Origin of the sequence: Burkholderia lata (assembly GCF_902499335.1) — a bacterium.
In the GTDB taxonomy this organism is placed as follows: Bacteria; Pseudomonadota; Gammaproteobacteria; order Burkholderiales; family Burkholderiaceae; genus Burkholderia; species Burkholderia lata_B.
Genome location: NZ_CABVQK010000019.1, coordinates 1 through 57097, shown reverse-complemented (window position 1 = coordinate 57097; position 57097 = coordinate 1). Strand labels below are relative to the sequence as shown.

General features: G+C 66.0%; 51 protein-coding genes and 1 pseudogene (1 of these 52 cut by a window edge). 20 read left to right on the top strand and 32 right to left on the bottom strand.

The genetic code is table 11. The features are described 5' to 3' along the window. The 3 genes from surE to BCO18175_RS35265 all read right to left on the bottom strand — a co-directional run. Window positions 1-268 carry the start of a 5'/3'-nucleotidase SurE gene (surE, locus tag BCO18175_RS35275; RefSeq protein WP_174939532.1) on the bottom strand. Its footprint begins 512 nt before the window's first position, so the window shows 268 of its 780 coding nt (coding positions 1-268); the start codon lies at window positions 266-268; its stop codon lies off the left edge, out of view. 180 nt (window positions 269-448) lie between these two features. Further along, window positions 449-757, bottom strand: coding sequence for an AzlD family protein (locus tag BCO18175_RS35270; protein ID WP_174967999.1), 309 nt, complete (start codon window positions 755-757; stop codon window positions 449-451). After that, complete coding sequence (locus tag BCO18175_RS35265) at window positions 750-1484, bottom strand: AzlC family ABC transporter permease (RefSeq protein WP_059696142.1); 735 nt, start codon at window positions 1482-1484, stop codon at window positions 750-752. The genes BCO18175_RS35270 and BCO18175_RS35265 overlap by 8 nt, the downstream gene beginning before the upstream one ends. Window positions 1485-1608: 124 nt before the next feature. Here BCO18175_RS35265 and BCO18175_RS35260 point away from each other — a divergent pair, with 124 nt between their 5' ends. From BCO18175_RS35260 to BCO18175_RS35250, 3 genes are all read left to right on the top strand, one after another. Next, the gene (locus BCO18175_RS35260) at window positions 1609-2067 is read left to right on the top strand and encodes an Lrp/AsnC family transcriptional regulator (protein WP_006486309.1); all 459 of its coding nucleotides are present in this window, start codon (window positions 1609-1611) and stop codon (window positions 2065-2067) included. Between the two features lie 228 nt (window positions 2068-2295). Then, a complete protein-coding gene (locus BCO18175_RS35255; RefSeq protein WP_174988076.1) occupies window positions 2296-2865 on the top strand; it encodes a hypothetical protein in 570 nt (189 codons plus the stop codon). Window positions 2866-3002: 137 nt separating this feature from the next. Next, window positions 3003-3683 (top strand): YebB family permuted papain-like enzyme, encoded by a 681-nt coding sequence (locus BCO18175_RS35250; RefSeq protein WP_174987746.1) that lies wholly within the window; start codon window positions 3003-3005, stop codon window positions 3681-3683. Window positions 3684-3745: 62 nt separating this feature from the next. Here the strand turns inward: BCO18175_RS35250 and BCO18175_RS35245 are convergent, their stop codons facing one another. The 4 genes from BCO18175_RS35245 to BCO18175_RS35230 all read right to left on the bottom strand — a co-directional run bounded on the left by BCO18175_RS35245 (window position 3746) and on the right by BCO18175_RS35230 (window position 6804). Continuing rightward, window positions 3746-4378 carry a LysE family translocator gene (locus BCO18175_RS35245; RefSeq protein ID WP_043178857.1) on the bottom strand — a complete coding sequence of 211 codons (633 nt, stop codon included), beginning with the start codon at window positions 4376-4378 and terminating at the stop codon, window positions 3746-3748. Window positions 4379-4588: 210 nt separating this feature from the next. Further along, the gene (locus tag BCO18175_RS35240; protein WP_174987744.1) at window positions 4589-5458 is read right to left on the bottom strand and encodes a hypothetical protein; all 870 of its coding nucleotides are present in this window, start codon (window positions 5456-5458) and stop codon (window positions 4589-4591) included. 108 nt (window positions 5459-5566) lie between these two features. Continuing rightward, complete coding sequence (locus tag BCO18175_RS35235) at window positions 5567-5899, bottom strand: DUF2322 family protein (protein ID WP_174987742.1); 333 nt, start codon at window positions 5897-5899, stop codon at window positions 5567-5569. Window positions 5900-6078: 179 nt separating this feature from the next. Beyond that, window positions 6079-6804 (bottom strand): flavin reductase family protein, encoded by a 726-nt coding sequence (locus BCO18175_RS35230; protein WP_174987739.1) that lies wholly within the window; start codon window positions 6802-6804, stop codon window positions 6079-6081. 228 nt (window positions 6805-7032) lie between these two features. Here BCO18175_RS35230 and BCO18175_RS35225 point away from each other — a divergent pair, with 228 nt between their 5' ends. Next, a complete protein-coding gene (locus BCO18175_RS35225) occupies window positions 7033-7359 on the top strand; it encodes a thioredoxin family protein (RefSeq protein ID WP_021160574.1) in 327 nt (108 codons plus the stop codon). A 10-nt stretch (window positions 7360-7369) separates the two neighbouring features. After that, window positions 7370-7789, top strand: a complete 420-nt coding sequence (locus BCO18175_RS35220) for a secondary thiamine-phosphate synthase enzyme YjbQ (protein ID WP_174987736.1) — start codon at window positions 7370-7372, stop codon at window positions 7787-7789. 54 nt (window positions 7790-7843) lie between these two features. On the opposite strand, the gene atsR is transcribed toward BCO18175_RS35220, so the two are convergent. Genes atsR through BCO18175_RS35205 form a run of 3 tightly spaced genes read right to left on the bottom strand, consistent with a single transcriptional unit; the run spans window position 7844 to window position 11079 of the window. Continuing rightward, window positions 7844-9664 carry a hybrid sensor histidine kinase/response regulator AtsR gene (gene atsR, locus BCO18175_RS35215; RefSeq protein WP_174987734.1) on the bottom strand — a complete coding sequence of 607 codons (1821 nt, stop codon included), beginning with the start codon at window positions 9662-9664 and terminating at the stop codon, window positions 7844-7846. Beyond that, window positions 9661-10164, bottom strand: a complete 504-nt coding sequence (locus tag BCO18175_RS35210) for a molybdopterin-dependent oxidoreductase (protein ID WP_174914273.1) — start codon at window positions 10162-10164, stop codon at window positions 9661-9663. The genes atsR and BCO18175_RS35210 overlap by 4 nt, the downstream gene beginning before the upstream one ends. A gap of 42 nt (window positions 10165-10206) precedes the next feature. Then, the gene (locus BCO18175_RS35205) at window positions 10207-11079 is read right to left on the bottom strand and encodes a response regulator (protein WP_174987731.1); all 873 of its coding nucleotides are present in this window, start codon (window positions 11077-11079) and stop codon (window positions 10207-10209) included. Between the two features lie 360 nt (window positions 11080-11439). Here BCO18175_RS35205 and BCO18175_RS35200 point away from each other — a divergent pair, with 360 nt between their 5' ends. The 7 genes from BCO18175_RS35200 to BCO18175_RS35170 all read left to right on the top strand — a co-directional run bounded on the left by BCO18175_RS35200 (window position 11440) and on the right by BCO18175_RS35170 (window position 22105). Next, window positions 11440-12027 carry a tetratricopeptide repeat protein gene (locus BCO18175_RS35200; RefSeq protein WP_174968007.1) on the top strand — a complete coding sequence of 196 codons (588 nt, stop codon included), beginning with the start codon at window positions 11440-11442 and terminating at the stop codon, window positions 12025-12027. A 120-nt stretch (window positions 12028-12147) separates the two neighbouring features. Then, on the top strand, window positions 12148-12975 hold the full coding sequence (locus BCO18175_RS35195) for a hypothetical protein (protein ID WP_174914267.1): 828 nt from the start codon (window positions 12148-12150) through the stop codon (window positions 12973-12975). 122 nt (window positions 12976-13097) lie between these two features. Beyond that, entirely contained in the window at window positions 13098-14117 is a 1020-nt protein-coding gene (locus tag BCO18175_RS35190; RefSeq protein WP_174987728.1) for a hypothetical protein, read from the top strand. Between the two features lie 340 nt (window positions 14118-14457). Beyond that, complete coding sequence (locus BCO18175_RS35185; protein ID WP_174987725.1) at window positions 14458-17517, top strand: ATP-binding protein; 3060 nt, start codon at window positions 14458-14460, stop codon at window positions 17515-17517. Between the two features lie 109 nt (window positions 17518-17626). Further along, on the top strand, window positions 17627-17821 hold the full coding sequence (locus tag BCO18175_RS35180; protein ID WP_174987722.1) for a hypothetical protein: 195 nt from the start codon (window positions 17627-17629) through the stop codon (window positions 17819-17821). 455 nt (window positions 17822-18276) lie between these two features. Further along, complete coding sequence (locus BCO18175_RS35175; protein WP_174987719.1) at window positions 18277-18951, top strand: response regulator; 675 nt, start codon at window positions 18277-18279, stop codon at window positions 18949-18951. A gap of 136 nt (window positions 18952-19087) precedes the next feature. Further along, entirely contained in the window at window positions 19088-22105 is a 3018-nt protein-coding gene (locus BCO18175_RS35170; protein WP_174987716.1) for an ATP-binding protein, read from the top strand. A gap of 465 nt (window positions 22106-22570) precedes the next feature. Here the strand turns inward: BCO18175_RS35170 and BCO18175_RS35165 are convergent, their stop codons facing one another. The 10 genes from BCO18175_RS35165 to BCO18175_RS35120 all read right to left on the bottom strand — a co-directional run bounded on the left by BCO18175_RS35165 (window position 22571) and on the right by BCO18175_RS35120 (window position 35476). Next, window positions 22571-23626, bottom strand: a complete 1056-nt coding sequence (locus BCO18175_RS35165) for an acyltransferase family protein (protein WP_174987713.1) — start codon at window positions 23624-23626, stop codon at window positions 22571-22573. Window positions 23627-23633: 7 nt separating this feature from the next. Continuing rightward, window positions 23634-24761: a hypothetical protein gene (locus BCO18175_RS35160; protein WP_254608222.1), complete on the bottom strand. Its 1128-nt coding sequence runs from the start codon at window positions 24759-24761 to the stop codon at window positions 23634-23636. Next, complete coding sequence (locus tag BCO18175_RS35155; protein ID WP_174987710.1) at window positions 24751-26043, bottom strand: polysaccharide biosynthesis protein; 1293 nt, start codon at window positions 26041-26043, stop codon at window positions 24751-24753. Before BCO18175_RS35155 ends, BCO18175_RS35160 begins: the two co-directional genes overlap by 11 nt. Beyond that, the gene (locus tag BCO18175_RS35150) at window positions 26037-27239 is read right to left on the bottom strand and encodes a polysaccharide pyruvyl transferase family protein (RefSeq protein ID WP_174987708.1); all 1203 of its coding nucleotides are present in this window, start codon (window positions 27237-27239) and stop codon (window positions 26037-26039) included. Before BCO18175_RS35150 ends, BCO18175_RS35155 begins: the two co-directional genes overlap by 7 nt. Next, window positions 27236-28483 carry a glycosyltransferase family 4 protein gene (locus BCO18175_RS35145; RefSeq protein WP_174987705.1) on the bottom strand — a complete coding sequence of 416 codons (1248 nt, stop codon included), beginning with the start codon at window positions 28481-28483 and terminating at the stop codon, window positions 27236-27238. Before BCO18175_RS35145 ends, BCO18175_RS35150 begins: the two co-directional genes overlap by 4 nt. Continuing rightward, on the bottom strand, window positions 28480-30774 hold the full coding sequence (locus BCO18175_RS35140) for a polysaccharide biosynthesis tyrosine autokinase (RefSeq protein ID WP_174987702.1): 2295 nt from the start codon (window positions 30772-30774) through the stop codon (window positions 28480-28482). The genes BCO18175_RS35145 and BCO18175_RS35140 overlap by 4 nt, the downstream gene beginning before the upstream one ends. Beyond that, window positions 30771-31250, bottom strand: coding sequence for a low molecular weight protein-tyrosine-phosphatase (locus tag BCO18175_RS35135; protein WP_174987700.1), 480 nt, complete (start codon window positions 31248-31250; stop codon window positions 30771-30773). The genes BCO18175_RS35140 and BCO18175_RS35135 overlap by 4 nt, the downstream gene beginning before the upstream one ends. Continuing rightward, window positions 31247-32419: a polysaccharide biosynthesis/export family protein gene (locus BCO18175_RS35130; protein ID WP_174987697.1), complete on the bottom strand. Its 1173-nt coding sequence runs from the start codon at window positions 32417-32419 to the stop codon at window positions 31247-31249. Before BCO18175_RS35130 ends, BCO18175_RS35135 begins: the two co-directional genes overlap by 4 nt. A gap of 52 nt (window positions 32420-32471) precedes the next feature. Beyond that, window positions 32472-33884: an undecaprenyl-phosphate glucose phosphotransferase gene (locus BCO18175_RS35125; RefSeq protein ID WP_254608221.1), complete on the bottom strand. Its 1413-nt coding sequence runs from the start codon at window positions 33882-33884 to the stop codon at window positions 32472-32474. A 575-nt stretch (window positions 33885-34459) separates the two neighbouring features. Continuing rightward, entirely contained in the window at window positions 34460-35476 is a 1017-nt protein-coding gene (locus tag BCO18175_RS35120) for a 1-aminocyclopropane-1-carboxylate deaminase (protein WP_174968022.1), read from the bottom strand. 192 nt (window positions 35477-35668) lie between these two features. Between BCO18175_RS35120 and BCO18175_RS35115 the strand changes: the two genes are divergently transcribed. After that, the gene (locus BCO18175_RS35115) at window positions 35669-36169 is read left to right on the top strand and encodes an Lrp/AsnC family transcriptional regulator (protein WP_174914226.1); all 501 of its coding nucleotides are present in this window, start codon (window positions 35669-35671) and stop codon (window positions 36167-36169) included. A gap of 179 nt (window positions 36170-36348) precedes the next feature. Here the strand turns inward: BCO18175_RS35115 and BCO18175_RS35110 are convergent, their stop codons facing one another. The 3 genes from BCO18175_RS35110 to mdeB form a co-directional block, all read right to left on the bottom strand. Then, window positions 36349-36552 carry a hypothetical protein gene (locus BCO18175_RS35110; RefSeq protein WP_174987694.1) on the bottom strand — a complete coding sequence of 68 codons (204 nt, stop codon included), beginning with the start codon at window positions 36550-36552 and terminating at the stop codon, window positions 36349-36351. Then, a complete protein-coding gene (locus tag BCO18175_RS35105) occupies window positions 36549-37019 on the bottom strand; it encodes a hypothetical protein (RefSeq protein WP_254608220.1) in 471 nt (156 codons plus the stop codon). The genes BCO18175_RS35110 and BCO18175_RS35105 overlap by 4 nt, the downstream gene beginning before the upstream one ends. 167 nt (window positions 37020-37186) lie before the next feature. Continuing rightward, the gene (mdeB, locus tag BCO18175_RS35100; protein ID WP_174987691.1) at window positions 37187-39925 is read right to left on the bottom strand and encodes an alpha-ketoglutarate dehydrogenase; all 2739 of its coding nucleotides are present in this window, start codon (window positions 39923-39925) and stop codon (window positions 37187-37189) included. 164 nt (window positions 39926-40089) lie between these two features. Between mdeB and BCO18175_RS35095 the strand changes: the two genes are divergently transcribed. From BCO18175_RS35095 to BCO18175_RS35085, 3 genes are all read left to right on the top strand, one after another. Then, a complete protein-coding gene (locus BCO18175_RS35095) occupies window positions 40090-40617 on the top strand; it encodes an Lrp/AsnC family transcriptional regulator (protein WP_050017644.1) in 528 nt (175 codons plus the stop codon). Between the two features lie 209 nt (window positions 40618-40826). Further along, window positions 40827-42548 (top strand): ubiquinone-dependent pyruvate dehydrogenase, encoded by a 1722-nt coding sequence (gene poxB, locus BCO18175_RS35090; RefSeq protein WP_174987688.1) that lies wholly within the window; start codon window positions 40827-40829, stop codon window positions 42546-42548. Between the two features lie 105 nt (window positions 42549-42653). Beyond that, complete coding sequence (locus BCO18175_RS35085) at window positions 42654-43094, top strand: GNAT family N-acetyltransferase (protein WP_174987685.1); 441 nt, start codon at window positions 42654-42656, stop codon at window positions 43092-43094. A 79-nt stretch (window positions 43095-43173) separates the two neighbouring features. Here BCO18175_RS35085 and BCO18175_RS35080 read toward each other — a convergent pair whose 3' ends face one another. Continuing rightward, on the bottom strand, window positions 43174-44091 hold the full coding sequence (locus BCO18175_RS35080; RefSeq protein WP_174987682.1) for a LysR family transcriptional regulator: 918 nt from the start codon (window positions 44089-44091) through the stop codon (window positions 43174-43176). A 119-nt stretch (window positions 44092-44210) separates the two neighbouring features. Here BCO18175_RS35080 and BCO18175_RS35075 point away from each other — a divergent pair, with 119 nt between their 5' ends. Next, window positions 44211-45194, top strand: a complete 984-nt coding sequence (locus tag BCO18175_RS35075) for an aldo/keto reductase (RefSeq protein ID WP_174987679.1) — start codon at window positions 44211-44213, stop codon at window positions 45192-45194. 192 nt (window positions 45195-45386) lie between these two features. Here the strand turns inward: BCO18175_RS35075 and BCO18175_RS35070 are convergent, their stop codons facing one another. The 7 genes from BCO18175_RS35070 to BCO18175_RS35040 all read right to left on the bottom strand — a co-directional run bounded on the left by BCO18175_RS35070 (window position 45387) and on the right by BCO18175_RS35040 (window position 52275). Beyond that, complete coding sequence (locus tag BCO18175_RS35070) at window positions 45387-45926, bottom strand: DUF746 domain-containing protein (protein ID WP_174987676.1); 540 nt, start codon at window positions 45924-45926, stop codon at window positions 45387-45389. 181 nt (window positions 45927-46107) lie between these two features. Next, the gene (locus tag BCO18175_RS35065) at window positions 46108-47214 is read right to left on the bottom strand and encodes an ImpA family type VI secretion system protein (RefSeq protein WP_174987673.1); all 1107 of its coding nucleotides are present in this window, start codon (window positions 47212-47214) and stop codon (window positions 46108-46110) included. Then, a complete protein-coding gene (tssG, locus tag BCO18175_RS35060; protein WP_174987671.1) occupies window positions 47211-48284 on the bottom strand; it encodes a type VI secretion system baseplate subunit TssG in 1074 nt (357 codons plus the stop codon). Before tssG ends, BCO18175_RS35065 begins: the two co-directional genes overlap by 4 nt. Continuing rightward, window positions 48284-50173 (bottom strand): type VI secretion system baseplate subunit TssF, encoded by a 1890-nt coding sequence (tssF, locus tag BCO18175_RS35055; protein ID WP_174987668.1) that lies wholly within the window; start codon window positions 50171-50173, stop codon window positions 48284-48286. Before tssF ends, tssG begins: the two co-directional genes overlap by 1 nt. Before the next feature lie 32 nt (window positions 50174-50205). Beyond that, the gene (gene tssE / locus BCO18175_RS35050) at window positions 50206-50763 is read right to left on the bottom strand and encodes a type VI secretion system baseplate subunit TssE (protein WP_174987665.1); all 558 of its coding nucleotides are present in this window, start codon (window positions 50761-50763) and stop codon (window positions 50206-50208) included. After that, window positions 50756-51607: a type VI secretion system accessory protein TagJ gene (locus BCO18175_RS35045; protein ID WP_174987662.1), complete on the bottom strand. Its 852-nt coding sequence runs from the start codon at window positions 51605-51607 to the stop codon at window positions 50756-50758. The genes tssE and BCO18175_RS35045 overlap by 8 nt, the downstream gene beginning before the upstream one ends. Continuing rightward, on the bottom strand, window positions 51604-52275 hold the full coding sequence (locus BCO18175_RS35040; RefSeq protein WP_174987659.1) for a TagK domain-containing protein: 672 nt from the start codon (window positions 52273-52275) through the stop codon (window positions 51604-51606). The genes BCO18175_RS35045 and BCO18175_RS35040 overlap by 4 nt, the downstream gene beginning before the upstream one ends. Before the next feature lie 510 nt (window positions 52276-52785). Here BCO18175_RS35040 and tssH point away from each other — a divergent pair. The 3 genes and pseudogenes from tssH to tssC all read left to right on the top strand — a co-directional run. Then, window positions 52786-55479 (top strand): type VI secretion system ATPase TssH, encoded by a 2694-nt coding sequence (gene tssH / locus BCO18175_RS35035; RefSeq protein ID WP_174987656.1) that lies wholly within the window; start codon window positions 52786-52788, stop codon window positions 55477-55479. 38 nt (window positions 55480-55517) lie between these two features. Then, a complete protein-coding gene (gene tssB / locus BCO18175_RS35030; RefSeq protein ID WP_174987653.1) occupies window positions 55518-56060 on the top strand; it encodes a type VI secretion system contractile sheath small subunit in 543 nt (180 codons plus the stop codon). A 27-nt stretch (window positions 56061-56087) separates the two neighbouring features. Continuing rightward, a pseudogene (gene tssC / locus BCO18175_RS35025) lies at window positions 56088-56993 on the top strand (type VI secretion system contractile sheath large subunit); the annotation flags it as partial. 8 nt (window positions 56994-57001) lie between these two features. On the opposite strand, the gene BCO18175_RS41060 reads toward tssC, so the two are convergent. Then, a partial coding sequence (locus BCO18175_RS41060) for an IS3 family transposase (protein WP_368040727.1) occupies window positions 57002-57097 on the bottom strand: 96 nt, incomplete at its 5' end.

Sequence of the window (57097 nt, the reverse complement as noted above, 5' to 3'; positions counted from 1 at the left end):
CCTTCATCAGGTGGCTGATCGCGATCGCGACGCAATCGCCGGGCGTGCCGCGCACCGCGAAGCGGCGTTCGCCCTTGCGATGCACGCGCAGCGGTTCGTGCAGGCTCAGCGAATGCGACGTACCGCTCTGGTCTTCCGCCGGTGCGACGATCCATACTTCGCGCGCCAGTTGCGTGGCAACCTGTTCGAGCACGTCAAGACCGGGGGCGTCGATTCCGTCGTCGTTGGTGAGCAGGACACGATCGAACAGCGGGCGGGTTTCTTGCATCGGGACGATCCTCGCGGAGATGGGTAATCAGATGGGAGTGCAGCGTGGCGCAAGCCACAAGGCTAGCATTCCCGCGTGATGATCGTCGTGTCGCGCGGTCGGCGCGGATGTGAAAACGGGCGCATCGCGCGCCCGTTCGTCGGTGGCCGTGCCGCGGCGTGCGCGTCGGCTCGGAACCGATCAGCCGAGCAGGTACCGCAGCAGGCCGGCCGACACGACGCCGACGATGACGGTCGGCAGGATCGACAGGCGCGTCGCCGCGAGCAGCGTCATGGCCAGCGCGAGCAGGTCGGCCGGGCGCGTCGACACGAAGGCCGGCGCGATCACCGAGATCAGCACGCAGCCGGGCACGTTCTCCATCACCGACGCCATCCGCGGGCTCAGCGTGCGGTTGCGCAACAGCACGTAGCCGAGAATGCGCGAAAGATATGTGGTCGATGCCATCAGCACGATCGTCGCGACCGTGCTGAAATCCGGAAGCTCAGGCATCGCGCGGCTCCCACAGCAGCGCGGCGATCAGCCCCGCACAGGCGCCGGCCGCGACGTACCACGCGCCGGGCACGGCCAGGTGCGTGGCCGCCGCGACGACGAGACTCACGAACCAGGGGCGGCTCGCGCGCATCCCTTTCCACATCCCGCGCAGCAGCACCAGAAACACGGCCGTGAACGCCATGTCGAAGCCGTACTGCTCGACGTTGCCGATCGTCGGGCCGACCGCCGCGCCGAGCGTGGTCATCGAGATCCACGTCAGGTAGAGCCCCACGCAGATGCCCGCGTAATAGGGCACGCTGATGTGCGTGGCCGAGCGCGCCCTTGCGTCGGCGAGCGACATCGCCCAGCTTTCGTCGCACATGAAGAACAGCGCGAAGAACGCGCGGCGGCGCGGCAGGCGGCGGATATACGGCTCGAATGCGGCGCCCATCAGGATGTGGCGCGAATTCACGAGGAACGACATCGCGACGATCAGCGCGATGTGCGGCGGCGACGTCCACAGATGGATCGCCGCGAATTCGGAGCCGCCGCCGAAATTCATGCCGGTCATCATCGGCACTTCGAACAGGCTCAGCCCTTTCTGCGCGGCCTGCGCGCCCAGCACGAGCGCGAACGGCACGAAACCCAGCATGACGGGCAGCGCCGCGCGCAAACCGCGACCCATCTCGGCGACATAGGCGGGCTTGTCGCGAAGCCCTGACGACGTTGAAACGCTACTGCTCATTACTCCTCCTTCGGGGGAGGAATTGTCTGCTTTTTTGACTCGAATCGGGTTGCGTTGTGGCCAGATTTTTCTCAGAATTTGGCATTGAACGCGTGATTTGAAAATTTTTTGGAATCGAATGCCAATGAAACTTGATGCTATCGACCGCCGGATCCTGAGCGCGCTCCAGCGCGACGGCCGCATGCAGAACGTGGAGCTCGCGCACGAGGTCGGGCTGTCGCCGTCGCCGTGCCTGCGGCGCGTGCGGCTTCTCGAGGAAGCCGGCGTGATCGAGAAGTACGTGGCCGTGCTGAATCCCGCGAAAGTCGGCAAGGGGCTGACGATCTTCACGCGCGTGTGGCTGAAGGGGCAGGACGCGGAATCGGTGAACCGCTTCGCCGAGGCCGTCCAGCAGATGCCGGAGGTCGTCGAGTGCCACCTGATGGCGGGCGATTGCGATTTCCTGCTGCGCGTCGTCGCGGCCGACATCGACGACTACCGGCGCTTCCAGATGGAATACCTCACGCGCATTCCGGGCGTGCTGAGCGTGAAGACCGACATTCCGATGCAGAAGGTCAAGCTCACGTCGGCGCTACCGACCTAGCGCGAGCGGCGTGCGTGGCTACGCGACGACGGGTCGACGAACGGTCACGGCTCGGTGACAATCGCTCGATAGACTGACGAATCTCGCCGCTTCGAACCTGTCGCCTGAGTTATTGCGCGACGTTCGATGCGCAAGCAACTAACGGTCGATGTCGACGCGATCGGGCAGGCGGCGCTGCGCGCCGGATCATGCGCCGGCGCGGATGCGTTTCTTCTTGTCGGGCCATTCATGCAGCCAATCAACAATCCGTGGAATTCGCTGGAAATCGTCAAGCTCGTGCTGGGCGTGCTGACGCCTTTGTCGGTCGCGTGTCTCGGCTGGCTCGTCGCGCGCCGGCTGAAGCGGCTCGAACTCGTGCAGTGGACCAACCAGCGATTGATCGAGAAGCGGCTCGCGCTGTACGACGCGGTCGCGCCGCAGCTCAATGCGCTGCTGTGCTTCTACACGTGGATCGGCTACTGGAAGGACATCTCGCCGGACGACGTGATCCGCGCGAAGCGCGAGCTCGATCGCACATTCCACATCTACCGCTACCTGTTCGACGACGACGTGTACGATGCGTATCACACGTACATTCACGCACTGTTCGACGTGCATACGGGCCCGGGCCGCGATGCGCGGATCCGCTCGCTGATCCAGGCGCCCGACGGCGATCGCAGCGTGCACGGCTCGTATGAATGGAAACCGGCGTGGTCGGACCGTTTCGCGACCGCGAATGTCGTGCCGAAGGACGACGTGCTGCGGTACTACACGCAGCTGATGGAGCGACTGCGCGTGGCGTTGGGCGCGACGCGCTGACGGCAGCGCGGCGGCACGCGCACCGGTATCGAAATCCGCCACCCGGCGGCGCGGATACCCGCCCTCGCGCAAGAAGCGGATGCGGCGCGCGGCTGCTGCTGACATGCTCGCGCCATCTCCACTCGCGCGAGGTCCGTATGGTTGTCGATACCGGCTGCCAGCCGCTCATGATCCGCTCGCCCGAAGCGGGCCGGCGGCGTCTCTTCTCCGTTGGTTCTTCCCGTCCGCGTGACATGCCGTTGCCGATCGAGCCGGAGATCGGCGACATCGTCTTCATCCGCGTGACCGTGCGGCCGTTCCTCGAAGTGGCGAGCGCGACGCGCTCGTGGACGAATCACGTCGGGATCGTGGTCGGCGAGCGCGGCGGCGAGCCGCTGATCGCGGAGAGTACGTTTCCGCTGTCGCGCGTCACGACGATGTCGCGGTTTCTCGCGCGCTCCGATCGCGGCGCGTGCGTGATCGCACGGCTGAAGCAGCCGCTCGATGCCGCGCAGCGGCGCCGGCTCGTGGCGGCCGCGATGCGCCGGATCGGCGTGGTGTACGACACGGGGTTCAATCTCGCGTCGCGCCGGCAGTTCTGCTCGCGGTTCGTGCGCGAAGTCGTGCGCGATGCGACGCGGATCGTGCTCGGCGACGTCGAGACCTTCGACATGCTGCTGCGCCGGAATCCCGATCATCCGCTCGGCTTCTGGAAGATCTGGTACTTCGGCCGGATTCCGTGGCGTCGCCGCACGGTGACGCCGGCGAGCTTGCTCGATAGCGGGGCGTTGCGGGTGGTGGCGGATACGCGCGAGCCGGTCGCCGATTACGGCGCTTGATACCCGCGTGTATCAGCAGGCCGTGCGCGGTTCCAATCGTGATGCGTAGCTGATGCCTGTCCTCAGTTACGTCCCGCCACCGCCAACCGCGCCGCCAGCCCCACGAACACCGACCCGAGCAGATACTGCGGCAGCTTCGACGGGCGGCGGCGCGCGCCGATCCGCTGGCTCAGCCGGCTCGCGGACAGGATGACCGCGCCGTTCACGACGATGCCGATCAGGTTCAGCACCGTCGCGAGCACGAGAATCTGCACCGCGATCGAACCGTGCTCGGGCCGCACGAACTGAGGAAACAGCGCGAGCACGAACAGCGCCATCTTCGGATTCAGCAGGTTCGTCGTCAGCCCCTGGCGGAAGATCGTCGCGGTCGAGTGGCGACGTTGCGACGCGACGGGCGACAGTGCGGTCGCATCCGAACGGAACGTCTTCCACGCGAGATACAGCAGATAGGCGGCGCCCGCGAAGCGTACGGCGTCATAGGCGAGCGGCACCGCGACGAAGAGCTGCGACAGTCCGAGCGCGGCCGCCAGCGCGTGGCAGTAGGTGCCGGCCTGGATGCCCGCGAGTGTCGCGAAACCTGCGCGCCGGCCCTGGCTCACGCTGCGGGACGCGATCAGCAGCATGTCGGGGCCCGGCGTGGCGGTCAGCGCGAGACACGCGCCGGAAAACAGCGCGAGCGTGGAGAGGTCGATCATGGGAGTCCCTTTCGTGGATGCAGCGTAAAAGGGAGGTCAGTTTAGGAGGGCGCGCGAGGCCGGTCAATCGAACGAACGGACGATGATCTGGCAGGCCGTCGAGGCCGATCGTCAATGCACGTGCGCTGCCCTTGGCGCGCCGACAATGCTCGATATCGCGTCAACGGTACACGCCGAAGCAGCGCCTTGTGCGGACGATCGCCGCACGGCTCAAGGCTTGCGGCAGGCCACCTGATAATCGATCACGGTGTTCGCCGACGGCTTGTCCGGCTCGCCGCCGACCGTCGTCACGCCGAGCACGCCGGCCGCGCTCCGGTAGCGCAGCGCGCAATAGCCCATGCCGGTACCCGAACACGCTTCGGCTTCGATGATGCCGTGCTTCGCGAGCGTCGCCGCGCCGTCCGTCGCATCCGGCTTCTCGCGCGGACGCAGCGGTTGCCAGCCTTTCGCGATCAGGATCCGGCGCGCGACGTCGAGCGGTTTGCCGTACACGTTCGGCACGACCGCGCGGCCCTGGCAGTAAACGCTTTCAGCCGCTACCCGGGTCAGGCGCAGGCCGCCGTTCTCTTCGTGCAATTCGCCGACGGGCGGAGCCGGGCCGTCGCCGCCCCAGATCAGCAGCGCGCCGTTTTCCAGCCGGTCGGCCATGCCGAACTGCCAGCCCGCCTTGCGCGCCGTGTAGCCGAGCGCGACGAGCGTCGTGCCGTCGAACACGCCGACGTTGCCGTTGCGCGCGAAACAGATCGCGCTCGTGCCGGCACTGAATCCGCTCGCGAACGTGACGACCGTGTAGCGGCCGAGCGGCGCCTCGGACGTCACGATCCAGTCGCGCTTCGCGACTTCGCGGCCGGCCGCGGTGGTGGTCTTCGCGCGGTATTGCGTGCAGAACGAGTCGAGCGAGCCGTTCTCCGGCGAGTGCGGCAGCACGCCGAGCGGTACCAGCGACGCGCCGGCGATATCGGAGGCCGTCCGCAGCGGATCGGCCGAGGCCGTGCCGCCGAGCGCGGCACACGTAACGGCCGCGATCGACACGATCGAAGCCAGACGGCGGGCAAACGGCAACGCAATGAAACGGGACACGCAGGCTGTCTCCGGGGAAAGGGATACGGGCGCGATGATCGCGGGTTTTCGCCCGCGTGTCACGGTCGCGCGCACCGGCCGGCAGCGCACCGGCGTGCCGCCGGTGATTCAGCCCTTCGCGACGACGTCGATCCGCAGCGCTTCGCCGCCGTCGACGATCGCCAGCAGGCGATCGACGTTCGGATGCGCGCCCGGGCGGTTGCGTGCGTCGGCCGTATGTTCGGCGAACACCGCGAGGCCGTGCTCGGCGGCTTGCGCGTCGAGCGTGCCGAATGCCTGCTTCAGATAGTTGTACACCGCGAGCGAGCCTTGCTTGCCCGGCTGGTTCTCGATGGTCGCGACCACGTCGCCGTTCGCGCCGACGAGATCGATGCGCGCGACGCCGTCGATGGCCGGCAGTTGCGCGAGGTTGTCCTTGAATACTTGGGTCGGTTGAATCACTGAAAACACTCCGTCGGTTCGGTCATGGGCCAATGAGCATGGCCGGCCGTATCTTATCCGATCAGCCTTTGCGCACAGGCCGCCGCGCGGCTCGCGCCTCGACGGCGGGCCGTGTTTCACCGGCGTCGTCCAGGCGCGCAACTGTGCGATCGACCTCCCCGTTCAGTGCAGCCGGTCCGTCAGGTCGAGCCGTCCGAGGTGACGCCGGCCATCGCGCCGGCCGGCACGCCCGCGTCGCGCGAGCGCTCGATGTCGGGGCTGCGATACGCCCGCTCGGGAATCTCGGCGAGCCGCGATGCGTGCACCTGATGTGGCGTGAGGCCGTAGAATTTCTGGAAGCTCATGATCAGCGGCGACCACTTGTCCGGATCGATGCGGTCCGGATGACCGTCCATCAGCAGGTCGGGATGTACATGCACGCGCTGGATGCGCACCTCGAACACGCGGATGTGGCCGCGCACGTCGGGCGCTTCTTCACCGATGCCGTGCGTGGCCGCGACGACTGCTTCCATGTGCACCGGGCATTCGAGCGCACGCGGCGGCACGACGGTTTGCGACGCGGCTGCGGTGAGCCTGGCCGTGCCGAACTTGTCGGGTTCGTACACGTAGCCCTTCGCGCGCTTGCCGTCCGGCACCGGGTAGGTGCCCGTCGTACGCGCGATCCGGTCGACCGCGTGCGCCTGCGCCGACGACGGCAGGTTCAGCACGCATTCGCCGGTGCGCAGCAGGTTGCGGGTGGTCTGCGAGCTGGCGGCGATGCCGATCACGCCGCGCCAGCCGAGCCAGAACGCGGACGAGATCGGCGCGAGATTGGCCGTGCCATCTTCGTTCAGCGTACTGACCAGCACGACGGGCGTGCCGAAATAGAGGATGTTCGGTTCTGTGATGCAATGCGGAGCATTCATGGTCGGCGCCTTCGTTGAGGGATCAGTCCGCATGCTGATCCTGTCGCGGTGGTGCGGCGCTCCGAATCTTGTCGTGTCATTCCGGAAGGGGCGCGAAGGCCGCGTGTGCGCCGGCCGAACCCGTCGGCACCGCGCGCGCTTTTCCGCTACAGTAGGAGATCGCAGGCCGCGCCCGCCGCATCGCACGGGCGCGCGCGGCCTCGCTCCGCCAACGCACACGAGGGCCTGATGGATACCGAGCAACGCTACACCGCCAACGCGCCGACACGCGCGGAAGTCGACGCACTGGGCGGTGCAACCGTCATCGAATTCGGCGCGAACTGGTGCGGGATCTGCGCGGGCGCGCAGCCGGCGATCGTGGCGTCGTTTTCCGCGCATCCCGCCGTGCGACACCTGAAAATCGAGGATGGCCCGGGCCGCCCGCTCGGCCGCTCGTTCGGCGTGAAGCTGTGGCCGACGCTGGTGTTCCTGCGCGACGGTGTCGAAGTCGCACGCGTCGTGCGTCCGGCCGACGCGAAGCAGATCGAAGCCGACGGCTTCGCCGCGCTGGCCTGAGGTCACGGCGATGCAACAGGCGATCACGCACATCGGCATCGACACGCGCGGCAGCGGTCTCATCGAGTTCACGGCGCAGGCGCGCGCATTCGTCGACCAGCAGCCGATCCGCACCGGCCTGCTCACCGTGTTCTGCCGCCATACGTCGGCATCGCTGCTGATCCAGGAGAATGCCGATTCGTCGGTGCAGCGCGACATCGAGCGTTATTTCGCGACGCTCGCGCCCGAGGACGCCGCGCGCTACGAGCACGACACCGAAGGGGCAGACGACATGCCGGCGCACCTGCGCACGGCGCTCACGCAGGTGCAATTGTCGATCCCGGTCGAGCACGGGCGCATGGTGCTCGGCACGTGGCAGGGAATCTATCTGTTCGAGCATCGCCGCGCGGCGCACCGGCGCGACATCGTGCTGCATCTGATCGGCGAGTAAGCGCCTACACACTGCAACAAGCGGCAACAGGCGGCACTTCGCCTGCGCGCCGGCTCAGGCGAGCAGCTTCTCGACGAGCGCGCCGAGTTCGCGCAGGTGGACGGGCTTCGGCAGGAATTCGTCGAACACCTGCTTGTTCTCGCTCAGCGCGGTCGATTCATACGCGCTGACGCCGAGGATCGCCGGATGCCGGCCGTCGTCGTCGGGTACCGCGACCGCCCGAATGCGCCGCGCGACCTCGAAGCCGCTCAAGTCCGGCAGCTCGAGATCGAGCACGACGATGTCGTAATGGCTCGTACCGAAGCGCGCGACGCCTTCCTGCCCGGTGCCGCACAGATCGGCTTCGATGCCGAGCGCCGACAGCATCGCGCCGAGCGTTTCGCGCGCGTTGTCGTCATCGTCGACCACCAGCGCGCGCCGGTCGCGGTGCGCGGCCGCGTGCGGCAGCGCGGGCGTGTCGCCGGCCGCGTTGCCGGCGGTGTCGATGCCGGGCACTTCGGCCGGCAGCGTCACGACGAACTCGCTGCCTTCGCCGACCACGCTACGCACGTCCACATGCCCGCGCAGCGTCGTCACGATTTCGCGCACGACGGCGAGCCCCATGCCGATCCCATCCACGTGCAGCCCGACCGCGTCGTTCGCGCGGTAGAACGGCTCGAAGATCTTCGACAGGTGCGGCTTCGCGATGCCGGTGCCCGTGTCGCGCACGGCGATCTTCAATTGCTGGCCGGCCGGCGCGTCGGCGAGCGTGATCGACACGTGGATCGATCCGCCGAGCGTGTACTTGACCGAGTTCTCGATCAGGTTCGACAGCACCTGGCGCAGCAGCTTGCGATCGGAACGGATCGCGAGGTCGTGCGGCTCGACCTGCTGCGCGACCGCGATCCGCTTGGCCGCGATCTTCTCGCGAAGCGGGTCGAGCACCTCGGCGAGCAGCGACGCGATGCCGACGGTTTCCCGTTCGGCGAGGCGCTTCGTCGAGCGCAGCTTGATGTAGTCGGTCAGGTCCTTGACGAGCGCTTCGAGCGACAACGCCGAATTCTGCAGCCGCCGGATCGTCTTCAGGTTCGCGTCCGACTGCGGGCGCGCGAGCAGGATCTCGACCGATCCGCAGATCGCCTGCAGCGGCGTGCGCAACTCATGGCTGACCATCCCGAGGAACGCGTTCTTTGCCTCGATCATTTCGAATGCGCGGTCGGACGCCTTGCGTTCGGCGTCTAGCGCCGCGTCCTGTCGTTCTAGCAGGTCGTCACGCGTGCGCATCGTATAGAACAGCAGCAGGAACAACGCGCACAGGATCACGCCGAGCACGATGCCGAGGATCAGGATCGCGCGCTGCTTTTCCTTCAGCTGATGGAACGTGAAGTCGCGCTGCGCCATCTCGATCGCGCGGAAATAGTTCGCGAGGCCGTTGACCTTCGGCCAGTACGCATTGACTTCGTCGATCACCTGCTGCGCGTTTTTCGGCGAGTCGCGCAGCAACGGCACTTCGCGCTTCAGGCGCGTCATGAATTCGCCGAGCGCGTCGATCTCGTTGCGCGCGCGCGGGATGCGCAGCCAGTATTCGGACACTTCCGATGGCCGCTGCAGAAAGCCGAACGACACCGACAGGCTGTCGAACTGCATCTGCACGTGATTGAAGTCGTCGTCCTCGCGCGTCGCGTAGAGGATCAGTTGCCGGTCGAACCGCGTATAGACGTTCCGGTATTGCGCGGCGGTCCAGAACACGCCTTCGCGCGGCCCTTCGAGCACACCCTCGTTGACCGATGTGGCGAGGAGGTCCCACAGCAGGAACGCCCACGCGGCAAACCCCATGATCCACAGCGAGCCGAGGACCAGGATGATCTTTCTATTTTTCCATCGACGGCGTTTCATTTCACCGTCAGGCCGATGATCTGCCACGCGAACTTGGCTTCGCCGAGCGGCGTCTTCAATTCATCGGGATACTGGTCGCGCGGGTACATGATCCACAGCGGGCCGTAGTTGTCGTTGCCGAGCACCTTGCCGTTCATCGTCCGCGCGAGGATCACGCCGTAACGATCGGCGTCGGACACGGGAATCGTGAACGTGTACTCGTCGATGCAGCGGAACTCGATCTGCGTGCCGTGCGCGCCGACGGTCTTCAGGATGTCGGACAGGCGCGGGCCGGTGAAGGCTGCCTTCGGCGTCCAGCTCGTCGACGTGACGATCGTGTGCTGCGGCAGCGCCATCAGCGCCTGCTCGGAAAACACGTACGCCGTCTTGCCCTGCTGGTTGTGCTTGTCGATCTTGCCGTCGACGGTGAACGTAAACGACGAAGCGGCCCAGGTCGCGGCCGCCATGCCGAGCAGGCAGGCCGTCAGCAGGCTCTTGGTCCAGATGGTCGAAATTCGCATGTCTTGCCCTCGGTCGTACGGTGGTGATTTGTCGTTGTGGTGTCAGTTCGCGGCGGCCGTGGCCGGCAGCGTGATCTTCAGCTCGCGCGCCACTTCGGCGAACAGGATCGGCAGGCGCACCGGCTTTTCCTCGCAGCGCGCGTTGTAGTGCGACACGATGTGCGCGATCTCGTCCTCGCTGGCTTCGCCGGTCGAGATCTTGCCGGTCAGCAGGAAGATCGGCGCACCGCTGTTCTCGCTCGAGCGGATGCCGCGCACGAGTTCGGCGGCCGTCTGGTCGCCGAGCATCCAGTCGAGGATGTAACCGTCGAAATCCTCGACCTCCAGTGCCTTGCGGAACGTCGCGCCGTCGAAGTACGGGATCGCGTTCACGCCTTTTTCGATGAAATATTCACATACGGTTTCGGCGACGTCCTGCGAATCGTCGACCACGGCGATGCGCGCCGCATACACGTTCGGCTGGGCCGAGCGCAGCTCGATGACGTCGACCGGATACGTGCGGCCCTCGCGCGCGTGCTGACGCTCGGTGATGAGCCATTCGCCTTGCCACTGCAGCGCGACGAAGTCCGTCTCGGCCTGGCTACTGGCTTTCGACGAGATCGCGGCGCGGCAGCGGAAACGCCGCGACTCGATCACGAGCGTCGCGTCGATCATCTCGGCGGCGGCCGGCTGCGTGCCCTTGTCGTCGAGCAGGATCGCGGGCGGCACGCCGAAGTGCGTCGCGATGTCCTGCAACTGCGACAGGTTCCACGGGATCAGGCCTTTCATCTTGCGCGTGACGACCGAAAAGCTCAGGCCGAGCACATTCGCGATCGTCGTGTTGTGACTTCGCGGTGGAATGCCGTTGCGGTTCAGTAGGTCGCGCACCTTGTTGGCGGTGATGAGATCGACGTTGGCCTGCTCGCTGTTGGACATCTCGATGGGGTCTCCAGGGGTTTTGGGCGAGGGTGAGCATATCAAAACTGACGTGTCATGCAAACTTTGAAAATGCGAATGACCTTGACATGCCTTTTTTCTTCATTATTATTGCTCACCACGTCACTATTGTTTGTCGCGTCATGTTTGGGGATCGATGCCGGCCACAGTCGGCACAGCGAAAAGCGACAACAATGAAGCAGTGACTGAACGATTCGAAGAGAGAACCTGAGAGAGCCTTGGAGTGCGTGTCGGCGTTGACGGATTGTATCCGTTGCGCCGCGCGCAGCCGGGTGCGAGCTCGCGGGGGTGGGATAGCTCGAAGAATTGCGGCGCAAATAAAACTTGAGGAAGGTAACAATGTACCGCCGTTTACTCGCACCGGGGCTGCTGTTGCTATTGGCCGCGTGCGCGCAGGATCCGTCGCTCACCAGCAACACGGTGCGGATCTGCGACGACACAGGTTGTTCCGACCGTCCTAAAGATCAGGTGTCCTATCAAAAAAGGGACGATTCGGCAGACCAGGAAAGCCCCCGCATCGCTGCGCTGAAGCAGACCGCGAAGACCCAGCCGAAGGCCGCCTACGATCTCGGCCTGCGTTATTTCCGCGGCGACGGCGTGCGCCAGGACAGCTATCAGGCACTCAAGTGGATGCGCGATGCCGCTGAGCGCGGCGACCTGCAGGCGCAGAAGGCGCTCGGCAGTTTCTACCTGTTCGGCCTCGAGGAAATGGGCTCGGATGCACGCGAAGCGGAGAAGTGGCTGTCGATCGCGGCCGGCCGCGGCGACAAGGAATCGAAAAAGCTGCTCGATCTCGCGCGCAAGGCCAAGAAGGAAGACGAAGAAGACTGGAAATGGCGCACGCAATGGCGTGACGTCTATTACGGCTACTGGTACTCGGGCTATCCGTACTACGGCGTCTGGCAGCAGACGTACTGGTACTACTGACCGGGCCTGAAGCAACGGGGGCAGCAGCGGGGAGACCACCATCGCGCGCCAGCCGGGGGGCTTATCGAAGTTCGCACGAACACATAAGCCGAACAACGACTCTAATCGATCGATAACGACATGAAGACCATCCTTTCCCAACGTCTCACTCAAGGTGCGCTGGTCGCAGCGCTTTGCGCGTCCGTCGCGGGCTGCGGCGGCGTGGTGACGCCCGGCGGCCAGAATGCGGGCGTGACCGGTGCCGCCGCGGGCGGCACGAGCGCCGGCGCCGATTCGGGGCTGCAGCGCTGCGCGTCGCCGCTCGGCACGATCGCCGTCGACGACGGCCGCAACGCCGACTGGTGGGGCCCGTTCGGCAGCGCGACCAAGATGACGACGATCGACCCGCTGCTGCGCCTGGCCGTCCAGCAGTCGAACTGCTTCGTGATCACGTCGATCGGCAACCAGAAGAGCGACGCGCGCCTGTCGCGCATCACGCAGCTGCAGCGCAACTCGGGCGAATACCGCGCGGGCTCGAAGCAGCAGAAGGGCCAGCGTGTCGCGGCCGACTATTACATGGAACCGCAGATCGTCATCAACGATTCGCCGATCGGCGGCATCGGCAGCATGATCGGCGGGCTGATCGGCAACGGCGCGGTCGCGGCGGTGGCCGGCCACCTGCAGACGAAGGCATCGGTCGTCACGCTCACGCTGTTCGACGTGCGCTCGGCCGTGCAGATCGCGGCGTCGGAAGGCAGCTCGACGGCGACCAACTACGGCGCGGCGCTGGGCGGCTTCGGCGGCGGCGTGGGCGGCGCGCTCGCCGGCTTCTCGTCGACGCCGGAAGGCAAGGCGACGGTCGTCGCGTTCATCGACGCGTACAACAAGATGGTCGTTGCGCTGCGCAGCTACAAGGCGCAGGACGTCAAGGGCGGCCTCGGCCGCGGTGGCCAGCTCCAGGTCAACTGACGCTCCCGGGCCGGCGGTGCGCCGCCGGCCGATGCCTGATTCGTGATTCGTGACTGTCCGTGCGCGCGGCGTGATCCGCGCGTACCGGCTTCGTTCGTCCTTTTTGCATTGAGGTGATCCCGATGAAAGCCGTTGCATTGATCGCACTGACCTGTCTGGCGCTGACCGCTTGCGGCGGCGACGATTCCTCGCCCGCATCGTCCGGTGGCGGATCGGGCACGAGCAACAACGGCGGCAGCGGCGGTACCGGCGGCACGGGTTCGGGCGGGACGGGAAGCGGCGGCAGTGGCGGCTCGGGCGGCTCGGGTAGCGGCACGCTGACGTGGCGCTACGAGGCGCAGCCTGTTGCGGCCGACAAGGCGAGCTTCCTGACGCTGGTCAACAGCGAAGGCGCGAAGGGCTACCGCTATCTGGGCGACTACTACTACAACGCTTCCAGCGGCGGTACGCAGTCGATCTTCGTGAACGACGGCACCGCGCAGACCTACACGTACCAGCTGCAGGCGGCGCCGGCCGACATGACATCCTTCGTCAACGCGGCCAACGCGCAAGGGGCGAGCGGCTACCGCTACGAAGGCCCGCTCACGTACGGCGATCTCTATCGCAAGGACGGCGGATCGTCGGCCACTTACACGTATAAGACGACGGGCCTGCCGGTCGATGCGAACGCGTTCCTCACGCAGGCGAACGGCCAGGGCCAGTCGGGCTACTGGTTCCTGGGGCCGATCGCGGTGGCGTCGGTGCAGGCGAACATTTACATGAAGAACAACGCATCGAACGCGACCTATACGTACGACGCGCTGGCGCCGACCTCGACTGTCGGCGACTTCATCGCGCAGGCCAACAGCGAAGGGGCGAAAGGCTATCGCGCGAAGGGTGCGATGGCGTTCGGCATGGCGATCTCGTGGGTCTACGTGAAGGACCAGACGCAGTCGCCGACCTTCACGTATCAGTCGGCCGCGATCCAGTCGACCGGTGCGGGCTTCGTCCAGCAGGCGAACACGTTCGGTGCGCAGGGGGCCGCCTATCTGAGCGATATCGCGCTTGGCACGTCGAGCCCGGTGATGGCGTCGTTCTATTTCACGCCGAAGAACTGCACGGGCTTCCTGTGCACGACACTGAATCCGCTCACGCAGAACTGAGCGAACGAGGCGGCTGCATCGCGCGGCCGCTTGTCGGCTTTTTCGAAGCGGGGCGGGCACCGGCAAGACGGTGTCCGCCCCGTTTTCTTTCGTCCGGCGCCGATCTGGCAATCATGCCTGCATTCTGACCCCCAACGACCGGGCGGGGCCGCAAATTTCGTTCAAGTTCAAATCTGCCTCCAAATCATATTGGACATGTACTAAACCGTTCATAACGGACTGATTTTCGGCAAGTCGTTTGGCATGATCGTGGCACTCCAATCGTCCTGAGCCACCTTCCTGCACGATGCCGGAGCCGGAGACGTACGCATGCCGGCATCCGGCATCGTCGCATTGCGACATGCCTTACAGCCCGCTCCAATCCATCCGCCGCTATCAGAACATCTCGGTGTTCGGCGGCGGGATCGTCGTCACGATCCTGATCCTGATCGCCTGCGCGCTCGGGATGGGTTCGATCGTGTACGGCTATCTCGACGGCGAGCGGCACAATTTCCTGACGGGCATGGTGCAGACGCTCAACGAGATCAAGGTGAGCGAGACGTCGTTCCGCAACGGCGTAACCAATGCACAGCTGATCTGGCGGGAAACCGGGCCGGTGCCCGACAGTGTGGTTGACGCGTTCTATGAAGCGGGCGAGCGGGCCGCGATCAAGCCATATCCGTCCGTCGTGTTCGGCGTGTCGAAGCAGCCCCCCGACCGAACCGAAGTGGCGCGCTACCTGTCGCTGTCGGTGCTGCTGGCGCGCATCTGCGCGGCGAGCTCGATCAATCGCGGGCAGACGCTCGTCGGCTATCACTACAGCACGCGCACGAGCCTGCTCGGGCTCGTGCCGGATTCGGGGGCCGGCGGCGGCGCGCTTGCTACGCCGGACGGCCGTGCGCGCGTGATGGAGGCACTGCGGATCGATTTCGGCACTGGCCCGGCGCAGGTGGCCGGCACCACCGGTCGCCCGCACGTGCGCTGGTTGCCGCCGTTCACCGATCCGGTGTCGGGCGCCGCACGCATCCGGATCGCCGCGCAGGCGCAGGTCGACGGCGAGCCGTTCGCGGTGCTGGTCACCGAATATGCGCCCGAGCATCTGCTGTCGTGGCTTCCCGAGCATCCGGTCGACGGCGTTTTCTTCGTGACGACCGGTGACAACCGCCTCGTCGCCGCGAGCCCCGGCGTGGCCGGCGACGAAGCACGCGCCGGCCGCCTGCTGGCGCTCGATCCGTTGCGCGATCGCACGAAGCCCGAGCAGGCCGTGTTCCGCGACGGCTTCGTGATCTTCCACGGCACCCTCGATGAAACGGGCTGGACGCTTGCGTATGCATTGCCGTGGGCGGACGTCGTCGCGAGCGTCGCGTTGCGCGCGAGCCTGCTGCTCGGCGCGTCGCTGCTCACCATCGCGATCATGTGGATCATGCTCGTGCGTTTCCATCGCCGTGTGTTCGCGTCCGTCTACGCGCGTTCGCAGCGCGTGTTCGACAGCGAAGCGCTGTGCCGCAGCGTGATCGAGACGGCGCCGATCGGCCTCGGTCTGATCTCGCGCGCCGATGGGCATTTCATGCTCGTCAGCCCCGCACTGGCCGAGATGCTCGCGCGGCTCGGCAGCGACTATCGCACGCTGTCCGCGCAGGCGGTGGCGCGCTACGACGCGTTCATCGCGGGCGGCTCGGCCGGCGGCACGCTGCAGACCGATGTCGTGCTGGCCGATGCGGATGCCGGCGCGGCGCCGTTGCATCTCGAGGTGAGCGCGTGCGGCGCGCGTTACCAGGAGATCGACGTGCTGATCGTCGCGGTCGCCGACGTCACCGCACGGCGGCAACTCGTCCAGCAGCTCGAGGAGGCGGTGCGCGCGGCCGATTCGGCGAACGCGGCCAAGTCATCGTTCCTGGCGGCGATCACGCATGAAATCCGCACGCCGCTCAACGTGATTCTTGGCAATCTCGAACTGCTCGACCGCTCCGCGCTGGATGCGTCACAGCACGGCCGCGTGCAAACACTGCGTGCCGCCGCGTCGGGGCTGCTCGGCCTCGTCAGCGACATCCTCGATTTCTCGAAGATCGAAGCCGGTGCGATGACGGTCGAAGCGATCGAGTTCGACGTGATCGGCGTAATCGAGCGCACGCTCGGCGCGTTCGCACCCGTCGCGAAGGCGAAGGGGCTGTCGCTGTTCTGCGAAATCGACGCGAGCGACGCGCAGCGGATGCGTGGTGATCCGACCAGGCTCGGGCAGGTAATGGGCAACCTGCTGAGCAACGCGATCAAGTTCACCGCCAATGGGCACGTACTGGTGCGTGTGTCGGTGGCGTCGGCGGGATGCGGCGACGCCGAGCTGTCGATCGCGGTGGAAGACACCGGTATCGGCATCGCGGGCGCCGATCGGCACAAGCTGTTCAAGGCGTTCTCGCAGGTCGACGCGTCGATCACGCGCCGCTATGGCGGCACCGGGCTCGGGCTCGCGTTGTGCGATCGCCTCGCAGCCGCGATGGGCGGACGGATCGACGTGGCGAGCGTACCGGGCACCGGCAGCCGTTTCACGTTGACGGTGCCGCTCGGGACGGCTGTCGTGCCGCTCGACGCGCATCCCGCGCGCGGCGCGCGCACGCCGCTGATCGTCGTCGCACGTACGGAATGGCAGCGCTTCGCGTTGCCGCATCTGCGTTCATGGGGCTTCGACGTCGACGCGTACGAGCGCCCGGCGCGGATCCCGGCCGACCGTCGTGCGCGGGCCGCGGCGATCGTCCTGTTCGGCGATTCGGATGCGTGGTCGCGTGCGGAGCTAGACAGCCTGGATGGCGACTGCCCTGTCGTGTTCGCCACACCGGACGGCCCGCCGCAAGCGTATCGGGCGGGCAGGACGATACGCGTGTCGAGTTATGCACTTGGCGGCTTGAAGGACGCGTTCGAGCAGGCGATGGCCGACACCGGCGGCCTTGCCGCGCAACGGCCGGCGAGCACGCACGTCGAAGCGGTTCATCCGCACGCATGGCGTGTGGCACTTGCCAGCATCGATTCCGTCGGCGGCGCGCTGTTGCTGGAGCAACTCCACGTGCTGGGTTGCGAGGTACGGACGGCGGGGTCGGCCGAAGCGGCGCTCGACCTGTTGGCCACCGGTGCATGGCAGGTGCTGCTGGTGGATGCCGACCTGCCGGACATGTCGGTCTGCGCGCTGGCGAACGCCGTGCGCGATGTCGGCGCGGGCTGCGACGTGGTGGTCGTGACGTCGCATGTCGCGCCCGTCGACAGGCGGCGGTATGCGGACGCGGGAATCGGCTGCGTGCTGACCAGGCCGGTGACGCTCGCGCATCTGCGCGGCGCGTTGGCCGGCATCGCTCGACGGCGTGGTGCGTCGGAGCATGGAGCGGGAATACAAGAACAGGACGTCGCGCGTTTCGCACACGGCGGCACGACATGAACGCGTGTCGATTGTCGTGGGCGGTGACGACGCTGTCCGAAGAATGGAAGGCGGCGCGACGCTTCGGCAACGGCGGAGCAGATCAATCAGGTGAGAAGAGGGGAAGACCGTGCGCTACATGGTGAAAGTCTTCGTAATGTTGCTCGATTTCGCTACGCTTCCCGAGAAATCCAGAAAGGACTTTCTAGGCAGGATGAACGAATTCCTGATCATGTCGCCCATGCAGAAGCGGCGCGCGATCAGCGAATGGAAGCAGGCAGTCGAGGAACGGGGCGAATCGGGCGAGGGCGTCCACCGACCATAACGACGATCCGGATACCGGCAAGCGGTCGATGTGCGGCAGGCTCGCTGCTGCGCGAGTGACTGCGACGGCACGGGAGCGGGGCGGGGCGACGTGCGATGCGGCGTTCCGATCCGGGAACCCGCTGCATGCGTTGGCGCGTGTCTCGCTCTCATGCGTGGCGCCGGCCCGGTAGGGCATGCCGATCGGCAACGTCCGTAAGCGTTCGGCCGGCGCGGCCATGCCAGGCATGCGGCAGGGCGACGCGACATGCAGTCTGCTTCGGCCTGTCGGCCAATGCTCATGGTCTTGCCCACGTTTTATCTTAAAATCGAGTCGCGCTTGCATTCTCCGATGTGTCGAATGCGACGGGTCGAATCGACGGCCTGTCGGCTGGATGGAACGGAGCCGGAACGGTTGCCCGAATCCTGCGGCTGTCGGTGGATGCGCGATCAAAAGCCTCGGGGAGAAATGGGACGATGGATGAATTCTTTGTGCGTGTGATGGTGGCCGATGACCACCCGTCATCCGCGATCGGGATGTCGCAGGCGCTCGCCGATAGCAGCACGATCCGGTTCGTCGGCGCCGTGTCCAATTCGACCGATCTCGTGGCAGCGCTCGACGAGAAACCGAGCGACGTGCTGGTGGTCGACTACGTGATGCCCGGCGGCAAGTTCGGCGACGGGCTCGTGCTGCTGTCGTTCCTGCAGCGCCGCTATCCGGCGCTGAAGCTCGTGACGATCACGATGATCGATAATCCCAGTGTGCTGCATGCGATCCGCAAGCAGGGCGTCGGCTGCATCCTGAGCAAGTCGGATGCGATCTCGCATCTCGTCGGCGCGGTGCACGCGGCGTACGTCGGCGCCAACTACCTGTCGCCGCATATCAAGCAACTGCTGGAGTCCGCGGGCACATCCGATTCGGCTCGTCCGCTGACGACGCGCGAGATCGAGGTGGTGCGGCTGTTCGGCGCAGGCTACACGGTCGGCGAGATTGCCGCCCAACTTCACCGCAGCAAGCAGACGATCAGCTCGCAGAAGACGAGCGCAATGAAGAAGCTCGGCATCGTGCGCGATGCCGATCTGATCCGATATGCGAGCGACGGCAACCTGGTCGACGCTTCGGCGCCCGACGCGCCGGCCGCTGGCGAATAGCCGGCGCGCTGAACGGGGGCGCGCCGAATGTATCGAAAAGTGCCGCGCGCGGCGGCGGGCGATCCGGCCCGGCAGTCTGCCGGATGCGCACGTCCGGCGCGTGATTGCCGCGTTCGCCGCCACCGATAATGGATCCATGCCCGCAAAACTGAAACGACTCGCGTCGCACGCGGCCAGGCCCGTGACCGGCCACAAGGCGTTCGATCCGTACCGGGTCCGGCGTCAGCAGGCGCTTTTGCTGTACGGCGGCGGCACGGCGGTCACGCTGTTCATGCTTGTCTGCACAGCGCTCGTCCTGTGGCTCGACGTGCAGGACTACTACTCGCGAGCGCGTTCGACGTTTCTGCAGCGCGAAGCCGTGTTTTACGCGACACAGCAGAGTGCGGACCGGATGCTGTTGAACCTCGGGAACCGGGTGGAACAGGCCTGGAATCGGGACTTGCGACCGTCGCCGGAAGCGATGCGGGCATTATCGGCGCAGCAGGGCCGGCTGCCCCTGCGGACCGAGGGCGGCGGAGAGCCGATCCTTTTGGTGGCCGGGATCGGGGTGGGCCATCCCGCCGAATCGTATGCACGGTATCTCGGGACCGCGCTCGGGCTAATCGGCTCGAATGCGCGATATCGGCCAAAGCCGGTCGATGCCGAGCCCTTCGGTGGCTATCTGATCGGGCTCGACGCCCCGTTCTTCGCAGTGCAGGGCGGAGGGCTCGTCGCGCGTGCACGTGCGCTTCCGCCCGATATCGACGTGAAGGCGCTGATCGCCGCGCTGATGCCCACCGGTGCGGCGAAGCAGAAGCCCGACATGGAGGACGCCACGTTCATGCTCGATCGCCGCTTCGATCCGATCGTCGGGCGTACGCTCGTGCGGTTCGCCCGGCGGCTGGACGACTCGGCCGGGCGGCCGTTCGGCTGGATCGTGTTCAACGGCACGTTCAACCTCGGCCACGTCATGTCGCCGGACTCGGACGACGAGGATATCGCCGTGGTCGATGCGCGCCGGAATATCGTGTTCGGGAACCTGCGCGATCCGGCGATGATCGGGCATGCGCTGGCCGGCGTTCGCGATCCGTTCGGCGAGCACGTGATCGTGCGCAGGATCGGCACGCGGTTCGTCGTCAGCGACCGCCTGCCCGATTCGAGCCTCGTCATGGTGACGACTTTCTCGTGGCGCAGCGTGGCGAAAGCAATCTGGGTCCGCGCGAGTGTGACACTCGGCATCGCGCTGTTCGGCATTGCGCTGCTCTGGTTCACGATCGTCGTGTTCGATCGTCGCGCGCTGCGCCCGGCAAACCGGCGCGCGATCCGCCTGATCGAAAGCGAGGCATTCAACCGGACGCTGATCCGCAACGCACCGGCCGGGCTGCTGCTGCTGTCGGCGGCCGATGGCGAAACGATGGTGCGCAACGACGCCGCGCTCGCGTACGAAGATGGCGTATCGGGGCTCCCGCTCGGCAAACGTATCTGGCGGGCCTGTCGCGAGCGACAACGGGCCGGCGCGGACGAGCGGCGCTTCGTCATGCAGCAGGAACTGGCGGTCGAGCGCACCGGTCACGACACGACGTATCTCGCGGCGTACATCGTCCGCACCAGGTTCCGCGGCGTCGACGTGCTGCTCTGCACGCTGACCGACGTCACGGCCCGCAAGCTGACCGAGGACAAGCTGCGCGAAGCGCGCGTAGCCGCGGACGACGCCAACAAGGCGAAATCGACGTTCCTCGCGACGATGAGTCACGAGATCCGCACGCCGCTCAATGCGATCGTCGGCAACCTGGAACTGATGGAGCGGGCCGAATTGCCGGCGGTCGAGCGGCACCGCCTGAAGACGATCGTCTCGTCGTCGGATGCGCTGCTGCGCGTGATCAACGACGTGCTCGACCTGTCGAAGGCGGAATCGAACCAGATGGCGCTGGAGCAGATTCCGTTCGACTTGAAGCGCGTGCTGCAGGACGTCGCAGCGATTTTCCGGCCGCTCGCGGAAGCGAAAGGGCTGACGCTCGAGTGCGGTATCGCGGCCGAACTGGCGGATGGCCATATCGGCGACCCGACACGGCTGCGGCAGATCGTGTCGAACCTCGTGGGCAATGCGATCAAGTTCACGGAGCGCGGGGCCATTGCGATCGACGCGCGGCTCGCTCGCGGCGACATCGGCGCCGGCCACGTCGAGATCGCCGTGCGCGATACGGGCGTCGGCATTCCCGAGGAGGCGTTGCCGACGCTGTTCGACGTCTACATGCAGGCCGATGCTTCGATCTATCGCCGTTTCGGCGGCACCGGGCTGGGATTGCCGCTGTGCCGGCGCATTGCGCGGTTGATGAACGGCGAGCTGACGGTCGAGAGCCGGGTAGGCGCGGGGTCGACGTTCGTGGCAACACTGCCGCTACCCGCCGCGCCTGCCGGCTGGCGGGGGGCAGAACCGGAACCGGATGCGGCGCACGCTCCGAACGCGCCGCGGCAACACGATGACCTGCCGCCGCTGCGCGTGCTCGTTGCCGAAGATCACCCGGCCAGCCGCGCGCTGCTGCGGGATCAACTCGATGCGCTCGGCCACGACGCGACGATCGTCGAGAACGGTGTCGAAGCGATGCGTGCATACTTCGAGCACCCGTTCGACGTGGTGCTGACCGATCTGAACATGCCGCAGCTCGACGGCTTCGCATTGGCGAATTTCCTGCGCGAGCAGGGCGCGCAAGTACCGGTGATTGCGATGACCGCTCACGCGACCGATGAAGATCGTCGCCGCTGTGCACAGGTGGGGGTGGCGGCGGTCGTGCTCAAGCCGTTGTCGATGGATGTGCTTGACGCGGCATTGCAGCGGCATGGGGGGCAACGGGGCGTGCGGGCGGAGCATGCGCAATCCGCGGCGCGTGAGCGGTCACCGTTCGTGACCGACGAAATTCGCCACGCGTTGCGCGAAGCCACGCTGCGCTCGCTGGGTACGATCGAGGCGGCGCTGTCGAACGGCAACGCGAATGCGCTCGCGATAGAACTGCACTCGGTGCGCGGCGGTTTCGCGCTGGCCGGCGACAGTGTCGCGCGCGACGCGTGTGCACAGATGGAAGCGACCGTGAGTTCGGGCGGCACCGCGGCGTTCGAATTGCACTGGGACGCGTTCCGGGGTGTGATCGACCTTGCGCTGGAGCGGATCGGCCATTGAGGCGGCGCGGAGATGGTCAAGGATCGTCGCGCATCCTGCCGGACTGGGCGTCATGATGTCGGTCGGCGCGCAGATGGAAATGACTGGAAGCAAAATCGGGCAGCGGCGCATTCATTAAAAGAAAGCAAACGCGTCGCGCGGGGATAGGACGCGATCGCCAGGCGCCGCGGCGCATCGCCGGATTCGACCGACAGCGGATGTGCCACGGCGATGGCGCTTCGCCGCCCGCCGTGGCACGACCCGTACGAACAAGTAATTCATTCTGAACGGATCAATACGCCGAGGTTGCTGCCGATCCGTTCACCGCTGCTTCCGCTTGCACGATTGCCCCATAGCGCCCGGTAGTCGACACCGGCGAGCGCTGTAGTTCTGGCGATATTCACTCAAGGACGAATTGCCGAACACGTCGAACGTTCGCGAAATTGCGGTCGTCGATGGCGCTGCCGGTACCCCGCGAATGGTCGATCACACCGTTTTCGATCCCGACGAGCCCGCCGATGCGCGGCGCTTCCGCGATATCCAATGCTTCAAGACAGCAAGCATCGGGCGCTCGATCCACGCATGACAGGCCCAACCGCATGCGCAGACTGCAACCAGCGTCGCGAGCACGGTCGCCGTGCCCAGCCACGTGCCGGCGTCGAGGCGCACCCCGACGATCTTGATCGCGGCACCGATCACATACGGATGCAGCAAATAGATCGAATAGCTCGCATCGCCGAGGCGGGCGAGCGTCGCGTTCCCGATTGACCAGCCCCGCAGGTCGAGCGCGACCACGGCGACGATCAGCACGAAGGCCGGCATACCCCACCAGAAAACACGTTCAAAGCCGGCCGGCGTGCCGGACAAGGTGGCGGCGAGTGGTATCGCCGCGAGCGCCGCTGAGGCCGCCGCGAGCCACGCGAAGCGCGGAATGCGCCCGGCGATGCCGGTTTCCAGCAGACGGCAGGCGAGTACCCCGAGCCCGAACTCGAGCACGAACGGCCGGCCGAGATGGGCGGCGACTTCGCCTGCCGGGCCGCCGGCGGCCACGTACGCGCAGAACAGCGCAAGCGCGACGGCCGCGAACGTCGTTGCATGGCGGGCACGGACGAACCACATCGATCCGGCGATGACGAGGTAGAACAGCATCTCGTATTCGAGCGTCCAGCCGTTGAGGTTCAGCGGCCCCCAATGGCCGTTCTCCTTCACGTACGGCACGAAAAGCAGCGACTTCACGAGATAGCCGAGGCCGGCTGTCGTCGAATTCAGCCATTGGGGCTTCACGGCCGCGATCGCGAACACGCCCAGCGTGGTCAGCCAGTAGAGCGGCACGATCCGGATCAGGCGCTTGCGCAGGAACGCGTGCTCCTCGCGTGGCGCGACGACGGACATGATGAAGCCGCTGATGACGAAGAAGATATCGACGCCGGCCTGCCCGAATGGCAGGACGCCCATGTGATAGCCGACGACGGCGAGCGCCGCGAACGCGCGTGCGCACTGGAGGTTCCGGAAGATGCCGGAATGGATGGGGAAGGTCTGCATGTCGGGTTCAGCGGGTGGTGTCCTCGTGCGCCAGGCGGGCGAGCGTCGGCGCGGCGGGAACGCTTGGTGGCGGTGTGTCATTCGTCGCGGCATCGCGCTTTGGTCCGCGTCGACCGGCACGCGAATCGAATCCGGCGAACTGAAGTGCGCAGAGCAAGGCGACGCTCGACAGATGGCGTGTATAGCTGCCGAGATCGGGTTCGAACAACATCGATACGGCGACGTGACCGATGACGACGCAGGCGAGCAGGTCACGGGCTGGATGCGCGTGATGCCGTGCGCGACGCCACACGGCCGCCAGCGCGATCCACACGAACAACTGCATCGCGCATTCCTTGAGGCCCAAGTCGAACAGCAGCGGCAGATTCAACCGCAGCACCGCATACGCATAGTTTGCGCAAAAGGCGATGAACGAATCGGGAGCGACCGGGTTGTAGAAACTCGTGCGCGCGCCGAACGGCGAGCCGTAGGCGAGATAGTCGGCGGCCATGTCGCGAGGATGCTGGAGCAGGTAGTACACATCCGACGGCAGCAGGAACAGCGTGATCGAGGCCGCGCCGATCAGCAACGTCCTGCCGCGCCATGACACGTGCCGGAACAGGAACGCGGCCAGCGCAATCGCGAGAACCAGCGCGAAGTAGCTGCGCACGACGGCCGCGTAGCCGGCGTAGAGCGCGACGACGGCCGCGAGGGTCCACGCGGTCGATCGACGTCGCGCAGTGCTGGCCAGTACGAGCGCGATCAGGACGACGAGCGTGTCCTTGCTTGCGACGAACAGGTTGAAGAACACGCACGGCGCTAGCAGGACGATGGTCGCGGCCAGCGACCCGAGGCGGCGGCCTTCGCCGACGATCCGCCAGATGAACGCCGTACCGATCGCGGCAACGAACAGCGACGTGCCGGCCGGGCCGAGCAGCGCATAGAATTTCGCGACCGCATCGAACGACGTGCCCTCGTAGGTGCTGCCGCCGCCGATCTGGCTCTGGATCTTCTCCGCGTCACGGAACACGAACTCGGGCAGGAGCGTGCCGGCCTTTGCGTAGACGATCCAGTAGACGAACACGATCATCGCGCCGACGGCGCGCGTCACGCCGCGGCTCAGCGCCGGGCCACCGGCTATCAGGTTACGCAGCATGCAGGGCAGCCTCCCTGCCGGCGGCCGCGCGGGACCGGCCGGTGCGCGCGACGATCAGCGCCAGCGTGGTGACGATGCCGGCGCTGGCCGCCAGATGCGCGATGGCCGCCCCCATCGCGCCAGCGTGGACGATCAGGCTCCACGCAAGCGGCAGGTACGACAGCGCGAGCGCGATCATCGACAGCATCACGGTGCAGCCGGTACGCAGCGCGATCGCGGCCGTCCACAGCACGTCCGCCGCGCCGCGCAGCACGAACGACACGAGCAGGGTCGCGAGCAGCGCGAACTGCCCGGTGGTCGCCGGCTCGTGCGCGAGCGCGAGCAGGTCGCGGTGCAGCGCGAGGATCACGGCCGCCGCGATCGAAGTGACGGCCACGCTGGCCATCGTCGCGCGCATGGCAAGCCGGAAGAATGTGTGCGGCGCGTCGGACAGCACGCGCACGAAGCGCGGGCCGGCCGTCACGACGACGGTCGAGAACGCAAGTGCCTGGATCGCATTGGCGATCGACCACGCGAACACGTACCGGCCGAGCGCATCGGCACCGAGGTGGCCGCCGCCGATGAACCGCTCCGCGTATTGCAACGATGCGAGGACGATGCCTGCCACGTAGAACGGCATCCCGTGCCGCCAGACCGACAGCACGCCGCGCTCGCGCACGGCTGGTGCGCGAGTAGCCTGCGGGTTGTCGCGCACCCGGCGCGCAGCCGCGCCGATACGCCACCACGAAAGCGCGACGACGCACGCATTGGCCGCGAACCACAGCGCGAACACCGATTCGATCGAATGCAGGGCGCCAGCGAGCAACCCCGCTCCCGCGACGCCGGCCCATGCGCCGGTGCGGACAAACAAGAGCAGCGAGCCGGCGCGAGGGCGATTCAGCGAGAACAGCCAGCCGTTCGCCTCGAACGCCGCATGCTCGGACAGCGCGACGAGCAGCACGCACCACGCGAGCCGCGTCGACAGGCCGAAGCGGGCGAGCAGGGCTGCATCGCCGTTGGCGGTCGCAATGGCGAGCGTCGCGACGAGCAGCAGGTAGAGCCCGCCATACACGATGCAGAGGGTGCGCATTGCGCCGAACGCGGACAGCGGATGGGGCTCGCTGAGCCGCCGGTTGAGTTCGGGACTGAAGCCGAGGCCGAGCAGTTTCGATGCGATCACGGCGGCGGCGACCGCGAGCCCGTACGCGGCGACCGCGTCGAAGCCGAGCGTGCGCGCGACGATGATCGCGAGCGCGAATTTCAGGCCGAGCGCCAGGCCGCGCAGGAGCAGGCGCGTCAGCATGGTACGGCCTCGTCGGCTTCGGCTTTCGTTTCGATGTCGAGGTCGGCACGATGGGCCGCGCGCAGCGCGTCGATCACGCGCGCGCGTGCGGCGCGGATGCTCGCAAAACCGCCCTGTGCGGCATTCCAGAACGCCGTAGCCGCGCCGGGTGCGAGGATCGTCCGGCAGACGCGCGCGGGATCGAAGTCCGCGCCGTTGACGACCCAGTCGCCGAGCTTCATGTCTGCATACGCGCCGAATCCCTTGCGTTCGTAACTGACGTGGAACGCGGGTACGCCATGCAGGATCGATTCCAGCGCGCCGTGCAGGCGAACCGATACCGTGACGTCCGGCCGGTCGGTTTCGAGGAGCGTCTTGAGCGGCGTCAGCGGCTCCTGGATGCCGAGGCCGCGGTAGTACGCAGGATCGTCGTTGCCGCGCCCGGTGCTTTGCACGGCAAAGCTGACCCGGCACGTCGCGCGCGCCTGTTCGACCATCCGCGCGATCGACGCGTCGTAGCGCGCGCGTCGCTCCGCGCTCCAGGCCGGCGCGCGGCGCAGCACGAACGCGACATGGCGGGCGGTATCGCTTGTCGGCGCGGCATGCCGAAGGATGGTCTCGCTGCGATGCCCGAAGTCGAGCACGGCGAGATCGGGCGCGCGCCGCGCATTCGGATTCGCGGCGAGGAAGGCGGCGGAGCGGTCGTCGCGCACGAACACCGAATCGAACGCGCCGAGCAGCGACTGCAGGTGCGTGCCGGCGGCGCGCGAGGACAGCACCGGGCCGATGCTTTGCGGCAGATAGACGGCGGGCTTGCCGGAAGCGAGCGCGGCCCGCATTTGCAGCAGGTGGCCGGCTTCGAGCTTGAGCGCTTCGATGGCCGTGCGCGCACGCAGATAGCCGCCGCCCACGCCGACGATCAGGTCGACTTCGTCGAGCAGGCCGCGCAGTGCTTTCAACCTGCCGTTCATTCGAACGGGCAGCGCGGCGGTGGCGGCACCGACCAGCCGGTCCGTGCCGCGCGCCGCGAGCACGGGCGCCGCGCATACGTCGTCGTATGCCGGAAACGAAGCCGGATCGGCCGCGACGATCGACACGCGGACGGCATCGCCGAAGGCCTCGCGGAGCAGGCCGACGGACAGGTCGACCAGCAGGCCGTCACCGGAATTGCGGGCGCTGTACGCGTGCAGCAGCGCGACGTGAGTGGGGGAAATCATGCCGGGCCTCTTTGGGAAAGGGTGTGATAGAGGTCGAGCGTGTGCGCGACCATCGTTTCGGCCGAGAAGTGACCGAAGGCCGCTGCGCAGTTCGTGCGCATCGCGTCGCGTGCGGCCGGATCGTTGGCAAGCGCGACGATCGCGCGGGCGAAGCGTGTCGTGTCATCTTCGTTCGGCACCACGACGCCGATGCCATGCGTGTCGATCAGCTCGGTCGCGCCGGACACCCGCGTGGCGACGATCGGCACGCAGGCGGCCATCGCTTCGAGACACACGTACGGAAAGCCTTCGTAGCGGCTCGGCAACGCGAACAGGTCGAATGCGGAGAAATAGCGGCTCGCGTGGTTTACGCGGCCGGCGACGTGGAGATTCGGCGGAAGATCGTCGGCTTCGTTGCCGGCCGCCGTGATGAAGTCGCCGGAACCGATCGCGACGATCTGCACGGTGCGGCCGCATTGGCGATACACGCCGCGCGCGATCCGCACGAGACGGTCGATGCCCTTCTGATGATCGAAGCGTCCGACGAAGCCGACGACGCGCGCATCACGCGCGATGCCGAGTGCATGTCGTGCCGCCTCGCGCGGCATCAGTGCGGGCGGTCTGACGCCGTTGACGATCGTGTCGACCCGCGCAGCCGGAATGCCGAGCGCTTCGTTCAGGTGTTGCGCTTCGTCGCGCGAGACGGCGACGATCCGGTGCGTGAACAGGCGGCCGAGCAGCCGCTCGATGGTTCCGTAGAAACGGCGCTGGCGGTTGCCCAGCGTCGGGTTCAGCGTATAGACCGCGTGCGGCGTGTACACCTGCCGCCACGGCCCCTGGCACAGGCGCGCGATCGCGCCGGCTTTCGAGCTGTGGCTGTGCACGATGTCGGGACGGATGCGCTGCAGGCGGCGATAGACGTGGGCGACCGCGAGCGCGTCGCGCCAGCCGATCGCGCGCTGCATCGGCACCGTATGCACGCTTGCGCAGCGTGACAGCACGCGCGCATCGAGGATCGTTGCGTCGAAACGCGGGCCGTGCGGCACGATCAGGTGCAGTTCGATGCCGCCGGTGGCACTCAATCCGTCGATCAGGTCGGCGAGATGGACGGCCACGCCGCCGCCCGCGGCTTCGACGACGAGCGCGATCCGCAGGCGCGCCGCGCGGGCCGGGGCTTGCCGGGAGCACGATTCGATCGTGGCGGAAGCGCCCGCCGGCGCGGCATCGCGTATCGCGACGCGTTCGAGGTGACGGGTATCGCTCATCGCGGCTCTCCCCGGCGGCGGGACACGAGCGCGCGCAGCGTACGGCCGATCGACGATGCCAGGCCGTGACGCGGCGGCGCGTAACGGTACTGCGTATAGCGATAGGCGCCGTAGCGCGAGCCGTACCGGCCGACGTGCGGATCGACGCCGTTGAGCAGCACGCCGCTCGCGGCGACACCGTTGTGCGCGAGGCGCCGCATGGCTTCGTCCAGCTCGGCGACGCGTGTCGAGGCGGCGCGCGCCGTGAGCAGCACGGTGCCGGCATGGCGGCCGAGCGTGACCGCATCGGTCACCGCGAGAATCGGCGCTGCATCGATCACGACGACGTCGTAGCGGGCCGACAGCACGTCGAGCAGCGCGGCAACGCATTCGTCGGCAAGCAGCTCGGACGGATACGCGGGCACCGCGCCGGTCGCGATGAAATCGAGGCGTGGCACCACGTCGCGGCAGGTCACGTCGGCCGGCGCGGCGGTGCCCGACAGCAGCTCGGCGAAACCTTGCTCGCGCGGGACACCGAGCGATTCGTGCAGATGCCCCTTGCGCAGGTCGCCGTCGACGAGCAGCACGCGCTCGCCGTTGGCCGCGAGCAGCGCCGCGAAATTCGCCGCGACGAACGACTTGCCCGCGCCCGGCGCGGGGCCGGTCAGCAGCAGCACGTTGTTGCGCGCGCCCTGCATCGCGAAGCGCAGCGCCGTGCGCAGGCTCCGCAGGCTTTCCACGGCCGGATCGTGCGGGTGCCGCGCGCTCAGCAGGTTCGGCCCCGGTGCGTGCTGCGCGATGCGGCGCGCCATCTGCCGCTGCGCCACCGAGTCGGGAATCGTCGCGTAGACGTCGATGTCGAGATGCCGCTCGATCTCGTCCGCGTGGCGGACGCCGCCGAACAGGAAGTCGCGCGCAAAGGCGAGCGCGATGCCGAACGCGAGCCCGATCAACGCGGCCGCCGCGATTACCACGGGCCGCTTCGGGCGCACGGGATCCTCGGGCACGATCGCCGTATCGACGAGCCGCACGCTGCCGGTCTTGCCGGCCTTGACCAGTTCGAGCTGCTGCGTGTTCGCGAGCAGCGCCGTATAGAGATCGGTGTCGACCTTCACGTCGAGCATCAGCCGAACGGCGTTCTGCTGCAGGTCGGGCAGCCGCCGCACCTGACGCTCGAAGCCGCTTTGTTCGCGGCCGAGCGTGGCGATCTGCGCGTCGAGCGCGACCATGTCGGGGTGGCCCGGCGCGAAGCGCGCGGCCATCTCGTCACGCTTTTGCTGCAGTTCGAGGCGGCGCGTGGTCGCGTCGGCCGTCTGCTGCAGGATCAGCTTCGCTTCCTCGGTCAGGTCGATCGTGCCGTTCGCGTTGCGCATGTCGGTGTAGCGCTGCTCGGCGTCCTGCAACTGGCGCTTGAGCACCGGCAGCTGCGCGTTGAGAAACGCGAGCGATTGCGCCGCGTCGGCGGACTTGCGCTCGATGTGCTGGCGCACGTAGTGGTCCGCGACTGCCTGCAACTGCGCCTGGATTCGTTGCGGGTCGGGGCCGCGCAGCGTCGCGACGATCACGCCCGACTGCTTGATCTTTTCCTGGACGTCGAGGCCGTGCCGCAGCGCGTCGATCGTCTCGGCGCGCGATTCGCGCACGAGCGTGAAGCGGGTGGCAGGATTCGCGTCGATGCGCGCGACGTCGAGCGCGATCGGGCCGCTCGCGGTCGGGAAGGTTTCCAGGCGCCCGATGCGGCCGGTGACGGCCGACGGCAGTACGGGCCCGGTCAGCCGGTAGCGCTGGCCGTCGAGCCGCGTCAGTTCGAAGCGCTCGCCTTCGAGCGGCCTGGGCACGTCGAAGCGCGCGATTCCGATCGCTTCCTCGCTCCATGCATAACCGCCGAAACCGAGGAGGCCGGGGTGCGCGAGACCGGTGTTGAAGCGCGACACGAAATCGCCGACCAGCGGAAAACGCTTCGGCTGCGCGACGATGTAGCTGCGCAGCTCGTCGACGGCACGCGTGACGACGAGCCGCGACGCGAGAATCTGCGCTTCGGCCGATGCGCTCGACTTGATGTCGAACAGCGACGACACATCGCCGAGCATGCTGTTCGCGGCGGATGGGGCGCCGCTGTCCTCGACCTGGAGCAGGATGTCGGCCTGGTATTGCGGTGGGGCGAGAAATGCGTACAGCGTGCCGGCGCCGACGCAGGCGGCGGCTGCCAGTGCGATCAGCCAGCGTTGGGACACGAGCACGTCGACGACGCCGGCTAGGTCGAGCTCGGCGCCGCGATCGTGCGATCGTTCGCGGGAAACGGGAGAGGTCATCGATTCGGTCCGGAAAGCGGGGGGGAGGGGGCGGCGGGCGGCGCGATGCGCGTGCACCACGCGTCGACGCCGCGCTCGATGAGCCGCAGGCTGTGTTCGAACGACGCGCGCGGGCCGAGATACGGGTCGGGTACGTCGAAGCCATGACCGGCGCCGCCGAGGCGGAACACGCGGCCGCACAGGAATGGGTGGCGGCGCTCGAGCCAGCGCTTCTGCTCGAGGTCCATCGTCAGGATCAGGTCGGCGCGCGTGACGTGCCGTGACGACACCTGGCGTGCGCGGTGCGTGGCGAGGTCGAGGCCGCGCTCGTGCATCAGGCAGATGGCATGCGGGTCGGCCGGCTGGCCGTCGAGCGCGCCGATGCCGGCCGACTGCACGTCGACGCCTGGCAAGCGCGCGGCGAGCAGCGCCTGCGCCATCGGGCTGCGGCAGACGTTGCCGACGCACACGACTAGCAGCGTGGCGACGGTGCTCATTTGACGGCGAGCGCCGCGGTGGCGCTGGTGTTGACGCCGGGCAGCAGCAGGCTCAGCACGCGGCTGAAGCGCACCAGGCCGTTGCCGTCGACATAGACGATGTCCTTCGGCTGCAGCGCGAACTCGTTGGCGAGCACCATCGACACGGGCGAGCGCGCGTCGAGGTGGAACACCTGCGGATCGCCCGTCTGCGAGCCGCGGATCACGAACATCTGCGCGGCGTCGGCGGTATTCGCGTTCACGCTGCCCGCCTGCGACAGCGCGTCGGACAGCGTCAGCCGGCCGTCGCGCAGCGGCACAGCGAGCGACGGCTTGCTCACCTCGCCCATCACGTACACGCCGTAGTCGCTGCGCGCCGGCACGTGCAGCAGGTCGCCGGCGGCCAGCACGACGTCGGCCGGATTGCGGCCGTCGCGCAGCATGCGCGTCAGGTCGAGCGGATAGGACACGCCGTCGCGCACGAGCGTCATGCGGCTCTGGTCGGCGGCCGTGGCGAGCCCGCCCGCGCGGCCGAGCGCTTCGTAGAGCGTCATCGGCACGTCGTTGACGGGCTGCGCGCCCGGCGTGCGGACTTCGCCGTCGATATAGACTTGCTGCGAGCGGAACGACGCGACACGCAGCGTCACTTGCGGATTGCGATAGACGCGCGACAGCGCGGCGGCGATGCGCGCCTGCGCTGCGTCGGCCGTGAGACCGGCGACCGGCACGCTGCCGGCAAACGGGAACGCCACGTTGCCGTGCGGATCGACGACGAAGCCCGCGACCGGATCGGCCGTGCGTGGCGCGTTCTGCTGCGCGGGGCCTTGCGCGGCAGCGAGTTCGGGGTGATCCCAGACGGTGATCTGCAGCACGTCGCCGGGGCCGAGGCGGTAAGCGCCCGGTGCGGCCGCCAGCCGGTCGGATGGCAGGTTTTGCTGCTGCGCGGCCTGTGCGTCGAGCTGGCGAATCAGGCCGGCGTCGATCGTCGTGATCCGGAACGGCAGGGCACTCCCGCCGGCGTTCGCGTGCCCGGCAGGCTGGCCGTCGGTGGCGGTGGCGGGCGGTGGGTTCATCTGCATGCCGGGCGCGAATGCACAGGCCGACAGCGCGACGCTGACCGTTGCGGCCAGCAGCGTGCGCATGCGGCAGGGGCGTGCGGATCCGGCCCGCTCGATCATGACGGAAGTCATCAGTCATCCTTATCGTGATGCGGCGGCGCGCGATGGCGGTGCCGCGTGCGTATCAGTACGCGTTGCGGTGGGACCAGCCGCGCAGGGCGGTGGCCAGGACGATGCGCATGTCGAGGGCGAACGACCAGTTGCGCAGGTAGTGGAGATCGGCTTCGACGCGGCGCTGCATTTTTTCGACGCGATCGGTCTCGCCGCGCAGGCCGTTGATCTGCGCCCATCCGGTGATGCCGGGCTTGACGCGGTAGCGGTGGATATAGCCGTCGACGATCTTCCGGTAGAGGTCGTCGTGTTCGAGCGCGTGCGGGCGCGGGCCGACGACCGACATCTCGCCGCGCAGCACGTTGAGGAACTGCGGCAGCTCGTCGAGGCTCGTGCGGCGCAGGAACGCGCCGACCCGCGTGATGCGCGGATCGTCGCGCGTCGCCTGGTGCACTTCGTTGCCCGCGTCGTGCAGCCGCATCGTGCGGAACTTGAAGATCGTGAACGCCTGTCCGTCCGCGCCCTTGCGCTGCTGGCGGAACAGCACGGGGCCGCGAGACGACAGCCGCACGGCCGCCGCGATCGCGAGCAGCAGCGGCGCCATCCCGACGAGGACGGCGGCCGCGAACACGCGATCGAAGATCGCCTTGTGCAGCAGCGCGCGCGACGACAACGGCGACGCGACCAGGTTGATCGCGGGTGCGCCGACGAGGTCGATCATTTCGCCGTCGAACATCGCGAGCTTGCTGACGTCCGGCATGAAGCGGATGTTGACGAGATCGTCGCGGAACGCATCGAGCACGGCCATCACGATGCGCGCCTCGCCGATCGGCAGCGCGAGCCAGACTTCGGGAATCGCGTGTGTGCGGACATGCCGTGCGAACGTATCGAGCTCGCAGAAGCGCGGCATGCCGTCGGGGCTCGTCGGGTTGGCGCTGGCGATATCGAACATCGCTGCCGCGCGGAATCCGGCCGACGGCACACTGGCGATGCGGTCGAGGACGGCGTCGCGATGGGCGCCGGTGCCGACGATCGCGACGAGGCGATCGCTTTCCTGCGGGCGGCCGATCCGTTCGAGTGTCGTGCCGGCGATGAGGCGCGATGCGACGAGGGCGATGCCGCTCGTCGCGGTCCAGAGCAGGTACCAGGGCAACGGAATGGCAAGGGTCGGCGCGAGCGCCAGCATCACGATCGCTGCGCCAGCCTGCGCGATCAGCCAGGCAAACGCGGTAAGCAACGTCATGTGGTGCTTGGGGGTACGCGTCGGCGCCGTGTAGAGGCGGAATGCCGGAAACAGCACCAGCGCGAACGTTGCCGCGCAGGCGACGGCGGCTAGTTCGGAGGACCGGTCGCTGTCCGAGCCCGGCAACACCAGCGCGGCGGCCAGCGCGCCGAACGAGATCAGTGCGACGTCAGCAATGCGCGCGATCAGGCCGCCTGCGGCACGCGCTGCATGCGCGTGCCGTGGTTCGAATGAAATATCCATATACCCTTCTGCTGCCGTTCTGATTGAAAGGGACGTCCGTCGTCCCGATTGCGACGCGAAACCGCACGCTCGGCCGGAGCAGAGCGTGGCCGCCGTTTCCACTGCATGGGAAATGCCATCGGGGAAGGAGACGCTGCCTGGGGTGCCGGTCGACCTGATGAGCTGAAACGGTGCGTTCCGTGCCTCGTGCCATGAAGGGCGAATGCTTGCGAAACGTTGCGGCCGACTCGACGGGGTTAATTTTCAGGAAGCAGGGGCCTGATTTAAATAGAACGCCTACTAAATGCCGTGGAAATGGATTAGTACGTGTACGAATCAGTCGGATTCGCGTCCGAGTGACAGATTGACTGAGTCGGACTTGTCTTTAGAAGGACGCGCAATGTCGGATCGTCGAGGCGAACGATTCGCCACAAGCGGAGCGTGGCGCGCGAGGAAGGGGGGGATGGCAGCCGAAGAAATGGCGTGCGGGACGGAGGGCGCGTAGAGGGTGCAGCAACGACGACGATCCGGGCGATCGTCGTGATCAACGCGCCGGCACGCGATCCATGGCGTGCCGGCGTTTCATCTCGAATTGTTCAGCCGTTCCGGAAAATCTCGCTATACGCGCTCAACGCCGGCACGCCGCCGAGATGCGCATACAGCACTTTCGACCCCGGTTCGAATTCGCCAAGCCGGACCTTGTCGATCATCCCGTGCATCGATTTCCCTTCGTACACCGGATCCGTCAGCATGCCTTCGAGCCGTGCGCACAGGCGAATCGCTTCGAGTGTGCCGTCGTTCGGCAACCCGTATTCGGGGCCGGCGTAGCGCGTGTCGAGCACCACGTCCGCCGCGGTGATCGGCCGGCCGAGATCCACGAGTTCGGCGGTGTGCCGCGCGATGCGCGTGATCTGCTCGTGCGTGCGTTCGGGCGTTGCCGACGCGTCGATCCCGATCACGCGGTCGGCGCGCCCGTCGGCCGCGAAGCCGACGACCATCCCCGCCTGCGTGCTGCCCGTGACCGAGCACACGACGATGTAGTCGAACTTGAAGCCGAGTTGTGCCTCCTGCGCACGCACTTCTTCCGCGAAACCGACGAAGCCGAGCCCGCCGAGCGGATGCTCGGAACAGCCGGCCGGAATCGGGTAGGGCTTGCCGCCCGCTTGCCGCACGCTCTCCATCGCTTCTTCCCAGCTGCGGCGAATACCGATGTCGAAGCCGTCGGACACGAGCCGCACGTCCGCGCCCATCATGCGCGACAGCTGGATGTTGCCGACCCGGTCGTACACCGGATCTTCGTAGTTGACCCAGTGCTCCTGCACGAGCACGCATTTCATCCCGAGGTGCGCGGCGACGGCCGCGACCTGGCGCGTCTGGTTCGACTGCACGCCGCCGATCGACACGAGCGTATCCGCGCCCTGCTCGAGCGCATCGGGGACGAGGTATTCGAGCTTGCGCGTCTTGTTGCCGCCGAACGCGAGGCCGCTGTTGCAGTCCTCGCGCTTCGCGTACAGCTCGACCTTGCCGCCGAGGTGCTCGCTCAGGCGCTTGAGCGGCTGGATCGGCGTCGGGCCGAACGTGAGCGGATAACGGGGGAAACGTTGCAGGTTCATCGGCGTGCTCCGGAAAGCGGTGGGCGGGAAACGGAATCGTTCGGGCACGGCCGGCAGGCCGTGTTCCGACGAGGAAAATGATAGGGATAAGCGCGAGAAATGAGCTTGCGAAATAAATCGCGGTGGCCTACGTTATCGACGATACGAGAACGCTATAAACAATTTTGATTCGCTGAGCAGGAGGATGGCGCAATGAAATTAGATCGAGGCAGCGCATCGCCGGCCGACGCCGCACCGGCGCTCGATCGCATCGACCGCGCGATCCTGCGGCAACTGCAGCAGGACGCGTCGATCTCCAACGTGAGCCTCGCGGCGAAGGTGAAGCTGAGCGCGCCGGCGTGCCTGCGGCGCGTCGAGCGTCTGAAGGAAATGGGGCTGATCCGCGGCATCGTCGCGTTGCTCGATCCGAAGCCGCTCGGTGCCGGGATGCTCGTCGTGATCGGCTTCGTGCTCGATCGCTCGACACCCGAGGCGTTTGCCGCGTTCGAGAAGGCCGCGCAGAAGGTGTCGGGGTGCGTCGAGTGCCACGTCGTGACCGGCGAATTCGACTACTTCATGCTGGTGCGCACGCGCGACAACGACAGCTTTAACCGGCTGCATGCGGAACAGCTGCTGTACCTGCCGGGCGTGCGGCAGGTGCGCTCGTTCATGGTGCTCAAGGAGATTCTGTCGACGCATGCGCTGCCGGTGTAGCGCATCGCGATGCGGCTTACCGCGCAAGCTGTGTTGGCGGCATGCGTGGAAAACGAAGTGAGCACGATCGGCACATGGAGTCTCACCAGTGGCGCCGCATGACCAGTGCCAACCTTCACGCGCTCGAACACGGCGGTAAAGGCGTATAGCCGCGCTCGTCGCCGTGACAAATCGACTCGCTACCGCTTTCGCCGTCTCGGGTCGATGCCGTTTTGTTCCAGTAGCTTTCGCAGGCGTGCGTTATCGCCCCACAGCGTAGCGAACGCGATCAACATCATCAGGGTGGGAAACCACTCGCCGGTCGCGGCGATGATGGTCCATCCTACGGTGGCGCAAATCAACGCCGTGACGATGAGAAGCAAGCGGTCCAAAATCCACTTCATCGCGCACCCCGGATTGCGGTGTTTGCCTTCAACCCGAGATAGCTATGCGGGCCGGGCGCGAGAACTTCGGGATGCCGCAGGATTTGCGCCATGATCAACGGATGAACCGCAAGGCGGTAGCGTGCGCCCCATTGCGCGACCGCCAGGGACAGATTGCTTCCGTGTTTGCCGATGCCGCATGCCGACGCAGCATCTGTCGCGACCATCAGGCTACCGATGACCGCACCCAGATAGGCGCTGCCGAGGATCGCCCCAACGACGGTTGCCACTTCGAGTTTTGTGGTCGCGCCAAGCAATTCCGCGACCGTCGCATCCGGACCTAGCTTGTTCAGCGCGCCCATCATCGTGCTGACACTCGCTACCGCCGTTTGCAGGGTCGCGAATTGCGTTGTGGGAACCGGCATATGCAGCGCGGTCATGTTGGCTTGAAACGCTTCCGAAACGCTCAAACATCTCGGTGTTGCCACGGGCAATTCTCCTGACGAATAGACTTATTCTACCTATTCGTCTTCGCCCACCATCTCAAATTGTGTGCTCGTGTTCCGCGACTATCTCGCGGGAAATGTGTCGAGTGGAGACTCGACGAAAATTCTTGATACGGTTGAAAAAGCGCTCGACAACATTGCGCGTGTGCTCAGCGTTGCCACGGCGCTCCGCCAGGCTGCCGCACCGTCTTGCCGAGTCGTTCGCGCGCCGTGTGCAGTATCGCCGCGTCGAGTTCACCGTCATCGGCCAGCGCCTTCAACGCAGCAAGCACGATGCTTGCCCGATCGACTTCGAAGAACGCACGCAGCGCCTCGCGCGTATCGCTGCGACCGAACCCGTCGGTGCCGAGCGTCACGTAGCGGCGCGGCACGTAGGCTCGGATCAGCTCGGGCACCGCGCGCACGTAGTCGGTCGCCGCGATCACGGGGCCTTGTGTCGACGCAAGCCTCTCTTCGACATACGGCCCGCGCGGCGCATCGCCAAGCCGCGACAGCCGTTCGGCTGCCATCCCGTCGCGCTGCAGTTCGCTGAAACTCGTGACGCTCCACACGGCGGCGTCGATGCCCCAGTCGTCCTTCAGCATCCGCTGCGCGGCGAGCACTTCGCCGAGGATCGCGCCCGCGCCGAGCAACTGCACGCGCGCCGTTGCATTCGAACCCGACGGCAGCCGGTGCATGCCCTTCAGGATGCCTTCGCGTCGCGCGGCCGGATCGTCGTCGGGCATCGACGGCTGCGCGTAGTTCTCGTTCGTGACCGTCACGTAATAGAACACGTCGCGCTGTTGCTCGACCATCTCGCGCATGCCGGCATCGACGATCGTCGCGACTTCGTACGCGAACGCCGGATCGTACGCGCGGCAGTTCGGGATCGTGGACGCCGCGAGATGGCTGCTGCCGTCCTGGTGCTGCAGCCCCTCGCCGCCGAGCGTCGTGCGGCCCGACGTCGCGCCGACGAGGAAGCCGCGCGAGCGCTGGTCGGCAGCGGCCCAGATCAGGTCGCCGATGCGCTGGAAGCCGAACATCGAATAGTAGATGTAGAACGGCAGCATCGGCAGGTCATGCACGCTGTACGCGGTCGCGGCGGCGATCCACGACGACACCGCCCCGGCCTCCGAAATGCCTTCCTCGAGAATCTGTCCGCGTGTGTCCTCGCGGTAGTAGAGCATCGAGCCGAGATCCTCGGGTTCGTAGCGCTGCCCGAGCGGCGAGTAGATGCCGACCTGCCGGAACAGGTTCGCCATGCCGAACGTGCGCGCTTCGTCCGCGACGATCGGTACGACGCGCGGGCCGAGCGCAGGATCCTTCAGCAGCGCGGCCAGCATGCGCACGAGCACCATCGTCGTCGACATCTCGCGGCCTCCCGCGTCCAGCGCGAACGCACCCCAGGCCGGCGTCGGCGGGACGGTGAGCCCCTCCGACGCCACCATCCGCCTTCTGGGCAGATAGCCGCCCAGGGCAGCCCGGCGAGCGTGCAGGTAGCGCATCTCGGGGCTGTCTTCGGCTGGTTTGTAGAACGTGAGCTGCTCGACGTCGAGATCCGACAGCGGCAGCCGGAAGCGGTCGCGGAATGCTTTCAGGTCGTCGACGTCGAGCTTCTTCTGCTGGTGGGTCGTCATCCGGCCCTGGCCGGCCGTGCCCATTCCGTAGCCCTTCATCGTCTTCGCGAGGATCACGGTCGGCTGGCCGCGATGGGCCAACGCACGTGCATACGCGGCGTGCAGCTTGCGCGCGTCGTGGCCGCCGCGGCGCAGGCGGTCGATTTCCGCGTCGGTGAGCTGCGCGGCAAGCGCGTCGAGCGCGGGGTCGCGGCTGAAGAAGCGCGCGCGGTTGTACGCGCCGTCGTTCGCGGAGAAGGTCTGGAACTGGCCGTCGACGGTGTCGGCGAACGCGCGGGCGAGCGCGCCCGCATGATCGCGTGCGAACAGCGGATCCCAGTCGGAACCCCACAACACCTTGATCACGTTCCAGCCGGCACCGGCGAACAGCGCCTCGAGCTCGTCGATCACGCGGCCGTTGCCGCGCACCGGGCCGTCGAGCCGCTGCAGGTTGCAGTTGATCACGAACACGAGGTTGTCGAGCCCCTCGCGCGCGGCGAGCGACAGCGCGCCGAGCGATTCCGGCTCGTCCATCTCGCCGTCGCCGAAGAAGCCCCATACGGTGCGGTTCGTGGTGTTCGCGAGGCCCCGATGCTGCAGGTAGCGCATGAAGCGCGCCTGGTAGATCGCGTTGATCGGGCCGATGCCCATCGAGCCCGTTGGGAACTGCCAGAAGTCGGGCATCAGCCACGGGTGCGGATACGAACACAGGCCGGGCCCGGCGATCTCGCGGCGGTAGTGCTTCAGGTGCGCTTCGTCGAGGAAGCCTTCGAGATAGGCGCGTGCATAGACGCCCGGCGACGAATGCGGCTGGAAGTAGACGAGGTCGCCGCTCGTGCCGCGTTCACCGGGTCCGCTGCTGCCCTCTGCCGTTGTCGCGCGGAAGAAATGGTTGAAGCCGACTTCGAACAGGTCGGATGCCGACGCGTAGCTCGCGATGTGGCCGCCGAGCTCGCCGTACGCGCGGTTCGCGCGCACGACCATCGCGAGTGCGTTCCAGCGCAGCGCGGCCGACAGCCGCTCTTCGAGTTCGGCATCGCCCGGGTAGGGCGGCTGGTCGTGCACGGCGATCGTGTTCACGTACGGCGTGACGGGCCCGCGCGCCGCCGCGAGGCCGCTCGTGCGCGCATGCGCGGCGAGCCGGTCGAGCAGGAACTGCGCGCGATCCTTGCCAACGTGCGCGACGACCGCGTCGAGCGCTTCAAGCCATTCGGCGGTTTCTTCCGGGTCGGCGTCGGCGTGCGCGAGGTTCGCGCGCCGCGTGGCTTCGAGTCCGTTCGACAGATCCGTCATCGCAGGTCTCCCGCGCACCGGTTCGGAGCGGCGCGCAATCAGTGGCAATCGGTCGAATCATGCTACCCGCCGATCCGCAAAATATGCGTCTGATTTCATTGGGAATTCCGGTGTGGATAGTGTAAATATTCCGATTACGGCCACTCTTCCGGAATATTTCGACCATGAGCGCAAACCCGCGGCGGCTCGACCGCATCGACATCGGCATCCTGAACCAGCTTCAGCAGAACGCGCGGATCACGAACGCGGAACTCGCGCGGGCGGTGAACCTGTCGGCCACGCCCTGCTTCAACCGCGTGCGCGCGCTCGAGAAGCTCGGGCTGTTCCGGCAGCAGGTCACGCTGCTCGACCCGGAGCCGCTCGGGCTGCGGATCAACGTGTTCATCCAGGTCAGCCTCGAGAAGCAGGTCGAGGACGCACTGCAGCGCTTCGAGGAAGCGATCTCGCAGCGGCCGGAGGTGATGGAGTGCTACCTGATGTCGGGCGACGCCGACTACCTGCTGCGCGTCGTGATGCCCGACATGCGCACGCTCGAGCGTTTCATCATCGAGCGCCTGACGACGATTCCCGGCGTGTCGAACATCCGGTCGAGCTTCGCGCTGAAGCAGGTGCGCTACAAGACCGCGCTGCCGTTGCCGGCAGCGGGGCTGACGCTGGTCGATCCGGACGAGTCGGCTTCCGACTGGAGTTGAACGCGCCTTCGCAAGCGATCCCGCCGGCTGGCCGACGAAACGGCGACATTCGCCCGACACCGCCGAAAGGGACCGACCGAAACGCGTGCAAGCGCATTGCACCTTCACGACGCCGCGCGGAACGATCGCGTATGCTCGTCCGTTCGGTGGCGAAGGCGGCACCGAAGCCGATTCATTCGTGTGACGACCCATCAACGAGCGAGGACAGCATGGCTAAACAGACGATGGCGGAATATCTGGCGAAGACGCTGGCGGCAGCGGGCGTCGAGCGCATCTGGGGCGTGACGGGCGACAGCCTGAACGGCCTGTCGTTCAGCCTGAGCCAGATCGGCTCGATCCGCTGGATGCATACGCGGCACGAGGAAAGTGCCGCGTTCGCGGCCGGCGCGGATGTCGCGTCGACCGGGCGGCTCGCGGTATGCGCGGGCAGTTGCGGCCCCGGCAACCTGCATCTGATCAACGGGCTCTACGACTGCCACCGCAATCACCAGCCGGTGCTCGCGATCGCCGCGCACATTCCGTCGACCGAGATCGGCCTCGGCTACTTCCAGGAAACCCATCCGCAGGAGCTGTTCCGCGAATGCAGCCACTTCGCGGAGCTCGTGACGAACGCATCACAGTTCCCACGTGTGCTCGCGCGCGCGATGCGCACCGCGATCGACGAGCGCGGCGTCGCGGTGATCGTGCTGCCGGGCGACATCGCGCTCGGCGACGGCCCGCAAGAGGCACCGGCGTGGAGCGAATCGGCGCCGCCGTCGATCCTGCCGGCCGACGCCGATCTCGACCGGCTCGCGGCACTGCTCAACGCATCCGACGCGGTCACGCTGCTGTGCGGCAGCGGCACGCAGGGCGCGCACGATGAAGTGGTCGCGCTGGCCGATACGCTCGGCGCGCCGGTCGTGCATGCGCTGCGCGGCAAGCAGTTCGTCGAATGGGACAACCCGTTCGACGTCGGGATGACGGGGCTGATCGGTTTCAGCTCGGGCTATCACGCGATGGAATCGTGCGACACGCTGCTGATGCTCGGCACGGATTTCCCGTACCGGCCGTTCTATCCGTCGAACGCGAAGGTCGCGCAGATCGACTGGAAGGGCTCGCAGCTCGGCCATCGCGCGCCACTCGTGCTCGGCCTCGTCGGCACCGTGAAGGAGACGATCGCGGCGCTGCTGCCGCGCCTCACGCGCAAGACGCAGCGGCGTTTCCTCGAAAACGCGTTGAAGCATTACGCGGTCGCGCGCAAGGGGCTCGACGATCTCGCGGTGGCCGAGCCGCCGGGTCGCGCGATTCACCCGCAATACCTGACGAAGATCGTCGACGAAGTCGCGGCGGAAGACGCGATCTTCACGGCCGACGTCGGCACGCCGACGCTGTGGGCCGCGCGTTACCTGACGATGAACGGCAAGCGGCAGCTGCACGGCTCGTTCAATCACGGCTCGATGGCGAACGCGATGCCGCAGGCACTCGGCGCGCAGGGGGCGCATCCGGGGCGGCAGGTGGTGTCGTTGTCAGGCGATGGCGGCCTGTCGATGTTGCTCGGCGACCTGCTGACCGCACGCCAGCTCAAGCTGCCGATCAAGATCGTCGTGTACAACAACAGCCTGCTCGGCTTCGTGTCGATGGAGCTGAAGGCGGCCGGCTATCTCGACACGAACGTCGACCTGAGCCCGACCGATTTCGCGGCGATCGCGAAGGGCGCGGGCATCTTCAGCGTACGCGTCGAACATTCGGAGAACGTCGAGGAAGCATTGCGCATGGCGTTCGCGCATGACGGGCCGGCGGTCGTCGATGTCGTCACGTCGAAGTACGAACTCGCGATGCCGCCGAAGATCGAACTCGCGCATGCGAAGGGCTTCAGCCTGTTCATGCTGCGCGCGATCCTCAGCGGGCGCGGCGACGAGATCGTCGAGCTGGCGAGAACCAACCTGCGGTAATACAGTGCTGCGCGCAATGCTTCGAGCAGCGCGCGCGGCATACCGCATCGACGAACGCGCCGGGGTGCGTTCGTCGTCGCAAGACGAATGGAACAACAGAAAAACATGGCAATCGAGATTCGCGCCTACGAGGCATCCGACCTGCACACGCTGTCGGCCATCTGGTTCGACGCATCGCTGCTCGCGCATCCGTTTCTCGGCGACGCGCGGCTGCGCGAGCAGCGCACGCTGATCGAAGAGGTTTATCTACCCAAGGCGGAAACCTGGGTCGCGTGCCGGGCCGGCGAACCGGTCGGGTTCATTGGCCTGCTCGACGCGTCGATCGGCGGATTGTTTGTCGCGCCGGCGATGCACGGCCACGGGATCGGCCGCGCGCTGGTCGAACATGCGCTCGCGCTCAAGGGCGCGCTCGATCTCGAGGTGTACGCCGACAATCGCGGTGCCCACGCGTTCTATGCGCGGCTCGGCTTCGAGGAAATTTCGCGGCGCGACGAGGACGACGAAGGCTTGCCGTTCGCGAACATCCTGATGCGCGCCACGCGCTGAGCTGGAGCGCAGGCGGGACCCGTTTGCCGCGCTGCTCGGCATCAGCCGCGATGATGTGCGTATGTGCTTGCGCGTGCGCTCAAGCCGGCGCCGCTTCGCGCCCGGCCGCCACCCACTCGCGCACGGCCTCGACGAACAGCCGCAGTGCCGCCGGCGGATGCCGGTTCGCCGGGTAGTAGAGACACAGCGCGCCGAAATCCTGGCTCCATTCCGGCAATACGCGCACGAGCCGCCCGGCGGCAAGATGATCGGTCACGCGCGATTCCGTGACCCACGCGATGCCGATGCCGGCCAGCGCGGCATCGATCATCAGCCCCTGGTTGCCGAGCGTCATCGGCCCGTCGACATCCACGCTGACGCGCTTGCCCTTGCGGATCAGATCCCATCGATAGAGGGCGCCGCTTTCGAACCGGTAGCGGATGCACCGGTGATGCGTGAGGTCCTGCGGCCGCTCCGGCGGCGCGTGCCGCGACAGGTAGTCGGGCGACGCCACCGCGATAAAGCGGATCGTGTCGCCGAACTTCACCGCGATCATGTCGCGCGGCACGTCTTCGTGAACGCGGATACCGGCGTCGAAGCCGTGCTCGACGATGTCGATCAATCGCGAATCGGTGACGAACTCGACGTGGATGTCCGAATAGCGGGTAACGAACGCGGGCAGCACATGCCGGATCAGCGGGCGCGCAGCCGCTTCCGATGCGCTGATCCGGATCTGGCCGGACGGACGGTTGCGGGCGGTGGCTGCGTCGTTCAACGCGTCCTCGAGATCGGCCACCGCGGGCCGCACGCGCAGCAGCAACTGCTCGCCGGCCTCCGTCAGCGCGACGGAGCGCGTGGTGCGGTTGAAGAGCCGCACGCCGAGCCGTGCTTCGAGGTGGCGCACCGCATGGCTCAGCGCCGACGGCGACACGCCCAGGATGCGGGCCGCGCCGCTGAAGCTGCGCTGCTCCGCGATCGTGATGAAGGTCGTCAGTTCGCCGATGCCGGTGCGGAGCATTTGTGAATTTTCCTCAGTAACGCATGAAATGGTACGCCAATTGTTGAGGTGTATCCATCAACCTACACTGGCCTCCTCGGCATTCAGTCGAACTTTTTCATCTTCAGCAGGAGAGCGTCATGCAAAAACGCATGCTTGGTAAGAGTGGCCTCGAAGTCTCGGCAATCGGGCTCGGCTGCATGGGATTGAGTTACGGCTACGGCCCCGCGACCGACAAGGCGAGCGGCATCGCGTTGATCCGCGCCGCGTTCGAGCGTGGCGTGACGTTCTTCGACACGGCGGAAGCGTATGGCCCGTTCGTCAACGAGGAACTGGTCGGCGAGGCGGTCGCGCCGTTTCGCGACCAGGTCGTGATCGCCACCAAGTTCGGTTTCGAGGACGGCCAGGCGATGAAGGGCGTCGACAGCCGGCCCGCGCATATTCGTGAAGTGGCCGATGCGGCGCTGAAGCGGCTGAAGGTCGATCGCATCGACCTGTTCTACCAGCATCGCGTCGATCCGAATGTGCCGATCGAGGACGTGGCCGGCACGGTCAAGGACCTGATCCGCGAGGGCAAGGTTGCGCACTTCGGGCTGTCGGAAGCCGGTGAGCAGACGATTCGCCGTGCGCACGCGGTGCAGCCGGTCGCCGCGCTGCAAAGCGAGTATTCGCTGTGGTGGCGCGAGCCGGAGGCGCGGATCCTGCCGACGCTCGAGGAACTCGGGATCGGCTTCGTGCCGTTCAGCCCGCTCGGTAAAGGTTTCCTGACCGGCGCGATCGATGCAAATACGACGTTCGCGGAGAACGATTTCCGCAATGTCGTGCCGCGCTTCTCCGAGGAGAACCGCAAGGCGAACGCGGGCCTCGTCGACCTGCTCGGCCGGATCGCGACGGACAAGGGTGCGACGCGCGCGCAGATCGCGCTGGCGTGGCTGCTGGCCCGCAAGCCGTGGATCGTGCCGATTCCGGGCACGACGAAGCTGCACCGGCTCGACGAGAACGTGGGCGCGGCGGAAGTCGTGCTGACGGACGACGATCTCGCCGCGATCGAGACGGCGCTGCAGCAGATCAGGATCGTCGGCGAGCGCTACCCCGCGCATTTCCAGCAACGCGTCGATCGCTGATCGGGCATCCGGCGGCCGGCACCCGCCGGAGGCGTCGCTCATTGGTCAGGTGGATCAGGGACAATCTCCACGTCGCCTTAAGTTTGCATTTCCTGGAATCGAATGGATCGTTGCTCTTCCTGCGGCGGACTGATTCGTCCAGGGGGATGCACGTGAAAATCGTTGGTCAGCCTGACTTGTGCAGTACGGAAACTAGCGTTTTTGCAGCGCGGACCTTTGACCGAGGCGCACGCGGGCCACGTAGTGTCCAGATGGATCGAGCGTCCACAGCAAGGCGCGCAAGCGTCGTAGCCAGGACATCACCGTCGCTCGCGTGACGCACATTTCGGCGGCGACCGAATCGAGCGGATGTTGATGCGCTAGATAGGGTAGGAATTCGAACAACTTCTCCTTGTTTTGGAGATCTTGAATTGACGTGTCGTGAAGACGCGTGAATGTTCGGTTGCAAGCGTCACAGCAAAATGTGGGAACAGGAAGACGGTCGCTGCTGCGATAAACGAGCCACGTATTGTCGCTTGTGCACCTCGAACAGGAGGGCGGGGTGGGATCGTCGGACAGGATCTGTCGAATGGCGCGGGTGAGAAACGCTGTCAACTCGGAATCGTTCGTGCGGCGCAGCGACGCATCGCTCGCCTCCATTCCGAAGCGGTGCCGAAAATGCCGGCCCACCTTATTCAGGCTGATTGACCACGGCGCCATGAGTTCAGCGATCTGATCGAGCGGATCACCCACTTCCCGTTTACGAGCGGTTCAAATTTGCGCGTCGAGGCGATCGAGTTCGCTCTGCAGTGCTGCTACTGTCTTCGTCATCTCATTTGTCCAACTATGTGATGAACGTCGGGTCTTGGCCCTTGCTGCAGAGCCGTCTGCGCACCTGTGTCATCCACTCGTGCCATATAGCGGCTGTCCGTTGCTATGCGCCAAGGTCGGTTTCTTCCCACTGCGCCAGAAGCTCGGCTGGAATCGCCGTGACGACTTCGGCGTAAGGCTTGCCGACGAACCGCTCCGCACGTTTGAGCAACACGGGAATCGGGCTGCTGGGTTCGTGGGTCTCGAACCACGTTCGCGCCGTACGAATCAGAGTGAGTGCGGCTTGGCGGTCTGCCGGTGCGGATCTCGGCTGGGTCGTTATGCGCTCGGTGGCGCTAACCGTTCTGTCATTCACCGGTTCGAGCTGCACCGACGCATCACTTCCTGATGATTGGTTGGAGGCCGGCGCGGGATCGCGGGATTCTTCCAACTGCTCGACCGCGTTTATCGACGCGGGCGCATTCAACCTGCCGATGAGCCGCGTGAGCGACGACAGGTCTGGCAGGCACCCTTCGAGATGCACGGCGCACCATGCTTCGATTGTTGCGAGATACGTAATCGTATCGTCGAACCCCGCCATCACATCGGGCTGCTGCGTGCACACATCCCGCAACTGCTGCATAACGGACTCGGGCGCGAGGGCATCGGGGGGGCGAGGGTGCGCAAAGGCACGCTCGACGTCGCGTACCTGCAGTCGAGCGCGCGTCGACTTCGAAAGAACGATCTCGCGCACGTCGGCGAGCAGTCCGTCCGGATCGGCGAGCGCCTGTATTGCATTCATTCGCATTTCATGTGCGGCGTCGTGCCCACCGTCGACATCGGGTTGCGGATGCACCTGCTCGGCAAACGCATCGAGCCAGGCGGCCAGCAACCCTGTGCCATCTGCAAGGCCTGTGGCACCGGCAAGCCGCGTGCGGCACCGCGTATACAGGACGGCGACCCGAATATCCTTCGTACGCAGCATAAGCCGCTGGCAGTCGCGTTCAAGCTCGCTCCAGTTGACAGGGTCGGGGGCACCGACGAATGCGCCGTACTGCACGTCCTGTCTGGGCGCCGCGGTCGCGAACAGCACGACGAAATCGTGGTCGTATTCGAGGTCCGGGCCGCAGGGCATGGAATCGCTCGCTGGCGCGAGCCAGTCGGGATGCGGCGTGTCCTTCGAGGTACCTTTACCGGATACGGACTGTCGGGGTGACTGCTTTTTGCTCATGGTCGATTGTCGGATTCAGTAGCGCGTTGTTCGAAATGCCTCACATAACGTTCTGGTTCGAACCGCATGCCGGTAATCGGCCGGTCGGGTCTCGGGCGCCCCAGCCATCCGGACCATCCCATGCGTTGCTGGCCGCCCATGACAGCCGGCGGCGCGCTTTCGGGCCTGATGCGCAGTTCGAGCTCCCATTCCAGTTCGTAGCCGACGAACGCACGCACCCATTCGACGAGACGCGGCAGATCCTCGCCCTGCGGCGTGAAGCGCAGATACGCGTCGAGATCGATGGGGCCGATCACGATGCGGAACCGGTGCTGACGGTCCGGCGCCACGCGGCCGAGCATTGCGGCTTGTCCCATCGTCGCGGCGGGGCCCGGCCGGCCCATGCGTCCCTGATCGGCCGGGGCGATTGCGATCCAGTGGAATACGTTCTCCTCGATCGCGACCGGCACGCCGAAGTAGTGCTCGAGTGTGGCGCGCAGTCCGTCCGAGTTGCGCGACTCGCGTACGAGATGCGCGGACGCTGCCAGTCGCGCGTGCGAGGGCAGGGGGCGCCGCCCGATTTCGGCGGTGTCGTGGCCCGTGAGGCTCGCGATGTAGAACGAAAACCGCTCGTCGTCTTTCCGGTCGAGGCCGGCTGTCGACTGTGCCGATGCCCACGTGCGATAGAACAGCGTCAGGAACCGGTGATGGAAGATGTCGAAGAAGTCGACCGTCGTCGTGTCGTGACGGCCCTCTTCGCGTTCACGCGCCCATTCGGTCACGTGGATCGGCAGCGGCCCGTTCGGCCCGAGCATACCGAGACCGAAGAGCCGCACCTTGAGCCGTCCCGCCGTTTCCTGGACGCTGGCGATTTCGCGCGGCGCGAAAGCGAGACTCGGTTGTTGTCCGAGCCGGAACGGCTCGGCCTGCGGTCGGCGCGCGGTGCCGATCGGGTCGACCGCAGAGTTCGAGCCGATGCGTCGCAGCAGTGACAGGAACCCGAAGCGCCACGGCTCCATTTGAAGACTTTCTAGCAAGTCGGGCGAAAGCGTGCTGTCGCGCACGAGCGCCGGCAGGGTGGCACGTTTCATTACAGCACTCCGCGTGTCCCGGTGCGCACGGGCCAGCGAGCGATACGGCCGCGCTGCATCGAATGCAATTCGGTCTGTGTGAAGCTGTTGATCGACACGTGCCGTGCCAGCCAGTGTTCGAGAATCGTACCGAATAGATAGGGGCTCACGCCGGAGAAACCGGCCTCGTCGACCGTTACCGCACACTCGATGCCACGCCCGAACGTCATCGGGCCCGTGCCCGGCAGCTTGCGTGTTACCGGGCGCGTCTTGACGCCGACGAGACTTTCAACTTGCCGCAGATGCTCGTTGTTGTCGTTCGAAAGGGTAAGGCGCAGCAGGTCGCGTAGTCCCTGACCGCCGTCACGGTGATCGAGACCTTCGAGCGGCAGGTAGTTGAAGTTGAGCTGGCGGATCAGTCGCCACGCCATCTCTCGCTCCGCATACGGCGCTTTCGGCGGGCTCGGCGGGCGAATAAGCCCGATGCTCTCGACTGGCGTCGATTCCTCTGTCTCCAGGTCACGCACGCCGTTGCGCGGCACGAGCGTGGCGAGATCCCGGTTCGTCAGCAGCGCAACGACTGACAGGAAACGGATGTCCTCGCCATAAGGAGCCTCGTTCTGGTCAACCAGCGAGAGAAACACTTCGGTGCCGACATAGGGGGTACGCGTGCCGTAACGGCGGGCCGAATCGGACACGAGCCGCCGTTCGCGCCGTGTCGAGAAGTACCGCCCGTGATTACCTTCGTCGTTGTTCAGCGTCTGATAAAGCGGACGGAATTCCAGTTCGTCGGAAGTCGCTGCGACCTGTCCATGCACGGTCTCCACCGAGAACACTTCGTAGTCGAGCGGTGCGAGCCTGGCGGGCACCAGATGAGACTCGGTCTCGCGGGGGGAAATCTCGATGCGGTCGGTATGCCGTTTGAAGAGGTTGATGACGGGCGTGCAGAACAGCGCGAAGCGCGACGCGTCGACGAGGTTCGCGAGCTGGCCCGGCACCCGGTCGAGCAGCACGACGATTTCGACTTCGCGACCGTTCACGCGGGACAGCCCTTCTGCAAGACCGTTGAGTGCGAAGAACCAGAACCGTGCCGGGCACGCAAAGTATTCGTGCAGCAGGTTGTGCCCGTGAAACTTCGTCCAGGTGAGTGGCAGCAAGTTCTGATCGGTGCGCAAGCCCTCGTGTTCGACCGCACCGTGAGTCACGGCGGCGGGAGGGCGGCCCGGTGAGCCGAATTCGCCGGGAGGGGCAATCACGGACGCGACGCCGGCGACGTGCAGCAGCTCGAACAGGTGCGAGGCGACCTGTTCGTCGCCGGCCAGATACACGGGCAGCCGGTCGAGCCCCTTCAGATCGGCGATGCGCACGTTGCCTGTCGTCGCCAGCCGCAGCCGCAATGCACCGCGCACCTGTCGGTCGGGCGGGACATAGCGGTCGAGCGCCGGAATGTCGGGCGGAATGCCCGTCAGGCGCGCGTCGGTGATCGTGAGCGGCCAGAGCGTGACGTCCTGCCCGCTCGTAAACTGGCAAGCGGTTTTTTCGCCATCGGGAACCCGCGCCTTGAACGACGTGCCGCGCGCGATACGGTAGCCTGCGGCCAGATTGCCTTCGGCCTGACCGGGGTACAGGCGCGCGACCGCGATCGACGGCGTGGGCGCGACGTAGTTCGGGTAGATCACTTCCAGCAGCCGCCCGGTGAAGCGCGGAAACTCCGCATCGAGCTTGAGCTGCATGCGCGCGGCCATGAAGCAGAACGACTCGATCAGGCGCTCGACGTAGGGGTCGGCCACCTCACCGGCCTGCATGCCGAGCCGGCGCGCGATTTTCGGATGCGCCTGCGCGAACTCGGTGGCGAGTTCGCGCATGTAGATGAGTTCCTGGTTGTAATAGTCGAGTAGTCGCGGATCCATCGGAAAGGTCTCGTTTTGTCGTTATGCGGTGCCTACCCGGAGCGCATGCCGGTGATCTGGATTTCGCTCGTATCGAGATCGAGCGAACTCTGCACCATGAATTCAAGTGGATACGGGTCCATGTGAACCAGGCCGCGCACTTCGAACGCGAGCACATTGTGATGGCCGCTGGCGGCGTCGTCCTGGCGGGGCGTCACCACCAGCGAATCGGGGATCAGCCGCGGTTCGAAATCAGTGATGGCTTTCCGGATCATTTGCTCGATGTCATTCCACTGGCGCGACGCGAGAAAGGTGCCCGCGAGCGGCGGCACGCCGAAATTGACGGTCGACGCGGCCGCTTGCGGGTGGCGTACGCGCTCGATCCGGTCTTCAATACTTGTCGTGTTGAGTAGATAGGCGAGATCGCGCTGGACGATGTCGCGCATCTGCTTGCGCGTGATGGCATATTCCTCGGGTGCTTCGACGAGCCGATGCGGTGCGTCGTCTCGCAGCCGGTCGAGCAGAGTCGGCATCAGGTGTGCGTTTGCCCGCCGCGGTGGGCGGGCGACGAGCGAGTCGCCCCGAGTGGGATGCCGCTTGCGCTCAGTCATCGACCGGCTCTCCGGCGGTGGCGCCGTCCGCGATACGCGAGCCGAACTGCGCGTGGGCCAGTTCGAAGAGACCGAAATCCCCCTGATCCGTTGTCCAGGTTTTTTGTCCGAGCGCGATGACGGCGGTACGCCCAGCGTCATGCCAGGCCGTTTCGTGCCCCAGACGCAGGGCATCGATCGCGGCCTCCGAGCCGGGGTAGCGGGCAGGCATGAAGCCGCGCACGGTACTGCCGTCGCTCAGTGTCAGCACACACGGCGCCCAGACGAGATCAATGAGGTTCGCAGGCGGGGCAATGCGCCACGCGGCAAGATCGGCGAACGGTACCCATCGATAGTGCCCGGCCGTGATGACTTCGCACACCGGGCCGAAACGCGAATCGCTGTCGGCGATCCAGCTTGCGACGCCACCCGGTGTGCGTGCGGCAATGAGCGGCGCCGCGTCGAGCGCCTTTGCGCGGGCGTCATCGGCGAGTTCGTCGTGTCCGTCCGCGGCCAATTCCAATGCACCCACCAGCTCCTTGACCCACGACGCAGGTTCGAGAACGAACCCTGGACGCTCCCGCCCTACGACGACCTTATGACGCCAGCGCTCGGCCCGGATCAGGTCACGAACAACCTGGGCGGCCTGCGCCTGTTGCGGCTCGAGCTTTGCCCACGTCTGCAGTTGAATCACGGCGCGTGTCCAGTCGCCCGTTACGCACAGCCACTGGAACAGCGCCCACCGATGGGCGGCGAGGGCCGGCTGCGCGCGAATATGCGATTCGATCCGCTCGATCTGCACGGCGATCGGCAGGTTGTCCAGGCCGCGGCTAAACGGCTCTTCGGCAGCAAATGGCATGTTCATGCGTCGTCCTTGCGTACAGGCGCGGCCAGCGGGCTATCGACCGACAGCGCGTGATGCTCGCGCCGGGTGAGCGCGGGCGGTAAGGCCGGCGCACGGCGAGCTTCGGCCGCATGGAATTCGGGGGGCGCAAAGAGGCGCAGGACTTCTGGCACGGGTTCGATCTCAAGCTCGGGAGTGAAACCCGTGTTCAGGTGGCCGAACGCGTCCTCGAGGTTGCGTTTGCCTGACAGCATCACTTCGATCGAACCGGAGGCGGCTGCGTTTGTCGGCGTTGGCCAGAGGTCGTGCGAATCGGGCATGACTGAGGCAACAGGTGTCGCATGCGAGTCTAGTTGTTCGCCCCATGAGCCGGAAAGGGCGGTGTGTGGATCCGTCAGCGCGCGCCAGTATTGCGCGTGAAGCGTTTCGACGAGGTCGTCGGTGCGCTCAGGCAATGGCATCGCCTGCGACCCGGCGCCGCGTTTTCCCCGCGCGGTATCGGCAGTCACGCCGTGGCTGCCGATCAGATCGAGGATCGACGTATTGCTGCCCACGCGATCTGATGGTTCGAACAGGAGAAAGTCCGCGCTGTCCTCCCGCTTCTCGGAATCGGGTGGCTCGTTGCGCAGCTCGGGCTCGGTAAGCGAGGTGTCGGGGCGGCGGTGCCACGGCATACGGAATGAGCGCATGGAGGATGCGAATATGAAGGAATGCGCATTTTACCCATGAGATCGGGTAATTCTTCAAATTGAAGTGTAATGTCTTTATTTGAAAATATTATCGAGATTAAATCTCAAAATAATTTATTAATTAATAATGGGTGTTGTCGGTCTTGCTGAATATAAAGATAGCGGGGCTGGTAATGGTTTTTGTTAAAAATAATTCACATTTCATGCTTAATTATTCAATTAAAACAACAGCTTGCGTGTTGTGCTGTTTGTTTTGTTTGTGCATTTTTGCACGGATTGTGAATGTCGCATCTTTGGTTTGTGAGAAGCGATGAGGTGAGATTTGGCTCGGTTTTTTATCGTTAGAATGGGTTGACGGCGACGCGAATTGGTTGAAATAATGCGCGACCTGAGAAGCTTTCATTTTCCTTGTGTGCGAAATGCGACAGTAGATAAATGTCGCATGAATAGAATTCCCGATCGCTATGGCCGAGGCCGGGAACATACCGAATAAACAAGAAAAAGGTTCGCATGACGATTTCACGCCAGGCGCTGTTCGGCAAGCTCGGAGTTCAGCTCTACCGCAGCATCGAATCGGCGACACAGTTCTGCAAGCTGCGCGGCAATCCGTACGTGGAACTCGTCCACTGGTTGCATCAGCTCCTGCAGCAACCCGACAGTGACCTGCATCGCATCGTGCGCCACGCTGGCATCGATCGCGACGCACTGGATCGGGATTTCGCAAGGGCGTTGGCCGCGCTGCCGGCCGGCGCCAGTTCGATCAGCGATTTCTCGTGGCACATCGAGACGGCGATCGAGCGCGCATGGGTGCTTGCGACGCTGAGTCATGGCGATCGTCGTGTGCGCGGCGCGTGGCTCGTTGCTGCGCTTGTCTCGACGCCCGAGCTGCGGCGCGTTCTGCTGTCAATCTCCCCCGCGTTCGGCAAGATCCCGGTTGACGGGCTGGACGATCAGCTGCCCGCATGGATCGACGGCTCGCCCGAAGCCGCCGATGCGCCGTACGACCACAGCGACTTTTCGACGGCAACGCCGGGCGAGGCGTCCGGCGCAATGCCAGTCGCATTGAAGGGTGGTTCGCTCGACCAATATTGCACCGACCTGACGGCGCGCGCTCGCGCGGGCGAGATCGACCCGGTCATCGGCCGTGAACTCGAGATTCGCACGATGATCGACGTGCTGCTGCGCCGTCGGCAGAACAATCCGCTGGTGACGGGGGAGGCCGGCGTTGGCAAAACGGCCGTCGTGGAAGGGCTGGCGCGCGCGATTGCGTCGGGCAACGTGCCGCCGAAGCTTGCCGATGTGCGGCTGCTGTCGCTCGACGTCGGCGCATTGCTCGCCGGCGCGAGCATGAAAGGGGAGTTCGAGGCGCGTCTGAAAGCGTTGCTCGAAGCCGCTGCAAAATCGCATGCGCCGGTGATCCTCTTCATTGACGAGATTCACACGCTGATCGGCGCAGGCGGGCAGGCGGGCACGGGCGACGCCGCCAATCTGCTGAAACCCGCGCTTGCGCGCGGCTCGATCCGTACGATCGGTGCGACGACCTGGGCCGAGTACAAGCGTCACATCGAAAGGGATCCGGCGCTCACGCGACGCTTCCAGGTGCTGCAGATTGCGGAGCCGTCCGAAGCTGCCGCCGTCGATATGGTGCGCGGGCTCGTACATACGTTTTCCCGGCATCACGGCGTCGTGGTGCTTGACGAAGCGATCCGTGCGGCGGTGACGCTGTCACACCGGTATATCCCATCGCGTCAGCTGCCGGACAAGGCCATCAGCCTGCTTGACACCGCCTGCGCGCGTGTGGCGTTGTCGCAGCATGCCGCGCCGCGTGAACTGGACGACGTGCGACAGCGTTTTGCGGCCGCGCGTGCCGAGGAAGCGTTGCTCGTGCAGGAAGCGCGCATCGGTCTGGATGCCGACAGGGCATTGGCCGGCGTGCGGGGCCGTATCGATGCGCTGGTAACGGAAGAGGCGGCAGTCCAGGATCGCTGGCGTGCTCAGGCCGCCGCCGCCGGGGCATTGCTGGCCGCCCGCGAGGCCATTGCGCCTGACGAGGGTGAGTGTTTACGGGATCAGGCCGCGTCGCTCACGAAGCTCCGCGATCTCGAACGTGCGCTTGCCGACCTACAGGGCGAGATGCCCCTGGTCTTCCCCGAGGTCGACGAGGCAATCGTCGCTGAAATCGTGTCCGACTGGACCGGCATCCCTGTGGGCCGCATGGTGACCGACGAGGTCGCGGCTGTGCGCATGCTGCCCGACACGCTCGAGGCACGCGTGATTGGCCAGACCGGCGCGCTGCGTCAAATGGGTGAACGCGTGCAAACCGCGCGCGCTGGCCTGACCGACCCGAAGAAGCCGCTCGGTGTGTTCCTGCTCGCCGGCCCCTCGGGCGTCGGCAAGACGGAAACGGCTCTGGCGCTCGCCGAAGCACTTTACGGCGGCGAGCAGAACCTGATCACGATCAACATGAGCGAGTATCAGGAGGCACACACCGTCTCGGGCCTGAAAGGGGCGCCTCCGGGTTATGTCGGCTACGGCGAGGGCGGTGTCCTGACCGAAGCGGTGCGCCGCCGTCCGTATTCGGTCGTACTGCTCGACGAGATCGAGAAGGCTCACCGCGACGTGCATGAGATGTTCTTCCAGGTGTTCGACAAAGGCTACATGGAAGACGGCGACGGTCGTTACATCGATTTCCGCAACACGACGATCCTGCTCACGAGCAACGTCGGTTCCGAACTGAGTACGAGTCTCTGCGCTGATCCCTTGCTCGCACCGGATCAGGATGGCCTGAGGGAGACGCTGACGCCTGAACTGCTCAAGGTTTTCCCGGCGGCGTTCCTCGGGCGCGTGACCGTCGTGCCCTACCGGCCGCTTGCCGACAGTGCGCTCGCCAGCATCGTCCGCCTGCATCTGGGGCGCGTCGCCAAGCGTATGGCCCACGGCCGCGACATCGCACTGACGTACGACCACGCGGTCGTCGATTACATCGTCGACCGCTGTCTCGTGCAGGAGACAGGCGCACGCGTGTTGATCGGATTCATCGAGCAGCACGTGCTGCCTCGACTGGCCGCGCTGTGGCTCGATGCCTTTACGTCGAAGCAGATGCTGTCGCGTATTGCGATCGGCGTGGCCGACCCATCCCGCCCACCAGCACAGGCCCTCGCGTTCGAGGCGAACGTCCTTCATTCAGACGAGCCGGTTCTCTGAGCTTGTCATCCAACCACCACCGTTCAGGAGCTTCATTCATGGCCGCATCCAGCAGTTCGCAGAAATTCATTGCGCGCAACCGTGCGCCGCGTGTGCAGATCGAGTATGACGTTGAGGTCTACGGCTCGGAGAAGAAGGTCGAGCTGCCGTTCGTGATGGGCGTGCTTGCCGATCTGTCGAGCAAGCATCCGAGCGAGCCGCTGCCGGCGGTATCGGACCGACGCTTTCTCGAAATCGACATCGATAATTTCGATGAGCGCATGAAGGCGATCCGGCCGCGCGTCGCATTCGCCGTGACGAATACGCTGACGGGCGAGGGCCAGATGATGGTCGATATGACCTTCGAGAGCATGGAGGATTTTTCGCCTGCCGCGATCGCGCGCAAGGTCGAGCCGCTGCGCCAACTGCTGGAAGCGCGTACGCAACTCGCCAATCTGCAGACCTACATGGACGGCAAATCGGGCGCCGAGGCGCTCGTTACGCAGTTGCTGCAGGACCCGGCGTTGCTCAAGTCGCTGGCCGCCGCGCCGAAGCCCGAGCGGCAAGCGGACGAAACTGCCGATCAAGACGGCGCGAACTGACCGATGAACCGATAAAGGATGACCATCATGGCGAAACAGGAAGCACGGGCCGCGGTTGCGCAGACAGATACCCAATCCGATTTCACTCAGCTGCTGGAACGCGAGTTCCGACCCAAGACCGACGACGCGCGCGAAGCCGTTGAACTGGCCGTTCAGACGCTCGCCGAGCAGGCGCTGGTGCAAACGGCGACGATCAGCGACGACGCCTACAAGAGCATCGCGGCGATCATCGCGCAGATCGATCACAAGCTCTCCGAGCAGATCAACCTGATCCTGCATCACGAGGATTACCAGGCGCTCGAATCCGCTTGGCGCGGCCTGAATCACCTCGTGTCGAACACTGAAACCGACGAGCACCTGAAGATCCGCTTCATGGACGTCTCGAAGGTCGAACTGCATCGCACGATGCGCCGCTACAAGGGCCTTGCCTGGGATCAGAGCCCGCTCTTCAAGCAAATCTACGAAGAGGAGTACGGCCAGCTCGGCGGCGAGCCATACGGGTGCCTTGTTGCGGACTACTACTTTGACCATACGCCGCCAGACGTCGATCTGCTCGGCTCGATCGCGAAGGTCTCGGCTGCCGCGCACACACCGTTTATCACCGGTGCCGCACCGTCAGTTCTGCAGATGGAGTCGTGGCAGGAGCTCGCGAACCCGCGCGACCTGACGAAGATTTTCATGCAGAACCTCGAATACACCGCGTGGAACTCGATGCGCAACACCGAGGACGCGCGCTATGTGGGGCTCGCGATGCCACGATTCCTCGCGCGCCTGCCGTATGGCGCGAAAACCAACCCGGTCGACGAATTCGATTTCGAGGAAGACACGAACGGTTCGAACCATGGGCGCTATGGCTGGGCGAACGCGGCGTACGCGATGGGCGTCAACATCAACCGCTCGTTCAAGCAGTATGACCCTGCCTCGTTTTCACGTACAGCATGTCATGCAGCAGCGCGTAGCGTTTCGTATTCGACGGGAGTGCAGTAGTCGATCGACGTGTGCATGCGCTGTCGATTGTAATAGCCTTCGATCCAGTC

Bases quoted from the DNA above. Each gene is read 5' to 3' on its own strand.
- BCO18175_RS35205 (WP_174987731.1), bottom strand. From the start codon at position 11,079: ATGTCCAACAGCGAGCAGGCCAACGTCGATCTCATCACCGCCAACAAG.
- BCO18175_RS35045 (WP_174987662.1), bottom strand. From the start codon at position 51,607: ATGAACATGCCATTTGCTGCCGAAGAGCCGTTTAGCCGCGGCCTGGAC.
- BCO18175_RS35225 (WP_021160574.1), top strand. From the start codon at position 7,033: ATGGATACCGAGCAACGCTACACCGCCAACGCGCCGACACGCGCGGAA.
- BCO18175_RS35260 (WP_006486309.1), top strand. From the start codon at position 1,609: ATGAAACTTGATGCTATCGACCGCCGGATCCTGAGCGCGCTCCAGCGC.
- BCO18175_RS35160 (WP_254608222.1), bottom strand. From the start codon at position 24,761: ATGCTGCGTAACCTGATAGCCGGTGGCCCGGCGCTGAGCCGCGGCGTG.
- BCO18175_RS35190 (WP_174987728.1), top strand. From the start codon at position 13,098: ATGAAAGCCGTTGCATTGATCGCACTGACCTGTCTGGCGCTGACCGCT.
- BCO18175_RS35150 (WP_174987708.1), bottom strand. From the start codon at position 27,239: ATGATTTCCCCCACTCACGTCGCGCTGCTGCACGCGTACAGCGCCCGC.
- BCO18175_RS35230 (WP_174987739.1), bottom strand. From the start codon at position 6,804: ATGAATGCTCCGCATTGCATCACAGAACCGAACATCCTCTATTTCGGC.
- BCO18175_RS35095 (WP_050017644.1), top strand. From the start codon at position 40,090: ATGAGCGCAAACCCGCGGCGGCTCGACCGCATCGACATCGGCATCCTG.
- BCO18175_RS35065 (WP_174987673.1), bottom strand. From the start codon at position 47,214: ATGAGCAAAAAGCAGTCACCCCGACAGTCCGTATCCGGTAAAGGTACC.
- BCO18175_RS35120 (WP_174968022.1), bottom strand. From the start codon at position 35,476: ATGAACCTGCAACGTTTCCCCCGTTATCCGCTCACGTTCGGCCCGACG.
- tssE (WP_174987665.1), bottom strand. From the start codon at position 50,763: ATGACTGAGCGCAAGCGGCATCCCACTCGGGGCGACTCGCTCGTCGCC.
- BCO18175_RS35075 (WP_174987679.1), top strand. From the start codon at position 44,211: ATGCAAAAACGCATGCTTGGTAAGAGTGGCCTCGAAGTCTCGGCAATC.
- BCO18175_RS35195 (WP_174914267.1), top strand. From the start codon at position 12,148: ATGAAGACCATCCTTTCCCAACGTCTCACTCAAGGTGCGCTGGTCGCA.
- BCO18175_RS35115 (WP_174914226.1), top strand. From the start codon at position 35,669: ATGAAATTAGATCGAGGCAGCGCATCGCCGGCCGACGCCGCACCGGCG.
- BCO18175_RS35135 (WP_174987700.1), bottom strand. From the start codon at position 31,250: ATGAGCACCGTCGCCACGCTGCTAGTCGTGTGCGTCGGCAACGTCTGC.
- BCO18175_RS35040 (WP_174987659.1), bottom strand. From the start codon at position 52,275: ATGCGCTCATTCCGTATGCCGTGGCACCGCCGCCCCGACACCTCGCTT.
- BCO18175_RS35270 (WP_174967999.1), bottom strand. From the start codon at position 757: ATGCCTGAGCTTCCGGATTTCAGCACGGTCGCGACGATCGTGCTGATG.
- BCO18175_RS35110 (WP_174987694.1), bottom strand. From the start codon at position 36,552: ATGAAGTGGATTTTGGACCGCTTGCTTCTCATCGTCACGGCGTTGATT.
- BCO18175_RS35130 (WP_174987697.1), bottom strand. From the start codon at position 32,419: ATGACTTCCGTCATGATCGAGCGGGCCGGATCCGCACGCCCCTGCCGC.
- BCO18175_RS35140 (WP_174987702.1), bottom strand. From the start codon at position 30,774: ATGACCTCTCCCGTTTCCCGCGAACGATCGCACGATCGCGGCGCCGAG.
- BCO18175_RS35165 (WP_174987713.1), bottom strand. From the start codon at position 23,626: ATGCAGACCTTCCCCATCCATTCCGGCATCTTCCGGAACCTCCAGTGC.
- BCO18175_RS35145 (WP_174987705.1), bottom strand. From the start codon at position 28,483: ATGAGCGATACCCGTCACCTCGAACGCGTCGCGATACGCGATGCCGCG.
- BCO18175_RS35245 (WP_043178857.1), bottom strand. From the start codon at position 4,378: ATGATCGACCTCTCCACGCTCGCGCTGTTTTCCGGCGCGTGTCTCGCG.
- BCO18175_RS35125 (WP_254608221.1), bottom strand. From the start codon at position 33,884: ATGGATATTTCATTCGAACCACGGCACGCGCATGCAGCGCGTGCCGCA.
- BCO18175_RS35185 (WP_174987725.1), top strand. From the start codon at position 14,458: ATGCCTTACAGCCCGCTCCAATCCATCCGCCGCTATCAGAACATCTCG.
- BCO18175_RS35170 (WP_174987716.1), top strand. From the start codon at position 19,088: ATGCCCGCAAAACTGAAACGACTCGCGTCGCACGCGGCCAGGCCCGTG.
- BCO18175_RS35250 (WP_174987746.1), top strand. From the start codon at position 3,003: ATGGTTGTCGATACCGGCTGCCAGCCGCTCATGATCCGCTCGCCCGAA.
- BCO18175_RS35155 (WP_174987710.1), bottom strand. From the start codon at position 26,043: ATGCTGACGCGCCTGCTCCTGCGCGGCCTGGCGCTCGGCCTGAAATTC.
- BCO18175_RS35080 (WP_174987682.1), bottom strand. From the start codon at position 44,091: ATGCTCCGCACCGGCATCGGCGAACTGACGACCTTCATCACGATCGCG.
- BCO18175_RS35085 (WP_174987685.1), top strand. From the start codon at position 42,654: ATGGCAATCGAGATTCGCGCCTACGAGGCATCCGACCTGCACACGCTG.
- mdeB (WP_174987691.1), bottom strand. From the start codon at position 39,925: ATGACGGATCTGTCGAACGGACTCGAAGCCACGCGGCGCGCGAACCTC.
- tssB (WP_174987653.1), top strand. From the start codon at position 55,518: ATGGCCGCATCCAGCAGTTCGCAGAAATTCATTGCGCGCAACCGTGCG.
- BCO18175_RS35210 (WP_174914273.1), bottom strand. From the start codon at position 10,164: ATGCGAATTTCGACCATCTGGACCAAGAGCCTGCTGACGGCCTGCCTG.
- BCO18175_RS35175 (WP_174987719.1), top strand. From the start codon at position 18,277: ATGGATGAATTCTTTGTGCGTGTGATGGTGGCCGATGACCACCCGTCA.
- atsR (WP_174987734.1), bottom strand. From the start codon at position 9,664: ATGAAACGCCGTCGATGGAAAAATAGAAAGATCATCCTGGTCCTCGGC.
- poxB (WP_174987688.1), top strand. From the start codon at position 40,827: ATGGCTAAACAGACGATGGCGGAATATCTGGCGAAGACGCTGGCGGCA.
- BCO18175_RS35220 (WP_174987736.1), top strand. From the start codon at position 7,370: ATGCAACAGGCGATCACGCACATCGGCATCGACACGCGCGGCAGCGGT.
- BCO18175_RS35255 (WP_174988076.1), top strand. From the start codon at position 2,296: ATGCAGCCAATCAACAATCCGTGGAATTCGCTGGAAATCGTCAAGCTC.
- BCO18175_RS35265 (WP_059696142.1), bottom strand. From the start codon at position 1,484: ATGAGCAGTAGCGTTTCAACGTCGTCAGGGCTTCGCGACAAGCCCGCC.
- tssG (WP_174987671.1), bottom strand. From the start codon at position 48,284: ATGAAACGTGCCACCCTGCCGGCGCTCGTGCGCGACAGCACGCTTTCG.
- BCO18175_RS35200 (WP_174968007.1), top strand. From the start codon at position 11,440: ATGTACCGCCGTTTACTCGCACCGGGGCTGCTGTTGCTATTGGCCGCG.
- tssH (WP_174987656.1), top strand. From the start codon at position 52,786: ATGACGATTTCACGCCAGGCGCTGTTCGGCAAGCTCGGAGTTCAGCTC.
- tssF (WP_174987668.1), bottom strand. From the start codon at position 50,173: ATGGATCCGCGACTACTCGACTATTACAACCAGGAACTCATCTACATG.